Genomic DNA, 57,671 nt, shown 5'->3' with positions numbered 1-57,671 from the left:
ACGAGCACGACGATTTCGGCGCCAACCTGTGGCAGGGCATCGTCTCGCTGGGCTACGGCTACATCGCGTTGAAAGACGAGCGCAACGAGCTCTCGTTCGAAGTCGGCCCCGGTTACAAGCGTTACCGCCCGGCTGACACCCACATCATCGTCGACAACGAAAGCGTGGCCGTACGCCAGCCCACCGAAAGCGAGATGGTCGGCCGCGGCCTGGTCAACTACAAGTACAAGCTCACCGAAAACACCTCGTTTGACGACACGCTGCTGGTCGAAGCAGGCTCCAAGAACACCTACCTGCAGAACGACGCGGGGCTAGCCGTCAGCATGACCAAGAAGCTGGCGCTGAAAGTCGGCTTCCAGGTGCGCCACAACACCGACGTGTTGCCGGGCACCAAGAACACCGACACGCTCACCACCACCAACCTGGTCTACAGCTTCTGAGTTGATCGCACCGGGGTATCGCCACGGCCCTTCCGCGCAAGCGGGAGGGCCGTTGTCGTTGGAGAGCGGTCGCCTTTCTTCCTCCCCTGCTTGCTGCGGGGGAGGGCCGGGGAGGGGTTTCGCTCTTGACCTTCGCGGCAAGCCCGAGCCACCCCCTCCCAGCCTCCCCCTGCCAGCAGGGGGAGGAGCCACAAGAGTGCCTCGCCGTACTCCCTCCCCTGCGCGCAGGGGAGGGTTGGGGAGGGGTCGCTCTACCTCACAATCCCAACAGCGCCCCGGCGCCCTGCTGCAACAGCGCCTCGGCCACCTGTTCGCCAAGGGCTTGCGCCTGGTCGCTGGTCGCATGGGCTTCGGCGTGCAGCAATCGCCCACGCTCCACATCACCCACCATGCCGCGCAGATGCAGGCCGTGTTCGCCCAGCACGCACCAGGCGCCCACCGGTACGGTGCAGCTGCCGCCCAGCGCGCGGTTCATCGCCCGCTCCGCGCTGACGGTGATGCGCGTATCGGTATCGTCCAGCGCCGCCAGCAACTGCAGGACGCGCGGATTGTCGTCGCGTGCCTCGATCGCGATGGCCGCCTGCCCCGGCGCGGGCAGCCAGTCCGGCGCGGCCAGTCGGGAGCGGATACGCGAGGCCAGGCCCAGCCGTTCCAGCCCCGCGCACGCCAGCACGATGGCGTCGTAGTCACCGGTATCGAGCTTGCCCAGCCGCGTGCCCACGTTGCCGCGCAGGTCGAGCAATTGCAGATCTGGCCGCAGCGCCCGCAACTGGGTCTGTCGCCGCAATGAGGACGTGCCCACCCGCGCGCCCTGCGGCAGCGCGGCCAGGTCGGCGTAATCGTTGCTGACAAACGCATCGGCCGCATCCGCCCGCGGCAGGATCGCCGGCAGCGCGAAGCCCGGCTCCAGGTCGGCCGGCACATCCTTCAGCGAATGCACGGCCAGATCGGCGCGGCCTTCCAGCATCGCCACTTCCAGCTCCTTCAGGAACAGGCCCTTGCCGCCGATCGTGGCCAGCGGCTGATCCAGGATCTCGTCGCCGCGCGTGCTCATCGGCACCAGCACCACATCCACCGTTGGGTGCGCCACGCGCAGCAAGGCCGCCACGTGCTCCGCCTGCCAGAGGGCGAGCGCGCTTTTGCGGGTGGCGATGCGCAAGGTGGTGGTCATGGGGACTCCGCGGGCATTGGCAAAACCGTATTGTCGCGCAGAACGGCGGGCCAGACCGCCCGACGATTCGCCGCAGGCACGACCGGTGTTTCGCATTTACCGTAGCCCGTCCGGCCCGGCTTGCATGTGCCGGTTCCGGCATGGCCGGTTGATCCGCCGCCCCGAAACCGCGAGCATACGCACCTCCATGGACCCGGCCCTGCCGGGTGGCTCGTCCGGGCGCCTATCCCCCGGAAACCTCGCGACACCATCCCCTGCCCGAGAGACATGCCGCTGATGCGGCGGTGTCCGCGAACGCTTTGGCCTGAAAAAAATGCGGACTTTCCCCAACTTCCGGCGCGATTGGCTGACCAACGTGCCCACCGAACTGCTGTCCGGCGCGCTGGTGGCGCTGGCGCTCATCCCCGAAGCCATCGGCTTCTCCATTGTCGCCGGCGTCGATCCCAAGGTAGGCCTGTACGCCTCGTTCTCGATCGCGGTGACCTCGGCCATCCTCGGTGGCCGCCGCGCCATGATCTCGGCCGCCACGGCCTCGACCGCCGTGTTGATGATCACCCTGGTGCGCGATCACGGCCTGCAATACCTGTTCGCCGCCACCATCCTGATGGGCCTGCTGCAGGTCGTCGCCGGCGCGGCCCGGCTGGGTCTGGTGATGAAGTTCGTCTCGCGCTCGGTGATGACCGGCTTCGTCAACGCGCTGGCCATCCTGATCTTCATGGCGCAACTGCCGCAGTTCGTGGGCGCCGACTGGCACATGTACGCGATGGTCGCCGCCGGCCTGGCGGTCATCTACCTTTTCCCGCTACTGACGAAACGCGTGCCCTCCGCGCTGGTGAGCATCATCGTGATCACCGCGTTCTCGATCATGGCCGGCCTGAAGCTGCGCACCGTCGGCGACATGGGCCCGCTGCCCTCCAGCCTGCCCCTGTTCAGCGTGCCGCAGGTGCCATTCACGCTGGAAACCCTGCGCATCATCTTCCCCTACTCGCTGGCCATGGCCGCGGTCGGTCTGCTCGAATCGCTGCTGACGGCGCGCATCGTCGACGACATGACCGATACGCCCAGCAACAAGAACCGCGAGTGCATGGGGCAGGGCGCCGCCAACTTCGTCACCGGTTTTCTCGGCGGCATGGGTGGCTGCGCGATGATCGGGCAGTCGGTCATCAACGTCACCGCCGGCGGTCGTACCCGCTTGTCGACCCTGTTCGCGGGCTGCTTCCTGCTGTTCCTGATCGTGGTGGCGGGCGACTGGGTAAGGCGCATCCCGATGGCCGCGCTGGTGGCGGTGATGATCATGGTGTCGATCAGCACATTCGAATGGTCGTCATTCAAGAGCCTGCGCTCGCATCCATGGCAGTCCAGCGTGGTGATGCTGGCGACCGTCATCGTGGTGGTGACGACGCGCGACCTGTCCAAGGGCGTCTTCGTCGGCGTGCTGCTCAGCGGCGTGTTCTTCGCCGGCAAGGTTGCGCGCATGTTCGAGGTAAAAGCCGCCAGCTCCAGTGACGGACGCACCCTCACTTACTACGTCACCGGCCAGGTGTTCTTCGCCTCCTCCAACAGCCTGGTGGATGCGATCGGCTATCAGGACGTGCCAGCCCACGTGCGCATCGACGTCAGCGGCGCCCACTTCTGGGACGTCTCGGCCATCGGCGCGCTCGACGACATCGTGCACAAGCTGCGTCGTCACGGCGCCCAGGTGGAAGTCGTCGGCCTGAACGAGGCCAGCGCATCGATGGTGGACAGGTTTGCCAGGCACCGTCTGCCCGAGCCGGTGCGGAAAGGCGGTGCATAGCGCGGCGGGCCATCAGCCGCCCGGCTTCGCTCAATCGCGGTCCGGCGCGCCCAGCGGGAAAAGCGGTCGAAACTCCCTCGCCTCGTTCACGGCGCGGGCGAAAGAGGACCGGGCCAGCAAGCGCGCGCGGTAGGCACGCAGCACCGGGCAGGTCTCCGGAATCCGCTGCGTCCAGTCCGCGTAGAACAACGCGGGCGCGGCCGCGCAATCGGCCAGCGTGAACGCCTCGCCGGCGGCCCAGGTCCTGCCCGCCAGCTGCTTTTCCAGCCAGGCATAGGCGAGATCCAGCTTCTTCGCCGCAAGCGCAAGCCCTTCCTCGCGCTTCACGGCATCACCGGTCAGCGCGCCATTCACTGCGTGCTGCACCCACTGCATCACGTGCAGGTCGAAGAAGCGATCGAGAAAGCGCACGTCCAACGCGGCCATCGAATCCGCGGGCAACAGCCGGACCGGCCCGGGATGCGCAAGCTGCAGGTACTCGATGATGATCGTCGTCTCGACCACGCTGCGCTCGCCATCCAACAGCAGGGGAAACTTGCCCAGCGGCCAGCGGCGCAACCACTCGGCCGCATGCTGCGGCGTATCCGGCCCGAGACAGCGAAACTCGAAGGGGATGGCGTTCTCGTACAGCGCGACAAGGACTTTCTGCGTGTACGAGGAGAACGGGTGACCGTAAAGCGCGAGCGACATGGCGGCGACTCCTCGGGGCTATGCGACAACAGCAGGGTTGTAGTGTCGCGAACACCAAATCAATCCGCCAGATACCCGCGGCAGCTCGCGCGGCAAACACCCACCACATGTAGGAGCGACTTCAGTCGCGACGCTCTCGCGGTTGCCGGCCACGAATGTCCCGGGTGGTTTTGTCGTGCTGCCGCCGACAAGCGTGCCCCACGGCGCACAACGCAGACTCAAGTGGCGGCAAAGCCGCCCCAAGCACCCTCATTCCTCAAATTCCGCGGTCAGCTCGACCTCCAGAACATAGGACGGCAGGTAAAGCCGCTGCACCTGCACCCAACTCGCCGCGGGCAGGGAGGTACCGTAAAACTCGTGGCGAATGGCCTTGTTCGCAATGAATGCGTCCAGGTCCGTGGCAAACACCGTTTCGCGCACCACGTTTGCAAAAGACAGCCCTTGTGCTTCCAGAACCTCGCCAAGCCGCCCGTACACGGAGCGAACGGCGGCATCCATGCTGCCGCCCGCCGCCACGCCGGAAACATGAAGCGTGTTTCCGCTGCGGACCGCCTGACAGAAGCCAATCTCCTTCTCCAGCTGCTCCATGGAATGGAAACAAGAGTGTTTGGACTGCGGGGCTGCCGAAACGTAACCGGATACGGCGGCGAGGGCCGCTACCAAAATCAGATGTCGGTTCATGGAATTCCTGTGCTGCCTGATGCCAGAGTTGAGCGACGGCGTAGCCGCCCACCTTGAACGGGGAGAAGCGACGCTCAGTGAGCTTTGACAGTGAGCAATGCTGCTGTTGCACGACGCGTTGCCCGATGTGCCGCCTCCCCAATGCACCATATCAGTCAGCGATGCCTGCGATTGGAACGCGGCATAGGGGACGCAAAGAGCCCCTGGCGGTTGTCGCTGAATCGCCTCACCTGTCGCCATCAACCAGATACATTGGCGAGCGAGTCGAATCGTTTCGACCCGGTTTGAAATGGAACGAGGGAGCCCATCATGCGCATGTTGTTTATCGGGGGAACAGGACTTATTTCTTCGGCGGTGTCGCCGCTCGTCGTCGCGCGGGGACACGACCTGACCTTGATCAACAGGGGCACCTCGCTCAAGGCCGATGCCCCGGCGGGCGCTCACGTGATCGTGGCCGACGTCAACGACACGGCATCGTTCCGGGCAGCGATCAAGTCCGACGTTGCGGCCAACGGCCACTACGACGCGGTGGTCCAGTGGATCGGATTCGATCCCGACCACATCAGCCGTGACATCGAGACCTTCGCGGGCATTACCCGGCAGTACGTCTTCATCTCGTCCGCATCCGCCTACGAAACTCCGCCAGGCTTCTACATCGCCAGGGAAAGCGCCACGCCGCTCGCCAACCCCTACTGGCAATACAGCAGGGACAAGGCGGAGTCGGAGGCGCGGCTCCAATCCGCCCATCGTGAAACCGGATTCCCCTTCACCGTGGTCCGGCCCTCACACACGTATGCGCATTGCGACATCCCCGCCGCGATCAACTCGTGGACGCACCCGTGGACCGTCGTCGACCGCATGAAGCGCGGCGTCCCCATCCTGGTTCCTGGCGACGGCTCCAGCTTGTGGACCCTGACCGACCATCGCGACTTCGCGCATGCTTTTGCGGGACTGTTGGGCAACGACAAGGCGATCGGCGAGGCGTTTCACATCACGTCGGACGATGTGATGACGTGGAATCAGATCCACGCGTACATCGCGAGCGCCGCGGGCCTGGACCCGGGGCGCGTCTACGAGCAGACCGTGTTTGTGCCCACCGACCTGCTGGTGCGCTTCAACAAGGACGCGTTCGAGGGCCCCATCAAGGGCGACAAGGCGAATGCCGCGATCTTCGACAACGCCAAGGTGCGCTCCCTCGTACCCGACTATCGACCGCAACACCGTTTCGAGGACGCGATCCACGAGTCGATCGCCTGGTTCATGGGAAAGCCCGAACGGCGCAGCATCGACACCGAGGCAAACGCCCTGTACGACGACGTTTCGGCGCGTTTCCTCCGCGGCGTAGGGGCGATGTTTTCCTAGCGCTTCATCGGCGAGCTTGCGCGATCGAGTAGCTCTTCACGCGCCTTGATGCAACACCGTGGGCAGGTTGCATCGATTCCGACTTTTTGAATAGATCAATCGAATACCGTCGAGTCGAAAAGCAGGGAAAACGCCGGGGTCGACTTACCAAGAAGGTTCACACCGACCCCTGCTTCCAGACTGGTCCCTATTTCGTCAGTTGTTGGTGGCGAGGCCATCCGCATCGAACGAATTGCCCGAACCTTCATCAACCAGTTTTCGCTGCTTGGTCGATATCGCGACAACTACCGATAGAGCCAGGATGTACGCCAATATGTTAATGCAATTTGACAGAATGGATGCGATCGTGGCGTGCTGAATATCGGCCAAAGATTTTATGTGCATGGAAAATCTTGCTGCAGCAAAACCGGAAAAATTCGATGCCAGCCATACTGCCCACCACCACTGAAGTAAAGCGCTGCCAGGCTGAGTTCTCCAATGATCAGGTGCCGAGCTGACTCGCCATATTTCCCTCATGGCCCTGTACGGCAAGTAGAGGCTGACAACCGGTATGAAGAAATAACCTACCGCCCATCCCGGTGTGAATTCCAGAGTCTTGCTTGAAAATCCCTGAGCATTTTTATTGGCGCGGTAGATCCACATCAAAAAGGTGATGGAAGTTACGATGAATATCGCCAGTCGAAGAATACTCAAGAAGTGTTGGCGCGTATCGTTGGCGTCGGCAGAAGACTTCGTTATGGTACCGCTCGACACTAGCTCAAACTGCATGAAATTGGAGATCAGCAAAAGTACCGTCGTACCAATCGAAATGAACAACATTACTTTTAGAAACTTAGTCAGAAATGACGGGTTCACGGAATACTCGTATTCCCTGTGTTCGGAAATGACACCCATGTCTTGCATGACTTCTCCTTTTTTTGCGTTTGAATTAATCGACAACCTAGTCGGCCGCTGCGGACATCGTGACGACGAGCCTAAAACTGGCTGCTTGCTTACGATCATGCAGTTCCGACGCCTTTTCCCTAGGCATCGATAAAGACAGAAACACCGTTGGTACCCGCAAGCGCAGCCGTCGAGAAAAATAGTTTCATCTCGATGGTTGTCTCGTCGTCATCGAGCTGTGGTTGATTTACCGGGTCGTTCGTTGGCTGAAAGCTGTCGTTCAAAAAGCCCGTGAAATAGGAAATCAACTTTGCATGGACGGGTTGCAGACTTCCTACGTTGCAGCAGGAAAGGGGTCAGGTTCATTTATTTTCGGCTAGTTTTTTGTGCTAAATGAACCTGACCCCTTTGGTTCTGAGCCGCGAAGCGGCTTCGGCTTGAATGAATTGTTAGATCTCATCGCTGGCATCGATCACGTCCTGCCAAAGCAGCTCCAACCTTGACTGGATGCTGCCGCGACGAAAATTTAGCGGGTCTTCCGTATCGTAGGAAGAAATGAAGACTTCTGGAGCCTGGCCATCCTGAGCCGCGCCTAGGCCAGGTTGATCTCCCCCGCCAGAAATGGCTGCCCTAACTAAGGCATCCACTTGCGCGTCTGAAGAGTTCCAGATTAGAACATCGCACTCGCGATTCCAGCCTTTCTTTTCATCAAACGCATTCTTGGTGATGTTGCTGCTTCCCACAATGGCTAGCCGCGGTTGGCCATTGCTCTTTGCAACGAAGACCTTGGCGTGCCACTTGTTGCTGCCCTTCCGTTTGCGCTGTTTGACCGATAGGTGGTTTCCGCACGAACACTTTATTGAAGAAAGCTTGGCTACAAAGTCGTTGTACTGAGATCCCCATGTATGGGGGTCATATATGCCAACAGTAGTCACTGTGGCCTTGCAGGGCTTCGGCGGGACATTTGCGATAAAGGAGTCAGATGCATAGTACGAGTTAACTTTGTATTTCTTTTCTTGGAAGAAGCCGCTGCATATGAGGTACTCATCGCCAATGCCTCCAGAGAACGCACTCAGGATCGCCCTACGGAAGACGTTGGGACTCTGGCTTTTTCTAAGGATGGCCGCAATTTTGAACATGAGGTCTAACGCCTTAGTTAAGCCGACCCGTAGCGGGGCGGCGACTGCGTGCTAGCGTAGCGTAGGCACGCGGGCGCCGCCCCGATGCGGGTTCGGCTTGAACGAATTGTTAGGCACGTGATCTACGAACCGTCATGTAGAAAGAATAGATCTCATCAGCGAACCTTTTTGACGAAGATGTCATCTTGAGTAATTTAATGAATTTCTCGTACCAATCCGAGCCGTAGCGCTGCATTGCTTCAATCTCTAGAACGAGGCTTAGGCCATGACCGCGGCGGATTTTCTGGTGTTCAGAGAGTATTGCATGCGCAAGCAATTTGGCGTGTGGAGTGTGCCGCGCCACGAGCTCATCTAGCTGCCCCATGGTGGATATGCTCAATGCGCTCACCATGTCCAACAACCACCTACCATCCCCGACAAATGGATCAACCGTCGAACTTGTAGCAAGTGCAATGTCATTGTCCAGATTTAAAGGCTTAGCGCTCGAATTGACGTACAGGATGATGGCATGTAGAGAAGTGGGCTCGTCCTCTGCAAGCGAAGGTCTCGTTTGGTTCACCCTTTTTCGGCTGAATTGAGCTGCGATCCATTTTCTTGGCGTGTCAAAGACGATCAGGACGCCAAGCGATGCAATAATGAGCCCGACAATTTCCATACGCGCCTAACGCTGGAATTGAGCGGCGGCGGAGCCGTCCGCCTCGAATGAAATGTTAGACCACATGCTAGCCGAACCCCTTTTGATGCGCGTCCTTAACCCAGGCAACATCGACCGGACCGTTGAAGCCAACAACCGCGTCGACACTGCAGTGAGGGCAGATTGCAGTGTGCCCCAGCTCGTCGCCGTCGCACCACTGCGTAATAATCGAAGGCGGAAATTGGGCGAAGCAGTAGTAACAGACTGCCACCTCGCTGGCGAGCAACTGCTTTCTATGCATTGACGTGCCGCAAGTTCTGCTCATGGGGTCTAACGCTTGAAGTAAGCGGCGCGGGGCTTTTCCCGCGTCCGCTTGACTGAACTGTTATGTGCTCACTCTACGAGCTGGGAGAACGCTGGTAAAGGCACTAGCTGATGAAATGATTTGTGACTGAAGCTCCGGGTGGCCGGTTAGAATGCCGAGGCCTTGGAATGCGATTACCGATAGACCGTTGCTAGAACGAAAGACAATGTCCATGAGCTGAGGTGGAGGTGCGTTATTTGTCCAGTGAACGGTATGGATGCCGGAGTGCACAAATGAGTTCAAGGGAGCCCACGAACTGACTTTGAACTCGTGAAGCGAGACCAGCAGGTTCTTGAGCTGAGGCACCTCCTCAAGCTTGCCGAGCATTTCGCTGACCATGGGCATGCTCTTGCTGTTGCTCTGGGATTCTTGGCTGAGTCTTGCAGAAAGCTTCTCCACTTGACTATCCGTTGCGGCGTGCAGCGCCCAAACACTGCGCACGACGGCCTCGAACTGCGAGCGCAAAGAAGCGCTAGCACCGAGCACGAGACCTTCACCGCACAGAATACGCACCGCAGCTGCGAACTGTAAGGCGCTCACTGCCAAGGTAGCGCTGAGCGTGACGCGTGGTGTGTCGCTGTAAAGCGGATAGTCAACGAGTGACGACAAGGTTTGATGAAGCTGTTCTGCGCTCTTCAAATCCACCGGTAACTTTCCCTGAGCACATAACGCTATGTAGATTTCAAAATGCAGTGTAATCCTGCAGCCTATTCCCGCGTGGCGACATCTTCTTGGTGCTGTAGGTGTACGCGAATCAAAGACTTGCTCTGGCTGATGCCGCCTAATCCCACCGCCGAAACCAAGATCGCGCGCTTCGCACCCGTGAATAACCATCCAGTGAGTGATCTGCTGGCGGCTTCCCTTCGATGCATTATCCGATTAGCTTGCCCCGCTCGCTTGTCAGACGCCGCCGTGTGGTGCCTTTGATATACAACCCGACACCTCACCCCAACCGCAACAACTTCCGCACCGCCGGCAGATTCCTTCGGCTCACTTCCGGCGCCAGCTCAGTGCCATCAAGGCGCGCCAACGCACGACCATCCGCCAAGATTTTCAACCCCAGCAGCCGGGCCGGCGGCACCAGACAATTGCGGTGCAGGCGCAGCAGTTGCTCGGGGTAGGTTTCTTCCAGCTGGCGCAGCGATTCCTCGATCAGCAGTTCGCCGCCCTGGTGTTGCACCACCACGTATTTCTCCTCGGCCAGCAGGCAGATCACTTCGTCCAGCGCGATGCGTACCGGTGCGCCGCGGAGGCGGCCGTGGAGGAAGGTGGTGCGTTCGCGGGGTTGTTCGGCCAGCCGTTGTTGGGCGCGTTGCAGGGCTTCGCGCAGGCGGTCGAGGCGTACGGGTTTGAGCAGGTAGTCGACGGCGCCGAGTTCGAAGGCTTGCAGTGCGTGGGCTTCGTAGGCGGTGCAGAAGATGATCAGTGGCCGTGATCGTCCGGCCAGCCGGCCAGCCAGGGCGGTGCCGCTGAGTGCGGGCATGTTGATGTCCAGCAGCAGCACGTCTGGTTGCAATTCGCCGAGTACGGCCAGCGCGGCTTCGCCGTCGGCCACGCTGCCGACCAGTTCGCAGCCGTCGCATTCGGCCAACAGCGCGGCCAGCCGGGCGCGTGCCAGCGGTTCGTCGTCGACGATCAGTACGCGGGTCATGCGGCTGGCCCCGGCAGGTGCAGGGTCACCACGAACTGGTCACCGCGCGGACCGGCCTCGAAGCGGGCGCGCGGTCCGTAGTGGTAGGCGATGCGCTGGCGCACGCTGTCCAGGCCATGGCCGTTGCCCGGTTCCGGCGGTGTGGTGGGCAGGGGGTTGATGATTTCCACCATCACGCCGGCGCCTTCGCGGGCGCCGCGCAGCACCACCTCGCCGCCCGCGCGCAGCGGCTGGATGCCGTGGCGCACGGCGTTTTCCACCAGCGGTTGCAGCAGCAGCCGCGGCAGCGGGAAATCGGCCGGCAGCTCATCCAGCTGGTGCACCACGCGCAGGCGCTCGGCCAGGCGCCATTGCTCGATGGCCAGGTAGCGCTCGATCAGCGCCAGCTCCTCGCCCAGCGTGCCGGTGTCGGTGTCGTGCTGGCCCAGCGCGGCGCGGAACAGTTCGCACAGATCTTCCACGGTGCGTTCGGCGGCGGCCGGGTCGACCCGGATCAGCGCCGCAACGGTATTCATGCTGTTGAACAGGAAGTGCGGCCGGATGCGTGCCTGCAACGCGCCCACCTGCGCTCGCGTCACTGCGGCCAACCGCGCCTGCCATTGCGCCAGCACGTAGAAATAGCGCAGCATCGCGGCGCCCAGCAGCGCGGCGATGACGGCGTTGTCGCGCACGAACGCGCCCATCGATGCGGTGATGAAAGGCATTTGCAGCGAGGCGTCGAGCCAGTGCACGGCCGCGCTGGCGGCCACCACGATCAGCATGATCAGCAGCCACGCGCCGAGGTACGGCCAGCGGCCCGGCAGGCGTTGCAGCCACGGCCGCGATTTGCACAGCAGCACCGCGATCACCAGCGCCAGCCAGCTGACGAACAGCACCGCCACGCTGTAGCCGGACCAGCCGCGCGTCTGCCCGGGCGCCAGCCACATCACGGTCACCGTCAGCGCGCCCACCACGAACCAGGCGAACACCGCCGGCAGCCGGCAGAAGTCCGGCAAGGGGCTGGCTTCGGGGCGGCGGGCGGGCGGTTCGCGCATCAGGCGAGTATGCCGCACCGCGCGGGTCAGGCCAGCCGCGCGCCCAGCCACTGGCGCAGGTCGGCGATCTCCTGGGCGCAGACCGAATGCGGCATCGGGTAGCTGTGCCAGTCCACCGTGTAACCCAGCGACAACAACAGATCGCGCGAATCCACGCCGCGCTGGTACAACACCACCGGATCGGCGCTGCCATGGCCCCAGAAGATCGGCGTGGCGCCGTTGGCCAGATGGCGTTCGGCGGCCAGCAGGCTGGATATCGGCACGTAGGTGGACAGCGCCACGATGCCGGCGAGCTTGCGCGGATGGCGCAGACCGGCGCTGAGCACGATCGCGCCGCCTTGCGAGAAGCCGACCAGGAAGATGTTTTCATCCGCCACGCCGCGCGCGTTCTCGCGGGCGATCAGCGCCTCGACGGCGGCGATCGACACGCGAATCCCCGCCTCGTCCTGCGGCGCCCGCGCGTCGAAACCGTGGATGTCGTACCAGGCGCGCATCGGCACGCCGCCGTTGATCGTCACCGGCTGCACCGGCGCATGCGGAAACACGAAGCGCAGCGCCGGCCAATCTTTTGCCACCAGCTCCGGCACGATCGGCGCGAAGTCGTTGCCATCCGCACCCAGGCCGTGCAGCCAGATGATGCTGTGGGTGGGGTTGGCGGCGGTTTCGTGTTCGACGGTGGGCAGCAGGGACATGGCATCGATCGGCGGTGGAAGACGGGCAGCATCGTAGCAGTCGCCCGGCGCCCGCCCGGACGGTTCGCGATGCTTGTGCGGCGTAGCACCACACCGCCCGCTCGTTGCCTCAACTACCCCGCGACGCTAAAGTGGCTCGGTTCAGGTGTCCCGACGGCTTCACGCCGAAGGGATGAAACGGGAAGCCGGTGCGTGGTGTTGATCACCGCAAGGCCGGCGCTGCCCCCGCAACGGTAAGCGAGAATCGTCGATCAGCGAATGCCACTGTGCTTGCACGGGAAGGCGCTGTTCGAGGCAGGTTTCCCCTGCCACTCGTGAGCCCGGAGACCGGCCTGCACGATTCCTGGTGGCTCGCGGTGGGCGAGGCCGAACAGTCGTGTCGGCGCTCGCCTGCCCGTTGTTCCGTCCCCTCCTTCTTCGCCACCGGCTCATTGACGCAAAGAGCCGTGCGCGGGCGCGCGGCGGAGAAATGCCTGTGGAACACACGTACATGAAACGCACCCTGCTGGCCGCCGCGCTGCTGGCCGCATCGATGGCGGCGCAAGCCGATGCGGGCCGGCCCGATCCCGTGGGCACGGAGAACCTGGACGCGGTGATCGTCACCGCCACGCGTACCGCGATCACCGTCGACGAATCGCTGGCCTCGGTCAGCGTGATCAACCGCGAGGACATCGACCGGCTGCAACCGCTGACCGTCACCGACCTGCTGACCGGCCTGCCGGGCGTGAGCCTGGGCAACCTGGGCGGCCTGGGCCAGCAGACGTCGCTGTTCATGCGCGGCACCAATGCGACCCATGTGCTGCTGCTGGTCGATGGCGTGCGGGTGGGCTCCGTCACCGCGGGCCTGGCCGCGTTCGAGCAGATTCCGGTGGAACAGATCGACCACGTCGAAGTGGTGCGCGGGCCGCGCTCCAGCCTCTACGGCGCCGATGCGATCGGCGGCGTGATCCAGATATTCACCCGCCACGGCCAGCCCGGCGGCGGCCTGCAACCGTCCTTCAGCCTCACCACCGGCAGCAACAACCTGTTGCGCGGGCAGGCGGGCTTGTCCGGCGGCGACGAGCACGCCTGGTACAACATCGGCGTGGGCGCGCAGTACACCCGCGGCATCAACAGCTGCCGCATCGGCGCGGCCGAGGCCTTCACCGCCTGCTACATCGACGAGCCCGACCGCGACGGCAACCGCAACAAGAACCTCACCGCCAGCGGCGGCTACCGCTGGGACAACGGCGCTGAACTCTCCGGCACCTGGCTGCGCAACCTGGGCGAGGTCGAGTTCGACGGCAGCTACCAGAACCGCAGCCGCACCCTGCAGCAGGTGGCCGGCGGGCGTTTCAGCATCAACCCCACCGATGCCTGGAAAACCACGCTGAGCGTGGGCCAGAACCTGGACCGATACGACAGCTACGAGAACCAGGATTTTCGCGGCTACATCGGCTCGCGCCACGACCAGGCCGGCTGGCAGAACGACATCACCGTGGCGCCCAACCAACTGCTGACCGTGGGCCTCGACTGGCAGGGTGAGCGCGTCGACAGCGACACCGGCTACCTCGACACCCGCCGCAACAACACCGCCGGCTACGCGCAATACCAGGGCAACTTCGGCCGCCAGGAAATCCAGCTCTCGGCGCGCCGCGACCACAACGGCCAGTTCGGCAACCACAACACCGGCGGCGCCGCCTGGGGTTACCGTTTCGACCACGGCCTGCGCCTCTCGGCCAGCTACGGCACCGCCTTCCACGCGCCCACCTTCAACGATGTGTACTACCCCTACGGCAGCGGCAACCCCGACCTGAAACCGGAAGAATCACGCAGCGTCGAACTCGGCCTCAACCAGCGCCTGACCCACTGGAACTGGGGCATCAACGCCTACCAGACCCACATCGACCAGATGATCGCGCTGGACAGCAACTACTTCCCGCTGAACATCAGCAAGGCCCGCATCCGCGGCGTGGAAGGCCAGCTGGGCGTCGACCTCGCCGGCTGGCAAGTGCAGGGCTACCTGACCTGGCTGCAGCCACGAAACGAGGATGGCGGCCCGAACGACGGCAAGCTGCTGATGCGCCGCCCGCAACGCACCGCACGACTGGATGTCGACCGCAGCTTCGGCGCGTTCGGCCTGGGTGCCACCCTCAACGCCCGCAGCCACAGCTATGCCGACGCCGGCAACCGGCAAGCCGTGCCCGGCTACACCACCACCGACCTGCGCGCCAGCTACCACTTCACCCCCAACTGGCAACTGGAAGCCCGCCTGGCGAACGCCTTCGACCGCGACTACGAAACGGTCTGGTACTACAACCAGCCGGGGCGGAGTTTCTTTTTGACGGTGCGGTATAGCCCTGCGATGCGGTGATGCCCCTGCATATGGCTCTAGAAAAGAGCTTTCGATCGCCTTTGGCGCTCGAGTTACTTTCTCTTTGCGTGGCCAAAGAGAAAGTAACCAAAGAGAAAGGCCACCCCACTTGGCGCTTGCCGGGCATCCATGCCCGGCAAGTCCGTGAGTCGGGGCCGGGCTTTTCGAGCGGGCTCCTGCCCGCGCGAAAAGGCGTTGCCATCCCTGGCAACGCCCGCTACGCGGCCTGTCGACCCCGCCTCACCGCCGCACAGGGGCCCCGGGTAGAGCAGCGGGCCATCCTGGCCCGCACTCGGGATGGAGCCAGAGCAAGGTCGAGAGCAAAAGCAAAAGCAAAAGCACCGCCGCCAGCCCAACCGTTCTCCCTGAGCGTAGGCCGAAGGCCTAAGTCGAGAGTCGAAAGGCCCCGCAAACCTCACCCTTCGACTTCGCCGCTGCGCGGCTACGCTAAGGGTGATCGGACGGTGAGGGAAAGAGCAAAACGTCACGCGGCGACGCTCTCGCAGCGGCGCAGCCGCTGCGCACCGAGTGCGCGCCACGATGGCGCGCTGCTCTACCCGGGGCCCCTCTGAAGCGGCGGGCGGGCGAAGGAAAAGCCCGCAGGGTGGTCCGCATGGATGCGAACCAGTTTGGCGTCAGTCCATGGATGGACTGTCGACAAACCCCGTAGCCCGACCGCGGACCTTGCGGGCACGATGCCCGCAAGGCGCGGAAGCGGGGTGCAAAGAGAAAGTAACTCGAGCGCCAAAGGCGATCGAAAGCTCTTTTCTAGAGCCATATTCAAGAGCAAAAGCGTCGCGACTGAAGTCGCTCCTACAGACGGCCAAAAAAAGAACAAGAGCATCGCGCACAGGGTGCGCTCCTACAAAAGAAGGTCGCGGCTCGGTAGGCCCATGCCATCCGGCAGGGCCGACTTCAGGCACATCGCGGTGGGCCATGGCAGCGGCTATCCTTGCCCGCCACGGAGAGCCCATGAATATCTTTGCGCCCATGATCCGCCGACCGATCGGCACGTCGCTGCTGGCGATCGGTTTGATATTGGCGGGAAGCTGGGCTTACCAGCTGCTGGGCGTGGCCGCGCTGCCGTCGATGGACCTGCCGGTGGTGATGGTGTCGGCCAACATGCAGGGCGCCAGCGCGCAGACCATGGCAGCCACGGTCGCGGCGCCGCTGGAGCGGCATCTGGGGCGGATTCCCGGGGTCAAGGAGATGTACTCCAACAGCACCGAGGGGCGCACCTTCGTGCGGTTGCAGTTGTACATGGGGCGCAGCGCGGACAAGGCCGCCAGCGACGTGCAGGCGGCGATCAATGCCGCCGCGGTCGACCTGCCCACGCACATGGACAACCCGCCGCAATACTTCAAGGCGGATACCACCCAGGTGCCGGTGATCCTGGTGTCGCTGACCTCCACCGGGCTGCCGCCGGACAAGCTGTACGACCTCACCAACACCTTGCTCAGCCCGGCCGTGGCGCAGATCCCCGGCGTGGCCCAGGTGGAGGTGTTCGGCGGCACCGCGCATGCGGTGCGGGTGACGCTGGATACCGGTGCGCTGGCGGCCAAGGGGCTCACCACCAACGACGTGGCGAACGCGCTGCGGGCGGCCAACGTCACCTCGCCGCAGGGCATCATCAGCGATGGCCACACGCAGATGACGGTGTCGGCCAACGACGCGCTGCAGGACCCGGCCGAATTCGGCAACCTGCTGATCGCGATGAAAAACGGCATGCCGGTGCGGCTGTCCGACGTGGCCACGGTAGCCTCCGGGCCGGAGGATCAATACCAGGCCGCCTGGTTCAACGGCCAACGCGCGGTGATGATGCAGGTGACCAAGCGGCCGGAGGCGAACGCGGTGGCCACCGCCGCCGCGGTGCGCGACCAGCTGCCGGCGTTCCGCGCGATGCTGCCGGCCGATGTCACCATCACGCCGATTCTTGACCTCACCCAGACCACCAAATCCGCGCTGCATGAAGTGCAGTTCACACTGATGATCAGCGTCGTGATGGTGGCGCTGGTGATGCTGATCTTCCTGCGCCGCCTCGGCCCCACCCTGATCGCGCTGCTCAGCGTGCCGCTGTCACTGGCCGGCGCGTTCGTGGCGATGTGGGCGTTCGGCTACACCTTGAACCTGCTGTCGCTGGTGGCGCTGGTGTTGTGCATCGGCTTCGTGGTGGACGACGCGATCGTGGTGATCGAGAACATCGTGCGCCACATGGAGCGCGGCCAGCCGCCGCTGCCGGCGGCGTTGATCGGCGTGCGCGAGATCGGCTTCACGGTGCTGTCGATCACGCTGTCGCTGGTGGCGGTGTTCGCACCGCTGCTGTTCGGCAACAACATGCTGGTGATGCTGCTGCGCGAGTTCTCGGTGACGCTGACCGCGGCGATCGTGATCTCGGCGCTGGTGTCGCTGACGCTGACGCCCGCGCTGTGCGGCCGCTTCCTCACTCTCGAACATGCCGGCGAAAAGCCGCTCAACCGCATCCAGCGCGCGTTCGAGCGCTTCGACCACTGGCTGCATCGCGTCTACGAGCGCGCGCTGGACTGGGCCATGCACCACCGCCGGCTGATGCGCTGGCAACCGCTGCTGTTGCTGGTGGCAACGGTGGTGCTGGGCATGGCGGTGGTGAAGACCGCCGGCGGCACCTTCATGCCCGAGGAGGACACCGGCGCGCTCAACGGCAACATCAGCGCCGACGCCAACATCTCGCCGCAGCTGATGGCCGAGCGGGTGAAGCAGGCGGCGGCGATCGTGCAGGCGGACCCCGCCGTGCTGGATGTGTCGTCCATGCTGGGCCGCAACGGCGGCGCGGTGGGCAACAACGGCCGCATGTGGATCGACCTGAAGCCGCTGGGCGAAGGTCCGGGCCATCGTCGCGACAGTTCGAAAGTGGTGCTGGAACGGCTCAGCAAGCAGTTCGAGGTGTTGCCCGACATGAAGGTGCAGTTGCGCACGCTGCAGTTCATGGGCGGCGGTGGCGGCAATAACGATGGCGCGCAGCACAGCTTCCAGATGATCAGCAAGGATGGCGGCGACCTGCAACCGTGGGCGCTGAAGATGGTGCAGCAGATGCGCAAGTCGAAAGAACTGCGCGACGTGGGCAGCGAGTTCGACGAGGTGGGCAAGCAGCAGATGCTGAAGGTGGACCACGACGCCGCGGCGCGCCTGCACGTGAACATGGGCATGGTCGATACGGCGCTGAACAACGCGTTCGGCCAGCGCATGGTGTCGACCATCTATTCCGACATCAACGAATACCACGTGGTGCTGACCAGCGCCGGCGCGCAGTCGCTGAGCCCGGCCGCGTTGCTGGACACGCGCGTGCGCAACGCGCAGGGGCGGTTGATCCCGCTGTCCGCGATCGCCCGCATCGAGCCCAACATCAGCCCGTCCGGCGTGGTTCACCAGGATCAGCTGGAAGCCACCGACATCAGCTACAACCTGCCCGCCGGCGTGCCCGAAAGCCATGGCATCGACCTGGTCAGCCAGGCCGCGCTGGCGATCCACCTGCCCGGCGGCATCCGCCTGAAGTTCGGCGGCACCGACGAGGAGCTGCAGGATCTGCAGTCCAACGGCGGCACCTTGCTGCTGGGCGCGATCCTGGCGATGTACATCGTGCTGGGCATTCTCTACGAGAGCCTGGGCCACCCGCTGACCATCCTGTCCACCTTGCCGGCGGCCGGCGCGGGTGCGTTCCTGGCGATGCTGGTGACGCAGACCCAGCTCAGCCTGATGGCGATCATCGCGATATTGATGCTGATCGGCATCGTGAAGAAAAACGCGATCCTGATGGTGGATTTCGCGCTGGTGGCACAACGCGAGCGCGGGCTGTCCGCGCCCGAGGCGATCCGCGAGGCGGCGCTGGTGCGCTTTCGCCCCATCACCATGACCACGCTGGTGGCGATGGGCGCGGCGCTGCCGCTGGCGATCGGGTTCGGCGTGGGTTCGGAGATGCGCCAGCCGCTGGGCGTGGCCATCGTGGGCGGCTTGCTGGTGTCGCAGTTGCTGACCTTGCTGAGCACGCCGGCGATCTACCTGTGGGGCCACGACCGCAAGCTGCGCAAGGCCGCACGCAAGGCGCGCAAGGCGGAGAAGAAACGCCTGCGCGCGGGCCTGGCGGCCAGTGCGTCGTAAACCGCGTGCCGGTCCTGGGGAGGTCTGATGGATCAGCTTTTGCTCGTCATCCCAGCGAAGGCTGGGATCCAGTGCCTCCAGGCCCTTCAACGCAAAGGCACTGGATTCCTGCTTTCGCAGGAATGACGAGCAAAATCAGACTTTCCTAGGAGCCTGGGTGGAAGAAACTTTCGCGGACCCGACATCCACGCGCAGGCCGTCGTCGGTAATATCCCTGCGCATGCCTGCATCCCTTCTCGCCGACGACCGCCGCCGTTCCCGTCCATCGACGACCTCGCGCGGTGACGCAAGGCGGTGCGCATGAACGTGTTCGCGCCGATGGTGCGTCGCCCGGTCGGCACCTCGCTGCTGGCGATCGGGCTGATGCTCGGTGGCCTGTGGGCGTACCTGTTGCTGGGCGTGGCGGCGTTTCCCTCGATCGAATTTCCCGGCGTGGTGGTGTTCGCGCAGATGCCCGGCGCCAACGCGCAAACCATGGCCAGCACCGTGGTGGCGCCGCTGGAGCGGCACCTGGGGCGGATTCCCGGCGTGCGCCAGATGTATTCCAGCGCCAGCGAGGGCGGCGCGCAGATCCAGATCCTGTTCGAGATGGATCGCACCGCCGACAAGGCGGCCCGCGACGTGCAGGCGGCGATCAACACGGCCGCCGCCGACCTGCCCGCGGGCATGCCCAGCCCGCCGGGCTACTTCAAGTTCGATACCTCGCAGATCCCGGTGCTGCTGGTGTCGCTGACCTCCACCAGCCTGGCGCCCGACCAGCTGTACGACCTCACCGACACGTTGCTGAAACCGGCCGTGGCGCAGATCCCCGGCGTGGCCCAGGTGCAGGTGTCCGGCGGCGCGCCGCATGCGGTGCGGATCGCGCTGAACAGCGCCGCGCTGGCGCGCAAGGGCATCACCAGCAACGACGTGGCCAATGCGCTGCGCGCGGCCAACGTCACCTCGCCGCAGGGCATGCTCAGCAACGGCGCCACCCAGATGACGGTGAGCGCCAACGACGCGCTGCACACCGTGGCCGATTTCGCCCCGCTGGTGATCGCCAGCCGCGACGGCGTGCCGGTGCGGCTGGCCGACGTGGCCACCATCAGCGGTGGCCAGCAGGACCAGTACGCGGCGGCGTGGTTCAACGGCCAGCGCGCCGTGACCATGCAGATCAGCAAGCGCTCGGAGGCGAACGCGGTGGCCACGGTGAACGCCATCCGCGCCGCGCTGCCGGGCTTCAGCCACCTGATGCCGGCCGACGTGGAAATCCACCCGATCTTCGACCTCACCCCCACCACCGAATCGGCGCTGGACGAGGTGGAGATAGCGCTGTTGATGAGCATCGTGATGGTGGCGCTGGTGATGCTGGTGTTCCTGCGCCGGCTGCGGCCCACGGTGATCGCGATGTTCAGCGTGCCGCTGTCGCTGGCCGGTGCGTTCGTGGTGATGTGGATGCTGGGCTTCACCCTCAACATCTTCTCGCTGGTGGCGCTGGTGCTGTGCGTGGGCTTCGTGGTGGATGACGCGATCGTGGTGATCGAGAACATCGTGCGCCACATCGAGCGCGGCATGGCGCCGCTAGAGGCCGCGCTCACCGGCGTGCGCGAGATCGGCTTCACGGTGGTGTCGATCACCTTGTCGCTGATCGCCGTGTTCGGGCCGATGGTGTTCGGCAACAACATGTTCACCATGCTGATGCGCGAGTTTTCGGTCACCCTGATCGCCACCATCGTGATCTCGGCGCTGGTGTCGCTGACGTTGACGCCGGCGCTGTGCGGCGCCTGGCTGGCGCCCGAGTCCGGCACGCGCACGCCGGGCCGGCTGGAGCGCATGGCCGAGCGCTTCGACACCCGCCTGCTGCGCATCTACGAGCGCGCGCTGGACTGGGCCATGCACCATCGGCGGGTGATGCGCTGGCAACCGATCCTGCTGCTGGTGCTGACCGTGGTGCTGGCGGTAGTGGTGGCCAAGACCGCCGGCGGCAGCCTGATGCCGAAGGAGGACACCGGCCTGCTGCAGGCGCAGATCACCGCCGACGCCAACATCTCGCCCACCCTGCTGGCCGAACGCACGCAGGCGATGGCCGCGGTGCTGCAGGCCGACCCGGCGGTGCTGGACGTCTCCACCATTCTCGGCGGCAACAACAACAATGGCGCGGTGGGCAACCAGTCCACGCTGTTCGTGGATCTGAAGCCGCTGGGCGACGGCCCCAACGACCGCCACGAACCGGGCCAGGCTGTGGTGGACCGGCTGGACAAGTATTACAAGCAGGTCAGCGACCTCGACGTGACGCTGACCACGGTGCAGTTCATCGGCGGCGGCGGCCCCGGCGGCGGCGCCAAGGGCCAGTATGCGTTCCAGCTCAGCAGCACCGCCGGCCTGCCGCTGCAGCAACCCACGCTGCGACTGGCGCAGGTGATGCGCGGCATGAAGCAATTCCGCGACGTCAGCACCAGCTTCGACAGCATCGGCCGGCAGCAGCTGCTGCAGGTGGATCGCGACGCCGCCGGCCGCCTGCACGTGAGCATGGGCCAGATCGATTCGGCGCTGTACAACGCGTTCGGCCAGAACCAGATCTCCACCATCTATTCCGACATCAACCAGTACCGCGTGGTGCTCACCGCCGATGCCGAACAATCGCTGAGCCCCGCCAACCTGCTCAACACCTACGTGCGCAACACGCAGGGAAAAATGATTCCGCTGTCCGCGCTGGCGCACATCCAGCCGCACATCGCGCCGGTCACCATCAACCACTACAACCAGCTCGAATCGGCCTCGATCAACTACAACCTGGCCAAGGGCCTGACCCAGACTGACGGCCTGAAATACGTCGACCAGGCCATCTTCGCCGCCGGCCTGCCCGCCGGCGTGCAGAAAAGCTACACCGGCGACAACCAGAACCTGATGGACGCGCTCAACAACGGCCTGCTGATGCTGCTGGCGGTGATCCTGGTGATGTACGTGGTGCTGGGCGTGCTGTACGAAAGCCTGATCCACCCGCTGACCATCCTCTCCACGCTGCCAGCCGCCGGCATGGGCGCATTCCTGGCCATGCTGGTCACCCACACCCAACTCACCATGATGTCCGCCATCGCGGTGCTGATGCTGATCGGCATCGTGAAGAAAAACGCAATCCTGATGGTCGACTTCGCCCTCGTCGCCGAACGCGAACACGGCCGCTCACCACCGGAAGCGATCCGCGAAGCCGCCCTGGTCCGCTTCCGCCCCATCACCATGACCACCCTGGTGGCCATGGGCGCCGCACTGCCACTGGCGATCGGTTTCGGTTATGGCTCGGAGATGCGCCAGCCGCTGGGCATCGCGATCCTCGGCGGGCTGTTCGTGTCGCAGCTGCTGACCTTGCTGAGTACGCCGGCGATTTATTTGTGGAGCCATGACCGCAAGCAGCGCAAGGCCGCGCGCAGGGAGCGCAAGGCGGAGAAGAAGCGGCAGAAGTTGTTGCGGCTGGAAGCCAGGGCGGGTGGTTCGGCTTGAGTCGCGGCTCTCGTGGCACTTCGACTCCGCCGTCCTGCGGACGGCTACGCTCAGTGTGATCGGGTGAGGGAATCTGACATCGACCGAACGAACCTCCACCGTTCTCCCTGAGCGTCGGCCGCGCAGCGGCCAGAGTCGAAGGGCATGCCGCCTCGACATCATGCTTTTGGACGGCCAATCCCACGTTTGGCTCAATCCATCACGCCCCTCAATAGAACGAAGAATCCGCGCTTGTGGCAGCATCAACTGTTTTCGACGCGCAGGAAGGCTCCATGGTGTTCGCGATACTCGGTTACGGCCGCTTCGGCCAGGCGTTTGCCGATCTGCTGGCGCGGGCGGGGCATGAGGTGCGTATCCATGATCCGCAGGCCGAGGTGCCGGCCGCGCTGGCGGCGGCGTCGATGGTCGCCGCCATCGATGGCGCGGACTGGGTGGTGCTGGCGATGCCGGTGCCGCGGATGGCGGAGGCGCTGGCCGCGCTGAAGCCGCATCTGGGCGCTGGGCACACCGTGATCGACGTGGGCAGCGTGAAACTGCACCCCTGCGCGCTGATGGACGAGCAACTGGGTGATGCGATACCGCACGTGGGCACGCACCCGTTGTTTGGCCCGCTCAGCCTGGCGCGGGGCGAGCGGCCGTTGCGCACGGTGGTGTGCGCCAGCGCGCGGCATCCGCAGGCGGCCGAGCGCACGCGCGCACTGTTCCGCGAGCTGGGTTGCGAGGTGATCGACCAGGACCCGGCCACGCATGACCGGCACATGGCGCATACCCACGCGCTGGCGTTTTTCCTGGCCAAGGGGCTGATCGAGATCGGCGTGGACGACGACCTGTCGGTGACGCCGCCGTCGTTCCAGGGCCTGAAGAACATGCTGGCGGCGGTGCGCGGCGATGCCGGGCATCTGTTTGCCGCGATCCAGCAGGAGAACCCGTTCGCCGCCGAGGCGCGGGCGCAGTTGCTGGGGGCCTTGCAGCGCATCGACCGGCAGCTTGCCAGTGCGGATGACGACAGTTTGGCGATTCCGGTGCGGAAGCAGGATGCCTAACCCTCACCGGTGGGAGCGACTGTAGGAGCGACTTCAGTCGCGACGCCTTTCGTCCAACCGAACCAAAAGCGTCGCGGCTGAAGCCGCTCCTACAAGGGCAGGCTCAGACTTTCGCGAACACCAGCGTGCCGTTGGTCCCGCCAAAGCCGAAGCTGTTGGACATCACCGTAGTCAGCTTCGCGTCGCGGCTTTCGCGCACGATCGGGAAGCTTTCGGCCAGCGGATCCAGCTCGGTGATGTTGGCGGAGGCGGCCACGTAGTTCTCGTTGAGCATCAGCAGGCTGTAGATCGCCTCGTGCACGCTGGCGGCGCCCAGCGAATGGCCGGTGAGGGCCTTGGTCGAGGACAGCGGCGGTACCGCGTCGCCGAACACTTCGCGCACCGCCTTCAGCTCGACCACGTCGCCCACCGGCGTCGAGGTGCCGTGGGTGTTGAGGTAGTCGATCGGGCCGCTGACACTGGCCATGGCCATCTGCATGCAGCGCACGGCGCCTTCGCCCGAGGGCGCGACCATGTCGCCGCCGTCGGAGGTGACGCCGTAACCGACCAGCTCGGCCAGGATGTTGGCGCCGCGGGCACGCGCGTGTTCGTACTCCTCCAGCACCAGCATGCCGCCGCCACCGGCGATGACGAAGCCGTCGCGGCTGACGTCGTACGGGCGCGAGGCCGATTCGGGCGTGGCGTTGTAGCTGGTGGAGAGCGCGCCCATCGCGTCGAACTGCGAGGTCATGCCCCAGTGCACTTCCTCGCCGCCCCCGGCGAAGACGATGTCCTGCGCGCCGTGGTGGATCAGGTCCGCCGCCGCGCCGATGCAATGCGCCGAGGTGGCGCAGGCGGCGGAGATGGAATAGCTGAGGCCCAGGATGCCGAAGCCGGTGGCCAGCGTGGCCGACACGGTGGAGCACATCGTGCGCGGCACCATGTACGGGCCGATCTTGCGCACGCCCTTGTTGCGCAGCAGGTCGCCGGTTTCGATCTGCCACTGCGGCGAGCCGCCGCCGGAGCCGGCGATGACGCCGGTGCGCGGGTTGCTGACCTGTTCGGCGGAGAGGCCAGCGTTGGCGATCGCGTCACGCATCGACACATACGCATACGCCGCCGCATCGCCCATGAAGCGCTTCAGCTTGCGGTCGATCTCGGCCACCAGGTCGATCTCGGGCACGCCGGCCACATGGCTGCGCAGGCCCAGCTCCACGTAATCGGGAACGGCGCGGATGCCGCTGCGGCTGTCGCGCAGGGCCGACGAAACCGTCGCCCCGTCGTTGCCCAGGCACGACACCACACCCATACCGGTCACTACAACACGACGCATCTCAAAAACCCTCGGTGGACTGGAACAGGCCGACGCGCATGTTGTCGGCGGCATAGATCAGGCGGTCGTCGACGAACGTCTTGCCATCGGCGATCACCAGCCGCAGCTTGCCGCGCATCACCCGGCGGATATCGATCTCGTAACGCAGCTTTTTGGCGGTGGGCAGCACCTGGCCGGTGAACTTCACCTCGCCCACGCCGAGCGCGCGGCCCAGGCCCGGCTCGCCCAGCCACGGCAGGTAGAAACCGCTGAGCTGCCACATGCCGTCGAGCCCCAGGCAGCCGGGCATCACCGGATCGCTCTCGAAGTGGCAGGCGAAAAACCACAGGTCGGGGCGGATATCCATCTCGGCCTGGATCACGCCCTTGCCGTAGGCGCCGCCTTCGGTGGAGATGTGGGTGATGCGGTCGAACATCAGCATCGGCGGCAAGGGCAGGCGGGCATTGCCGGGGCCGAACATTTCGCCACGGGCACAAGCCAGCAGTTGATCGTGATCTAACGAGGAAGGACGCGTCATGAAAAGCTCATCAGTGGAGGAAGCCGGAGTGAAGTGCGCGCATGCAGGCCACAGCTACCGGTCAAACCGTATGGTGACAGGGGCACGCCGATTCGCACAATGCGACACACGGTAGCGGGTGGGGTCATAACGGGGCGTCAAGAAGCTGGGTGGCTTCCCCGCGGCGTGTCCCCCTCTCCCTGCCCTCTCCCCGCAGGGGAGAGGGGATTACGGTTTCTTTGTGGCGCTGAGGTTTGGCGCTCAAACGGTCACTCTGGTGTCCATGCGCCGGCCGCCAGCTTCAACAGATGCTGGCGCACGTCGGTCGGCCACTTCGCCGTCAGTTCTGCGAAACGCTCCCGTTCGCCGCGGTACAGCGCCCGCGATGCCTCTTCGTAACCCGCCAAGTCGCCGGCCATCACGCGCATGAAGCGGTCGGTCGCTTCTTGCGCCTGGCGTGCCCGGGCTTGCGGCTCCTGTTGGCGGGTGGCGTGTTCCACCAGGCGACGCAACGCGCCCGATACGCCGCCGGACTGTTGGCCCAGCCAGTCCCAGTGTCGCGGCAGCAGGGTGACTTCGCGCGCCACCACGCCCAAGCGCGGCCGGCCGGGGCCGCGCGGGGCCACGGACGGCGGGCTCGGCAATCGCGCCATCACCTCGTCCAGCGAGCCGCGGAAATCGACTTCGACGGGCTGGCTGGTGCGGTCGTCGAAGATCAGGATCGGGCCGGCCGCGCCCGCGTCGAGTGCCTGTCTGGTGGCGCGAACCACCTCGGCCAAGGGGCCGCTGGCGATCAGCTGGCGATGGTCGAAGGCGCTGCAGATGAGGTCGTTGCTGGGTTTCATTGGTTTGACCCGGGTAGAAATATACCGGCATATTACCCGGTAAATACTCATCGTCAATATCACCCGGGCAAATCTCGTTCGTCGGGATGGACGCGCACCCGCGCCGGCTTGCTATCGTTACCTCTTTCAACCGACAGGAATGCCCATGCGCCTGCTGCGTCCGGCCCCCTTGCTGGCTTCGCTCGTCCTGCTTGCCGCCATGGCCCTGCCCGCGCCGGTCGCGGCGGCGGATCTGGATATCCCCCCATTGCACTACCAGCAACGCACCTTGCCGAACGGCTTGCAGGTGCTGAGCGTGGAGGACCACAGCAGTCCCAACGTGGCGGTGCAGATGTGGTACCACGTGGGTTCGAAGGATGACCCGAAAGGCCGCTCCGGCTTCGCGCACCTGTTCGAGCACCTGATGTTCAAGAGCACGCGGCACATGCAGGCCGAGCAGATGGACCGGCTCACCGAGGACGTGGGCGGCGCCAACAACGCCACCACCAGCGACGACGTCACCAATTATTTCGAGGTGGTGCCGGCCAATTACCTGCAGACGCTGCTGTGGGCCGAGGCCGAGCGGCTGTCCAGCCTCAACGTGGACGAGCCCAATTTCAAATCCGAGCGCGCCGTGGTGGAGGAGGAATACCGCCAGAGCGTGCTGGCCAACCCCTACGGCAAGCTGTTCAACGCGATCGATCCCGACTCCTACACGGTGCACCCCTACCGCCGCCCCACCATCGGCAGCATCGAGGATCTGGAAGCGGCAACGCTGCCGGACGTGATCGATTTCCACCGCACCTTCTACCGCCCCGACAACGCCACCCTGATCGTGGCGGGCGACTTCGACCCGAAGCAGCTCGATGCCTGGGTCGACCAGTATTTCGGCTGGATACCGAAGCCGGCCACGCCGATCCCGCGGGTCACCGCCACCGAGCCGAAGCGGCGCAAGAACCGCCGCGTCACCATCACCGCGGCCACCGCGCCGCTGCCGGCGGTGGCGCTCAGCTGGCTGATTCCGCCAGCGGCCGACAGCGCCGACACCATCGCGCTGCAGGTGGCCGCCGCGCTGCTGGCGCGCGGCGACGCATCGCGGCTGTACCAGGCGCTGGTGTATCGCCACCAGGTGGCGCGGGAGGTTGATGCGGAAGCCGATGTGCGGGTGGGGCCGGGCCTGTTCCTGGCCTACGCGATCCTGGCCAGCGGCCACGCGCCGGAAGAGGCGGAAAAACTGCTGCACGAGGAAATCATCTGGCTGGCCACCCAGCCGATTCCCGCCGACGAACTGGAGCGCGCCAAGACGCTGTTGCTGACCGACGAGTTGAAACAGCGCCAGACCGCGCAAGGGCTGGCCTTCGCGCTGGGCCAGGCGGCGCTGATCGGCGGCGACGTGGCCCGCGCCAACACCGACCTGGCGGCCTTGCAGAAAGTCACCGCGAAAGACGTCCACCGGGTGCTGCAGAAATACGTCACCGGCGCGTACCACGTCACCATCGATTACCTGCCGGCGGCCAAGGCCGCCCAGCCGTCCAGCGGGGAGAGCGCGAAGTGAACCGTCCAACCAACCCTTTCCGTGCCACCCTCTTCACCGCCCTGTGTGTTGCCCTGGGCAGCGCCGTCGCGGCCGAGCCGCCGGCCACGTTCCCGACCACGCCACCGGTGCCGGGCGCTGCGCCCACGCTGACCATCCCCACCCCGACCAGCCAGACCTTGCCGAACGGCTTGCGGGTGATCAGCGTGCGCCGCGACGGCCTGCCGCTGGTCACCGCGCGACTGGTGATACGCAGCGGCGACGAGATGGACCCGTCCACGCAGGCCGGCCTGGCCGACCTCACCGCCAACCTGCTGACCAAGGGCGCCGCCGGCCTCACCGCGCCGCAGATCGCCACCGCCGCCGAAACCCTGGGGGGCTCGTTGAGCGCGGCCGCCGGTTGGGACGAAAGCGACGTGGGCATCACCGTCACCACGCCGCGCCTGCCGCAGGCGCTGGCCTTGCTGGCCAAGGTGGTGCGCCAGCCGGCCTTCGATGCGCGCGAGCTGAAACGGGCGCAGGCGCAGGCCATCGACGAGGTCCGCCTCACCCTCAGCAAGCCGACGGCGCTGGCCGGGCTGGTGGCCGCGCGCGGCACCTTCGGCACCGGCGCCTATGGCCACCCGCGCAGCGGCACGCCCGCATCGATTGCCCGCATCGGCCGCGCCGATGTGCAGCAATGGCACGCCGCGCTGTACCGGCCCGACAACGCGATCCTGGTCCTGGCCGGCGACATCACGCCGGCGCAGGCGCTGCAACTGGCCCAGGCCAGTTTCGGCGACTGGTCGCGGCCCGCCACGTCCTTGCCGGCCAAGCCGGCCGGCAGCGGCGAGCGTTCATTGCCGGCGGTGGTGCTGGTCAACCAGCACGGCGCCGGGCAGGCCGGTGTGGTGGCGTCGCATCCGGCACCGCCGCGCAGCGACGCCCACTATTACGACGGCCTGGTCGCCGACGCCGTGCTGGGCGGCTCGTACTCGGCGCGGTTGAACGAGGAAATCCGCATCAAGCGAGGGCTTTCCTACGGCGCGTTCAGCGAGCTGCAACCGCTGCGCAATGCCGGCGCGTGGCTGGCCTCGGCGCAAACCCGCAACCCCGCAGTGCCGCAGGTGGTGGACCTTATGCTGGCCCAGTTCCACCAACTGGGCGCCGAAAACGTACCGGACGCCGAACTGGCCGCACGCAAGGCCACCCTGATCGGCAGCTATGGCCGCAGCCTGGAAACCACCACCGGCCTGGCCACCCAGCTGGCCGAGCTGGCCGTGTACGACGTCAACCTCGGCGAGATCAGCCGTTTTCCGGACCAGGTGAACGCGGTGACGCCACGCCAGCTGCGCAAATACGCACACAAGCATCTGGACGCCGATGAAGCCACCGTGGTGGTGGTCGGCGACGCCAGCCAGTTCGCGGCCGCGGTGCGCAAGACCCATCCGAAAGCGGTGTTGCTGGACGCGGCGACGCTCGACCTGGATCGTGCCGATCTGGGCACAGCGGCCCACTGACCTTCGACTGCGTCGACCGGACTCGCTGCGTGCCGCCTGGAGCGGTTGCCCGCAGCGGATACGGTCCGGTGGACGGCCGGGGAAATGGCGAGCAACGGGAACCTGCCTGCGTTCACTCGTGCGCGACACGATATACTGAACTATCGCGTACACCATTTATTTCCACAGGTTCCCCATGCGTTTCATCCCCACGCTCCGCTCGGCGCTCGTGTTGCTGCCGTTGACCCTTACCGCCCTACCTGCCACCGCCGCCCGCTGGGAATTGCAAGCCGGGCAAAGCTTTATGGACGACTACGGCGCGAATACCGCCTTCATCGAAGCGGTGTTCGCACCGCACCCGCTCGGCGACACCCGCTTCAGCTGGGCGCCCGACGTCTCCGTCGGCTGGATCGATGGTCGCGACGTGGCCCGCTTTCGCGGCAAGCGCTATACCACCCGCGACAGCATCGCGCTGCTGGCCGCCGGCGTGCGGCTCTATGCCGGCGAAGGCGATGAATGGAGCCGCCGGCTGTTCCTGAGCCTGCAGCCGGTGGCGCACACCGGCCGCACCCAGGCGCTGAGCAGCGTCTACGAATTCGCCACCACCGTGGGCTGGCAGGGCCGGCGTTTCAGCGTGCAGCTGCGGCACATTTCCAACGGCAGCCTGCATGAGCCCAATCGCGGCGAGACGATGGCGTTGGTGGGGGTGGCGTTCTAGATCGAGAGCGCCCTCATCCGCCCTGTCGGGCACCTTCTCCCGCAAGCGGGAGAAGGGAAAAGGTGCGGGACCGAGGCTTCCCTTCTCCCGCTTGCGGGAGAAGGTGCCGAAGGCGGATGAGGGGCTCTTCCAAGACTCAGTGCCCGCCCGCCGCCGGCCCCGCCTTGGCGCTGAACGGCGGCTTGGCCAGCCAGATCACCAGCACCAGCGCGATGAACACCCAGCCCAGCACGTGGAACACCTCGTTGAACGAGATCTGGTAGCCCTGCTGGGTGATCATGTTGTTGATCACGCTGGCGCCCGCTTGCGCGTCGCCCTGGCCCAGGCGATCCATCGCCGCCTGCGACGTGGGGTTGAACACGTTGATGTGCTCGGCCAGTTGCTCGTGGTGGGCGACCGCGCGGCGCTCCCACAGCAGGGTGGTGATGGAGGCGGAAAAGCTGCCGCCCAGCGTGCGCAGGAAGGTGGCCAGGCCGGAGCCCGAGGCGATCTCGTTTTGCTGCAGGTCCGACAGCAGGATGGTGAGGATCGGCATGAAGAACAGCGCCACGCCCAGGCCCTGCCACAGCTGCACCATCGCCACGTGGTAGAAGTCGATGCCGATGTAGAAATCGGCGCGCATGAAGCACGTCACGCCCATCACGATGAACGCCACCGAGGCCAGCAGGCGCAGGTCGACCTTGGTGGCGTACTTGCCCACGAAGAAGGTCAGCAGCACCGGAATGATGCCCAGCGGCGCGGTGGCATAGCCAGCCCAGGTGGAGGTGTAGCCCAGGTTGCGCTGCAGCCACAGCGGCACCAGCAGGCCGATCGCGAAGAACGCGGCGTAGGCCAGCACCAGCGCGATCGTGCCGGCGGTGAAATTGCGGTGGCGGAACAGCTTCAGGTCGACGATCGGGTCCTTGTCGGTCAGTTCCCAGATCAGGAAGATCGCGATATTGACCGCCGAGATGATGCTGGTGACGATGATGAAGGTGGAGTTGAACCAGTCCTCGTCATTGCCCTTGTCCAGCACGATCTGCAGCGCGCCCACGCCGATGATCAGGGTGATCAGGCCGACATAGTCGATCTTCGGCCGCTCGGTTTTCTCGACTTTCGCGCGCAACTGGTTGGCCACCACCATGCTGGCGAAAATGCCGATCGGCACATTGATGAAGAAGATCCACGGCCACGAATAGTTGTCGGTGATCCAGCCGCCCAGGATCGGGCCGGCGATCGGCGCCACCACCGTCACCATCGCCAGCAGCGCCAGCGCCATGCCGCGCTTGGCCGGCGGATAGATGCCGATCAGCAGGCTCTGGGTGATCGGATACATCGGCCCGGCCACCGCGCCCTGCAGCGCGCGGAACAGGATCAGCATGCCCATGCTCTGGGACACGCCGCACATGAATGAGGTCAGCGCGAACAGCAGCGTGCAGGCGGTGAACAGCTTCACCTCGCCGAAGCGGCGGGTGAGGAAGCCGGTGAGCGGCAGCGAAATCGCCATGCTCACCGCGAACGAGGTGATCACCCACGTGCTCTGGTTGTTGCTGACGCCGAGGTTGCCGGCGATGGTCGGCAACGACACGTTGGCGATCGTCGTGTCCAGCACCTGCATGAACGTGGCCAGCGACAGGCCGATCGTGCTGAGTGCCAGATTGGGTGGACGGAAATGGGTGGTCATCGCAATCGGTCAGTGAGGGAGTCTGCCTTGCTCCTCCCCCTGCTCGCAGGGGGAGGTTGGGAGGGGGTAACGCTCTTGACCTAAAGCTCAAGAGCGAACCCCTCCCCAGCCCTCCCCTGCAAAGCAGGGGAGGGAGTCTGATGAGCTATTTGCCGCCAGCCATGTTGGCGTGGATGATCTGCGCGATCATCGCGTCCGCCTTGGCCGACTGCTGCGCGTAGACATCGGTGCTGAAGGCGGGCTTGGTCGGCGGCTGCTGCGCCAGCGTGGGGCCGCTGCGGTCGTGCAGGCCCACGTCCACGGTGAGCGACATGCCCAGCCGCAGCGGGTGCTTCTGCAGCATTGCCGGGTCGTCGAACAGGATGCGCACGGGGATGCGCTGCACGATCTTGATCCAGTTGCCGGTCGCGTTCTGCGCCGGCAGCAGGGAGAACGCGCTGCCGGTGCCCACGCCCAGGCTCTGCACCTTGCCCTTGTACTTCACGTCGCTGCCGTAGACGTCGGATTCGATCTCCACCGGCTGGCCGATGCGCATGTCGGTGAGCTGGGTTTCCTTGAAGTTGGCGTCCACCCACACCTCATTTAGCGGCACCACTGCCATCAGCGGCGCACCGGGCTGCACGCGCTGGCCCAGCTGCACCGAGCGTTTGGCCACATAGCCGTCCACCGGCGCGACCAGGGTGGTACGCAGGTCATCCAGGAACGCGGCGCGCAGCCGCGCGGCGGCGGCCTGCACGTCCGGGTGCGAGGCGACCACGGTGTCGTCCACCAGCACCTTGCTGGTCTGGTACTGCTGCTGGGCGGCAATCAGGCCGCTCTCGGCGGTGGTCAGCGCGTCGCTGGCGTGCGACAGCTCCTCGGCCGAGATGGCGCCGGACTTGGCCAGCGCCACGCGGCGGTTGTAGTCGGCCCGGGCCTTGGCCACCGCGGTCTTGCGCGCGGCCACGTCGGCCTGCGCGCCGCTGACGCTGCTGTACAGGCCGCGCACCTTGCGCACGGTGCTGGCCAGGTCGGCCTTGGCGCCGGCCAGGGCCACGTCGGCGTTGCTGCGGTCCAGCTTGATCAGCACGTCGCCGGCATGCACGCGGTCGCCGTCATCGGCGCCGATGCTGATCACCGTACCGGCGATCTGCGGCGTCAGCTGCACCACGTTGCCGTTGACGTAGGCATCGTCGGTGCCCTCGTACCAGCGGCCGTCGAAGTAATACCAAAGGCCCCAGGCGATGGCGGCGACCAACAGCACGACGCCGAGCAGGCGCAGCATCAACCCGCGCGACCGGGTCTTGGTTTGCGGCGGGGACGGCGGTGCGGCGACCGGTGGCGCGGTGGGTGTGCTGCCCTGTTCGGGCGGTGTCTGGCTGGACATGGGGGTGCCTCAGGAACGTGATGGGGTGGAAGAGGAAAGCGGCGCGGGCGCATCGGATTGCGGGCGGAAGCCGCCGCCGAGGGCCTGGATCAGCTGTACCGAGAGATCGACTTGCTGCGCCTGCAACTGTGCGGTGCCGCGTTCGGCCGCCAGCAGCTGCTGGCGCACGCTGAGCGCTTCGAGGTAGCTGCCGATGCCGGCCTTGTAGCGCTGCTCGGCCAACTGCCAGGCCTGTTGGGCGGCATCCTGCGCGCGCTGTTGCGCGTCGAGCTGCTGCTGCAGCGACTGCAACGCGGACAAGTCGTCGGCGACCTGATTGAGCGCGCCCACCAGGGTGCGGTTGTACTGCGCCACGGCGATGTCGTACTGCGCATCCTTGCCGGACAGGTTGGCGCGCAGCTTGCCGCCGTCGAAGATCGGCAGGCTCAGCGATGGCCCGAACTGGTAGAACCGCCCCGCCAGGCTGAGCGGGTTGGCGCCGCCCATGCTGACCACGCCGGCCATCGCGCCGATGCTGATGCTGGGCAGGAACTCGGTCTTCGCCGCCTTGATGTCCTTGCCGGCGGCCTCGACGCGCCAGCGCGCGGCGACCAGGTCGGCGCGATGGCCGACCAGATCCAGCGGCAGGTTGGACGGCACCGCCAGCTCGGCCGGGTGCAGCAGCTGCGGCCGGGCGATCTGCAAGCCGCGGTCCGGGCCCTTGCCCAGCAATACCGACAGCGACGAGCGCGCGGCGTCGACGGCGCGGCTGGCCAGCGCCACCTGCTGCTCGGCGCTGGCCACTTCGGCGTCGCCCTGGCGCAGCTGGATCTGGTTGTCGATGCCGGCGGCGACGCGCTGGCGGGTCAGTTCGCGCGACTGGCTTGCACGTTGCAGCTCGCTGGCGGCCAGATCCTGCTGGGTGAACGCGTAGCCGAGCTGCGCGTAGGCGCGGGCCACGTTGCCGGAGAGTTCGATGCGTGCGGCGCGGGCATCGACCTCGGCGGCACGGGCCTGGCCCACCGCCGCTTCCCACGCGGCGCGCTTGCCGCCCCACAGGTCCAGATCCCAGTTGAAGCTGGCATAGCCGTATTTGGCCAGCCCGAAATGCGCCTTGTCGCCGAGCAGCGCGGCTGGTGGCCGGGCCGCGGCGACCGAGGCGCCGCCGTTCACGCTGGGCTTGCGCGCCGCATCGACGACGCCCGCCTCGGCCTGGGCGGCACGGGCGCGGGCATCGGCGACACCGAGGTCGGGGTTGTTCTGCAGCGCTTCGGCGATCAGCGCGTCGAGCTGCGGGTCGCCCAGAGCACTCCACCAGTCGGTGGAGGGCCAGGCGGCGGCGGAGAAATGGGCGAGGCTGTGGTCGGCCTTCAGCGTGGCCGGATCGATCGGCGTGCCGTCCGGGTGCAGGCCGCCGCTGCTGGCACAGCCGGCCAACGCGAGGGTCAGGGCGGCGGCAGCCGCAAGAAGATGCAGACGCATGGAAAGGTCCAGGGTGAAAAGTCCGGGGTGAGAGGGTCAGTTCTTGTCGCGAAGCGCGTGCAGCACGCGCTCCAGGTAGTCGTGCAGTTGCGCCTGTTCGGCTTCATCCAGCGAGCGCTGGGCCGCACTCAGCACGCGTTCGTTGCAGTTGGTCAGCTCCTGCCACAGCGTGCTGCCGGCCTCGGTCAGCTCGATCCGCAGCGCGCGGCGGTCCTGCTCATGCCGGCAGCGGCGCAGGTAGCCCTTGCCTTCGAGCTGGTCGAGCTGGCGGGTCATGGCGCCGCCGTCCAGCTCCACCGAGCGGGCCAGCTCGGTGGCCGACATCGGGCCAAGCCGGGACAGCCGCTTGATGATCAGGAACTGGGTGAAGCTCAGGTTCAATCCCTTGGCCGCCAGTTCGGCCTCCATCGCACGCACGACTTCGCTGCGGACGAGGCCGAGCAGGATGCCCAGGCTCTCCCGGGGCGTGCCAAAAGCGAGCACTTCGGAATTCATGGCCGTGCATTCTATTGCCACAGATATATTTGTCAAGGCAAATATATGGACGTTCATCTTTGCTCTGGCAAGTGTTGCCGCGCTTTAGCCCGCCCGGGCGCGCAGGCTCGCCAGTTCGTCCTGCACCAGGTTGCGCAAGGCGGGGTCGCGGATCGCAAACAGGTCGAACACGCCAAGCGCCAGCAAGGTGGGCAGCTGCCCCAGCAGGCGCGGTTCGGCTTCGCGCCGTACCGATTCCGGCGTGGCCGGATCGAGCATCAGCTGTGCGTGCACCACAAAATCGGTGAAGGCATCGGTGTCGGGCTGCACGGGTTGGGGAAAGGGGAGTAGCGACATGTCGGTCTCCTGGCGAAGGTGCAAAACAAACAGGCACGGCGATGGCCGGCGGGCACGGCGAACGGCTGGGGAGCCGTGCGTGGTGGGTGCGGGTTGAACAAAACGGGCGTCCGCGTGGCCGTGATCGGCGATCACCGGCGTGGAAGGGTGACGGACGGGACAGGCAACCCTATTTCCACCGCCGCTATCATGGGAAGGCACTTCCCACTGCTGGTACTCCCACCACCACCACACCGGTTGTCGATGACCACGCCCATGCAACGCAACGAGCTGAAGGCTTTCCTGCGCACGCGGCGGGCGATGCTGACGCCCGAGGCGGTGGGTTTGCCACGCGGCACGCGCCGGCTCACACCCGGCTTGCGGCGCGAGGAAGTGGCCACGCTGGCTGACGTGGGGCTCACCTGGTACACGTGGCTGGAGCAGGGTCGCGACATCAACGTGTCGGCCGCCGCGCTCACCCGCATCGCGCGGGCGCTGTCGCTGTCGGCCACCGACGAAACCTACCTGTTCTCGCTGATGGGCCTGTCACGCACCGAGGTGACCGAGCACCACTTTACCCTGCCGCCGGTGACTCAGCAGGTGCTGGACCTGTACCAGGCGCCGGCGTTCGTGCTGGATACGGTGTTCAACCTGCTGGCCTGGAACCGGCTGGCGGGGAAGCTGTACGACCTGGGCGAATTCGGCGGGCCATTCGCCGACAACCACATCTGGAACGCGTTCATGAACCCGGCGCGGCGCCGGCTGTACCCGGATTTCGAGAACGGCGCGCTGAACCTGCTGGGCATGTTCCGCATGAATTACGCGGCGCATCCCGAAGACACCCGCTTCGACCACCTGATCGCCGCGCTGACGGCGGCCAGCCCCGAATTCGTGACGCTGTGGCAGCGCTGCCACACGGCGCCGTTGAGCGCGATCATCGTGCCGTTCTTCCACCCGGATTTCGGCCACCTCAGCATCCACTCGATGCGCATGCCGATCCGCGACGAAGACCACCTCGACCGCGCCACCGCGTTCTTCTTCGCCCCCGCCGACGCGCCGACCGCCGCCAGCTTCGCGCGGATGGCGCAGCGCCTGGGCGGCTGATAGCCATCACCAGCACTGTAGGAGCGACTTCAGTCGCGATGCTCTTGGTCGGACTGGGGGCTCGGGTCCGGGGGAAGAGCGTCGCGACTGAAGTCGCTCCTACAGGAAACGGTTACCCCTTCGCCGTCAACCGCGCCATCACCGCCTCGGTGACGCGGGCGCAGCGTTCGCCCATGAAGGGGAAGGCGTCGGTGAGGGAGGCGGCCACCGTGCCGTGCAGTGAATGGCGCAGCAGCCGGCGGGCGCGATGCAGGCGGGTCTTCACTGTTTGCGGGTTGATCGCCAGCTGGGTGGCGGTCTCCTCCACCGAGCACTCCTCCACGTCGCGCATCATGTAGACGGTGCGGAACGCCGGCGGCAAGGCGTCGATGGCGTGTTCCAGCAGGTGGCGGATCTGGGTGCGCGCGGCGGACACGGCCGGGTCTTCGCTGCCGAAGCGCGAGGGGAACTGGACGATCTGGTGGGTATCCATGGGGGACTCGTCGATTTTCTCCAGCCCGACCATGTTGTGCCGCTTGCGCAGCCGGCCACGGGCCTCGTTCAGCACGATGGAGGTGAGCCAGGTCAGCAGGCTGGACTCGCCGCGGAAGGTATCCAGCTTGCGATACGCGCGCAGGTAGGACTCCTGCAGCACGTCCTCGGCCTCGGCATCCTCGCCCAGCACGCTGCGGGCGATGCGGAACAGTCGCTGGTTGCAGCGCTGCATGATGTGGCGGAACGCGCCTTGCTGGCCACCACGCACCAGGGCAACCAGCGCGGCATCGTCCAGCGCGGTGTAGTCAACGGCAACGGCATGAAGGGAAGCGGACATGATTTCTCCTTGTACACCGATTGGGATGCGATGACCTCGCCGCAGGTTCCCGCCGCAGATTTCCGGAACCTCGCGGGCAGCACGCGCATCCCATGGCCGCAGACGGGCAACTGCCGAACCTGCCCATGTCCATCAGGAGAAATCACGTGAAAAAGTCACTTTTCGCTCTCGCCATCGCCCTTGCCTTCGGCACCGTCGCCAGCGTGCAGGCGCAGCCCGCGCCGGCCGCCGCCACCGCGCCGGCCACCATCGATGACGCGCAGATCGCGCACATCGCCTATACCGCCGGTGCCATCGATGTCACCGCGGCGAAGCAGGCGCTGAAGAAATCCCACAACAAGGCCGTGATCGCCTTCGCCGAGGAAATGGCGCGTGACCACGCCGCCGTCAACGAACAGGCGCTGGCGTTGTGCAAGAAGCTGGGTGTGACGCCGGCCGACAACCCCACCAGCCAGGCGCTGGCCAAGGCCGCCGCGGCTGAGCAGGTGAAGCTGGCCGCGCTCAGCGGTGACGCCTACGACAAGGCCTATGCGGCCAACGAGGTGGCCTTCCACCAGACGGTCAACAAGGCGCTTTCCGGCACGCTGATTCCGTCGGCCAGGAACGAAGAGCTGAAGTCGCTGCTGGAAACCGGTCTGAAGCTGTTCGAGTCGCATCAGATGCACGCCGAACACCTGGTGCAGAGCCTGAAGTAAGGAGCGGATCATGCGTTGCACGTTGATGGTATTTGCCAGTCTGCTGGCGATGAGCGGCTTGGCGGTGGCGGCCACCCCGCCGACAAAAGCCCCCACGGCCGTCCCATCGGCCACGCCGGCACCGCAGGTGCACGTCATCGTGGTCGACACGATGCAGTACGGCCCGATGCCGACCGGCGTACGCGCCGGCGACATCATCGAGTGGGTCAATCGCGGCATCCTGGAACACACCGCCACCGCTCGTGACGGTCGCTTCGACATCGACCTGAAACCCGGCGCCACCGTGCGCATGAAAGCCACGGCCGGCACGGTGGAGGTCTATTGCAAGTTCCACCCCACGATGGTGGCCACGCTGGTGGTGAAGTAGCGCCATCGCTTTCTGCAGGAGCGACTTCAGTCGCGATGCTCTCGCCCTGAGGCTGAAAAGCAAGAGCATCGCGGCTGAAGCCGCTCCTGCAGTCGGGGGCGCGCCAATACGTGGCGCGCCCTCTATTTTTTCACGCGATGGCTTTCAGCTTTCGTCCGCCACTGATCTCGAAACCCTCGCGGATGTAGAAGCGGAGGCTGGCGTCGAATTCGGGCAGGGGCGGCGTGCAGACCTCGATGCGGCGCCAACCGCGCGCCCGCGCCTGCGCCTTCACTGCGTCGATCAAGGCGGCACCGATGCCGCCCGAGCGAAAGTCGGGCGCCACGTAGAACTCCTGCATCGTGCCGATGGCACCACCGGCGTACAGGGCACAACCCTGCGACAGGCCGACAAAACCCACCGGGCGCTCGTCCACCGTGGCCAACAGCGCGGTGTAGCTGCCTTCGGCAAGCGTCCGCGCGCACAGCGCGGCGGTGCCGTCGAGGTCCAGGTCGAAATGCTGCACGCCCATGCGGCGGGAAATTTCCTCGGTGAGCGCAACGGCCATGCCGGCGATGGCCTGGGCGTCGGTGGTGGACGCCTGGGTGATCTCGTAATGCACGGTGAAAAACCAGCCTTGTCGTTCGGTACGAAAGTATAGGCAACTACGGCTTCGGCGCCGTCGGTTTCACATAGGTGTCGAACAGCTCGTACACGCGCCGGTATTCGTCATACCACGCGTCGGGATGCACGAAGCCGTGGCGCTCCATCGGGTACAGCGAGATCCAGAAGTTCTTCTTGCGCAGCTCGATCAGGCGCTGGTACAGGCGGATGGAATCCTCGGCCAGCACGTTGTCGTCGATCAGGCCGTGTTCGATCAGCAGCGGGTCCTGCAACTGGTCGGCGTACTCGATCGGTGAGCTGGCCGTATAGGCGGCCGGATCGATCTGCGGGTCGTTGAGGATATTGGCGGTGTATTCGTGGTTGTACAGCGTCCAGTCGCTGACCGGTCGCAGCGCGGCGCCGGCGGCGAATTCACCGGGCGCGCGCAGCAAGGCCATCTCGGTCATGAAGCCGCCGTAGCTGCCGCCGTAGATGCCCACGCGCTGGGGGTCCACGCCGTGGTGCTTCACCAGCCAGGCCTTGCCGTCCAGCAGATCCTCCAGTTCCGGATGGCCCATGTTGCGGTAGATCGCGGTGCGCCAGTCACGGCCGTAGCCTTCGGAGGCGCGGTAATCCATGTCCAGCACCGCATAGCCGCGCTGCACCAGCAGGTTGTTGAACATCTGCTCGCGGAAGTAATAGGTGGACGACAGCGTCACGTCCTGCAGGTAGCCGGCGCCGTGCACGAACAGCACGGCGGGGCGGCTGGCGCCATCGCTTTCGGCCGGCCCGTAGTACTTGGCGTAGATCACGCCGGCGCCGTGGCTGGAGGGGATCTGCACGATCTTCGGGGTGATCCATGCTCGCGCGGTGAAGGCCGGCTTCATCGTGTCGGTCAGCTCGCGCGACGTGCCGCCGGTCGCGGGTTGCACTGCCAGTTGCGACAAACGGTAGGCGGAGGAATGCAGCACCGCCAGCTGGCTGCCGTCGGGCGAGAGCTTGAAGTCGTCCATGCCTTGGTATTGGGTGACGCGCGTCATTGCGCCGCCCGTGCTGGGCACGCGGTAGACGTCGTAGCTGTACGGCGCCACCTGGTTGCTGCGCAGGTAGAACCAGCGGCCGTCGGGGCTCAATTGCGGATGGCTGACTTCGAAGCGCCCGGTCGTGAGCGCCTTGGCCTTGCCATCCAGCGGCTTGCTGTAGAGCTGCGACCAGCCACTCTGTTCGCTGAGATACCACAGCGTGTGGCTGTCTTTCAGCCAGCCGAAATCGTTGAAGTTCCAGTTGATCCAGGCCGGGTCGGTGAGCCGCTGCTGATTGACCAGCGCGTGGTCGCCGAAATCGACGCTGGCGATCCAGCGGTCCTTGTTGTCGATGGCGCGCAGTTGCACGGCCAGCTCGGTGCCATCGTCGCTCCAGGCGATGTTGTCGCTGCCGTCGCCGGCCACGGTCACGGGGCGCACGTCCGGCGCCTTCAGCGCCTTGGCCTGGTCGGCCTTGCCGGCTTTTTCCAGCGCGGCGATGGCGTCGCCGCGCAGCGTCTTCAGCGGGTCGTCCTTGATGCCGGGCAGGTTGTCGGTGGGCAGCGCGTAGGGCTTGTGCTTGACCAGGTCCAGCAGCAGCAGCGACTGGCCGGCCGGGTCGTTGCGGCCCACGTAGGTGTGCACGTCCTCGGGCTCGGCGTAACCGCTGTCGGTGACGTAGTGGGTGAGCTGCGGCAGCTTGCCCGGGTTGGCGTCCTTGGGCACGGTCACCAGCAGCATCCAGCGGCCGTTGGGCGAGAGCTGGGCATCCACCAGCTTGATCTTGTCGCCCAGCCAGAACGGCATCGGCGCGCGGCCGGGGTCGGCGGCCTGCAACGCCTCGGTCTCGTCGCGCACGGCTTGCTTGTCGGCCTTGAGCTGGCGCAGCGTGCTGAAGGTGGCCAGTTGCCGCTCGCCCAGCGCATCGGGCTTGGCGTCCTGCGGATCGTCGGCGAATTTCAGCAAGGCCACCGGAGCGACGACAGCCTGCGCCAGGTCGTAGCTGTACCAGTCGTTGCCGTCGCGGTATTGCAGCGCGCGGCCATCGGCGGAGAACTGCAGCTCGGACTCGTCCTGCGGCGTGCGCGTCACCTGGCGCCGCTGGCCGCTGGCCACGTCGACCACGAAAACGTCGCCATGCAGGATGTACGCGGCGTGCTGCCGGCGGCGGTCGAACACCGGATCGCCGCCGGCCTGCGCCCGCGCCGCGGCATCCAGCTTCACGCCCTGGCCGCTGGCCGCGTCGACCCGGTACAGGTCGCGCACCGGGCTGCCGTCGCGCTTCACCGCGTAGTAGATGCTGCGCCCGTCCACGCTCCAGTACGGGCTTTCCACCGCCTGGCCGACCCAATCCGGGTTGGCCATGATGGTTTCCAGGTCCAGCGGTTGCGGGGTGGACGGCGGTGTCGCCGCCAGCGGCAGCACGGTGAAGGCAATGAGGCCGGCAAGCAGCAGTCGACGCATCTTCGGGGTTTTCCTGCAAATGGTCAGCATAGCGGGCGATCCGGCACGCGGGCGCCACCCCTGCCACAAGTCAGGCCCCGAAATCACCCGGAATCGAAGTGGCTCGCGTTACCCTCGGTGCCTTCGTTTTGCAGGGAGTTTCCGTCATGCGCCAAGCCCTCGTGGTGGCCATCCTGATGTTCGCACCCGCTGCGGCCTGTCTCGCCCAGACATCGACGGCGCCGACGCCAGTCACACGTACGCCATCGCGCGACGTGTCGCTGATCGGCCAGCGCCTGCTGCCGCCGCAGACGCCCGCGCGGACCGACCGCAGCGTGCTGCACGGGGTGACCGTGGCCGACCCCTACCGCTGGCTGGAAAACCCCGACGATCCGCAGGTGCAGGCGTGGATCAGCGCACAGAACGCCTACACCGAGGCCGAATTGGCGAAGATGCCCGAGGGTGCGGCGCTCACCGCGCGGGTGCGCCAGCTGGCGATCACCTCCACCACCCGCAGCGGTCCGGTGCTGGCCGGCGGCACGCTGTTCTACCAGCAGCAGACGCCACCGCAGCCGCAGCCGGTGGTGATCGCGCAGCCCTGGCCCGACGGCGCCGCCAAAACGCTGGTGGACCCCAATGCCGACCAAGGCGGCACCGCCATCACCGGCTACTGGCCTTCGCCGAAAGGGCGCTACCTGGCCTACGGCAGCGCCGAGGGCGGCAGCGAGCTGACCACCCTGCATGTGCTCGACGTGCACAGCGGCACGCTGTTGCCCGACACCCTGCCCTGGGCCGGCGGTGGCACCACGCCGCAGGGCGTGGCGTGGGATGCCGACGAGCGCGGCTTCAGCTATGTGCGCTTCGTGCCGCCGGTGCCTGGCAAGCCGGTGGAGCAGTTCAACGCGGCGCTGGCGCACCACACGCTGGGCCAGCCCGCCGCGGCCGACCGCACGGTATTCGGCCGCGATTATTCGAAGGTGGCCGAGTACGTGCTGGTCGATGACACCACCTCGGCGCAGGCCGCCGTGCTGGCCTACGAAGGCGATGGCGGCCCGGCCGAGGTGTTCATCCGTCGCGGCAGTGCGTTCCGCCCGGTGCTGGGCCATGACGCCAACGCGCGCACCGCGGCCTGGGTGTCTGGACGTCTATACGTGGCGACGTTCGCGGACGCGCCGCGCGGCCGCATCGTGGCGGTGGATGCGAACGGTGCCACCACCACGGTGCTGCCCGAGCGCAAGGGTGCGATCCAGCAACTGGCGCCGCTGGGCAACGGCTTCCTGGTGGTGCGCAGCGAAGGCCCGGACTGGTGGGTGGAGCAGTACGACGCCAAGGCCGCCTTCGTGCGCCGCCTGCCATTGCCGGCGCACGGTATCAGCGTGGGCGCGATCGCCTCCGAGTCCGGCCAGGACAAGGCGCTGATCAGCTACAGCGGCTGGACCACGCCGTCGCGCTGGGTGGAATACGACGGCCGCAGCGGCAGCTTGAAGACGATCTTCCAGGTCAAGCCTGCCGCCGATTATTCGAAGGTGAAGGTGCAGCGCATCGACGGCACCTCGAAGGATGGCACCAAGATTCCGGTCACCGTGCTGTCGATGCCCGGCATCACCCCCAACGGCGCGCGCCCCACCATCCTGTACAGCTACGGCGGCTTCGACATCCCGATCAAACCCGGCTTCGTGGGCGCCAACCTGGCCTGGCTGGAGCGCGGCGGCGTGCTGGCTTACGCCAACATCCGCGGCGGCAACGAGAACGGCCAGGCCTGGCATGCGCAAGGCCAGAAGCTGCACAAGCAGAACGTGTTCGACGATTTCCACGCGGCCGCGCTGGCGCTGTTCAATACCCGTTGGACCGACCGCGCCCACCTGGGCATCCTGGGCGGCAGCAACGGCGGCCTGCTGATGGGATCGCAGATCGTGCAGCATCCGGCCGATTACCGCGCCGTGGTGGCGCGCGTGGGCATCTACGACATGCTGCGCCACGAGACGGATTTCGCCAACGGCCCGTACAACGTCAGCGAGTACGGCAGCATCACCGACCCCGCGCAGTTCAAGGCCACGCTGGCGTACTCGCCGCTGCAGAACGCAAAGCCGAACACCGCCTACCCCGCCGTGCTGATGACCACCGGCGCCAACGATCCGCGCGTGGCGCCGTGGCAATCGCGCAAGTTCACCGCCGCGCTGCAGAACGCCACCTCATCGGATCAACCGATCCTGCTGCTGACCCGCATGAATGCCGGCCACGGTGTGGGCGCACCCTTCAGCCAGCGGGTGGGCGACACCGCCATCGGGCTGACCTTCTTCGCGCATGAGTTGGGGTTGCCGGCCAAATAAGGCCGTGCTCATACGGCGTCGGGGGCTTGGCTCCCGACGCCGCCGATCCAGCTTTGCTGCACGCGGTAGTCGGCATCCAGCGCCACCAGGTCGGCCTGATAACCGGCCGCGATGCGGCCGTGGCTGGCGCCCAGGCCCAGGAAATCGGCGGGGTAGGTGCTGGCCATGCGGGCGGCTTCGTCCAGCGGCAGGTGCAGCATCTCCACCGCGTTGCGCACGGCGCCGGCCATGTCCAGCGCGGAGCCGGCCAGGGTGCCGTTGGCGGTCTGGCAGACGCCGTCCTTGACGATGATGGTTTCGCCGTTGAGTTTGTACTCCGGGCTTTCGGCGCCCACCGGCGGCATCGCGTCGGTGACCAGCAGCATCTTGCCGCGGGCCTTGGCGGCGATCGCCACGCGCAGGCTGACGGGGTGCACGTGGTGGCCGTCGGCGATGATGCCGCACCAGCTTTCGGCATCGTCCAGCGCCGCGCCGACCACGCCCGGTTCGCGGCTGCCGAACGGGGTCATGGCGTTGAACAGGTGGGTGAAGCCGCGCACACCCGCGTCCAGCGCGGCGCGTGTGGTGGCGTAGTCGGCGGCGGTGTGGCCGGCGCAGACGATCACGCCGCTGGCCGCCAGGGCGCTGATGCTGGCGATGGGCATCTGGTCCGGCGCCAGCGTGATCAGCCGCACGCCACGGTGCGGCGCACACAGCAACGCCAGCTCGTCGGCATCGGGTACGCGGAAGAACTTCGGGTCGTGCACGCCCTTGCGCGCGGGCGCCAGGTAGGGGCCTTCCAGATGAATGCCCAGCAGGCCCGGCACGCCTTCGGCCAGCGCCTGCTCCACGGCCTTCAATGCCGCGCGCATCACGTCGGCGTCGTCGCTGATCAGCGTGGGCAGGAAACCGGTGGTGCCATAGCGGCGATGGCCGACGCCGATCTGGCGGATCGTCTCCACCGTGGGGGCATCGTTGAACAGCACGCCGCCGCCACCGTTGACCTGCACGTCGATGAAGCCGGGCAGCAGCGTGGCACCGGCCAGGTCATGGGTTTGCGCGTCGCGTACGCGCGGATCGGAGGCCGGCAGCACGGCGGCGATACGCGCGCCGTCGAGCAGGACGGCGACGTCATCGCGCCAGCCTTCAGGAGTGAGTACGCGACCGTTGATAAGGGCGAGAGTCATGATGGAGCCTCGATGAAGGACAGAAGATGGATGCCGGCTTCGTCCCGGCACTTCGACTTCGCCCGCTGACGCGGGCTACGCTCAGTGCGAACGGTGTTTTCCGATGCCGTCCAGGCCCTCAACCGTTCGCCCTGAGCGTAGGCCGCAGGCCGGAGTCGAAGGGCCGTTCAGCGTCGGCGCCCGGGCACGAAGCCGATCAAACCGTTTCGGTGACCTTGTTCAGATGCGGCGGCACATCCGGATTGAATCCGCGCAGCAAGGCTAGCTCGCTGGCCGCGCGGTAGAAGCTCTGGATGATCAGCAGTGGCGTGCACAGCGCGGGCAGGCCGCTGGCCACCGGCAGCGTGCCCTCGCCCTCCAGGCCCGGCGCGGCCACGAACACCTGCGCGCCGCGGTTGCGGAATTCGCGCGCCACCGCCAGCGTGCTGTCCAGCGTGTCGTCGTCCTGGGCGAAGCACAGCACCGGGAAATCCGGACCCACCAGCGCCATCGGGCCGTGCTTCACCTCGGCCGAACTGAATGCCTCGGCGTGCAGGCCGCAGGTTTCCTTGAACTTCAGCGCCGCCTCCAGCGCGATGCCCAGGCCGAAACCGCGCCCCACCACAAACAGGTTGTGCGCGCCCTTCAGGCCGTTGCTCAGCGACGACCAGTCGGCATCCCAGTTGTTGCGCAGCGCGTCAGGCAGGGCCTGCAGCGCGGTGGTCAGGGCCGGGTCGTTCTTCCAGTGGGCGCACAGGTGCAGCACGGCGGCCAGCGCGGCGATGTAGCTCTTGGTGGCGGCAACGCTGCGCTCCGGGCCGGCGTGCAGCGGGATCACCGTATCGGCGAGCTTCGCCAGCGGCGAATCCTCCACGTTGACCAGCGCCACCACGCGCGCGCCGGCCAGCTTGGCGGCCTCCGCGTTGCGCACCAGGTCGGGGCTCTTGCCCGATTGCGAAATGGCGATGAACAACGCGCCCTGCCACTGCTGCGGCGCCGCGTAGACCGAGGTCACCGACGGCGACGCCGAGGCGGTGGCGATGCCCAGCTGGGTTTCGAACACGTACTTGGCGTACGCCGCCGCGTGGTCGGAACTGCCGCGGGCGCAGGTGACGATGAAGCGCGGCGGCTGTTCGCGCAGCGATTGCGCCAGCGCGGCGATCACGCCTTCGTTGGCGGCGAACTGGCGCGCCACGACATCGGCCGTCTCGTGCGCTTCGGTGTACATCAACGTGTCGCTGGCAGCCATGTCGGTGGTTTTTCCCAAGGTAATGGATCAGTCGGTTTGCAGTTCCGCCACGAAGTCGTAGATGTCGCCGCGGTACCAGGAGCAGGTGAACTCGACCACGCGGCCGTCATCCAGAAAGCTGCGCCGCTCGATGTTGAGCCCGGCGCTGCCCGCGGAAACGTGCAGCAGGCGCGCCTGATGGGCGTTCAGCGACACCGCGCGCAAGCGCTGCAGTGCGCGTCGCGGGCGGGCGTTGAAGCGTTCCAGCGCCTCGTACAACGAGTCGCTGACCAGCATCGGGTCGGGCAGCAGGCTGGCCGGCACGGCGCTGCGCTCGATCGCCAGCGGTTCGTCCTGGCCGTAACGCACGCGGTGCAGCCGCGCCACGATCGAACCGGGCGAGAGGTTCAGCGCCATCGATTCTTCCGGCGTCACCTCGCCCAGGCTGCGCTCGAAGAATTCGGAGCGCGGCGACAGCCCGCGCTCGCGCAGATCCTCGGTGAAGCTGGTCAGGCGCGACATCGGTTTCACGATGCGCTCGGCCACGAAGGTGCCGGCGCCGTGGCGTTGATGCAGCAGGCCGTCTTCAACCAGCCCGGCGATCGCCTTGCGCACGGTGACGCGCGACAGTTTCAGCGTCTGCGCCAGGTCGCGTTCGCTGGGCAGGGTCTGCCCCGGCTCGATGCCGCGGCGCTCCACGATGTTGCGGATCGCGCGGCGCAGGCGCAGATACGCCAGCGGTTGATAGACGGCCGGATCGTTGCAGATCCGCTGATATTCGAGTGCCAGGGCGCTTTCCATAGTTACGAAAGATACCAATAGCGAACCAGTTAGACAACTTCGCCGCCTTTGGCAGGTAATGAGGGCCTGCATGGCGTGGGTGGGCATGATTTCCGAAGTTGGTGGGCTTTGTCCACCCTGCGCAGCCGTTTGGCGGGGGAACTGGTGCGCTGTGGTATTCCACTGGTATGATCGGCGCCGAACCGCGTGGGCGACCCCGTTCGTCCATTTCCCTAACTGCTTGCTGTCGTTGAGGTGAAGGCGTGACTGTGATTTCCCTGCCGGTCGAACCGTTCGACCTGGTCATTTTCGGTGGTACCGGCGACCTTGCCCTGCGCAAACTGCTGCCGGCTCTTTTTCATCGCTTCGTGGACGGCCAGATCCCGGCCAGCAGCCGCATCATCGGCGTGGCCCGCGAAGTGCTCGACGACGACGGTTACCGCGCCTCGCTGCGCAAGACGCTGAACGCGCTGGCCGGCAGCGAGCCGGCCAAGGTCGACCAGTTCCTGCAGCAGGTCGGTTACCGCCCGCTGGATGCGCGCAAGGACGCCGGCTGGGACGACTTCGCGGCGCTGATCGGCGAGCAGCCCGACCACGTGCGGGTGTTCTACCTTTCCACCTCGCCGGACCTGTTCGTTGACCTGTGCGCCCGCCTGGGCCAGTACGGGCTGAACGAGGGCAAGTCGCGCGTGGTGCTGGAAAAGCCCATCGGCCGCAGCCTGGAAAGCGCCAACCGCATCAACGACGACGTGGGCCGCGTGTTCAACGAATCGCAGACCTTCCGCATCGACCATTACCTCGGCAAGGAGACGGTGCAGAACCTGCTGGCGCTGCGCTTCGGCAACGTGCTGTTCGAGCCGCTGTGGAACTCCGCCCATATCGACCACGTGCAGATCACCGTGGCCGAAACGCTGGGCCTGGGCCGTCGTGCCGGTTATTACGACCATGCCGGCGCGCTGCGCGACATGGTGCAGAACCACATCCTGCAGCTGCTGTGCATGGTGGCGATGGAGCCGCCGTCGTCGCTGTCGCCCGACGCGGTGCGCAACGAGAAGCTGAAGGTGCTGAACGCGCTGAAGCCGATCGACGCCAGCAACGCCAGCCAGCTCACCGTGCGCGGCCAGTACCGCGCCGGCGTGGCCGAGGGCGCCAGCGTGCCCGGTTACCTCGATGAACTTGAGAACCACCAGTCCAACACCGAAACCTTCGTGGCGCTGAAGGCGGAAATCGCCAACTGGCGCTGGGCCGGCGTGCCGTTCTACCTGCGCACCGGCAAGCGGCTGCCCAGCCGCGTGTCGGAAATCGTGGTGGCGTTCAAGCCGGTGCCGCATTCCATCTTCGACGCGTCCGCCGGCCCGGTGGTGCAGAACCGCCTGGTGCTGCGCCTGCAGCCGGACGAGGGCGTGAAGCTGTGGCTGAGCATCAAGCACCCCGGCCCCGGCGGCTTGCGTCTGCGCCACGTGCCGCTGGACATGAGTTTTGCCGAGGCATTTGGCGTACAACAGCCGGATGCGTACGAGCGCCTGCTGCTCGACGTGGTGCGCGGCAACCCCACCCTGTTCATGCGTCGCGACGAGGTGGAGGCCGCATGGAAGTGGGCCGATCCGATCCTGGCTGCCTGGGCCGGCAGCAACGAGTCGCCGCGTCCGTATGCGGCCGGCAGTTGGGGCCCCAGCGCCGCAGTGGCATTGATCGAGCGCGATGGCCGCACCTGGCACGAAGACAACGATTGATCCGCGGGCGTTCGCGCCCTTGTTCCCATCCCTAGCGCCGCCGTTGCGCGGCGCCCTCTTGATGCCATGTCTTCCATACTGAACGTCACCACCCACAGTTTCACCGATTGCAAGGCGCAGGCCGCGGCGCTGGCCGAGCGCATCGCCGGCCACCTGCGCGAGGGGATCGACCAGCGCGGCAGCGCCGTGCTGGCCGTCTCCGGCGGCAGCACGCCGAAGGATCTTTTCGCCCGTCTCTCGCGTGAATCGCTGGACTGGGCCCGCGTGCACATCACCCTGGTCGACGAGCGCTGGGTGCCGGACACCGACGAGCGCTCCAACGCCCGGCTGGTCAAGGCAACGCTGTTGCAGAACGCCGCCAGCGCGGCGCAGTTCGTGCCGCTGTACACCGGCGCGGAAAGCCCGGAGGCGGGCCTTGCCGAGGCCAACGCGCGCATCGACGCGCTGCCGCATCCGTTCGATGCGGTGGTGCTGGGGATGGGCGATGATGGCCATACCGCCTCGTTCTTCCCCGGCGGCGATCACCTGGCCGAGGCGCTTGATCTGGACGGCCAAACGCGGGTGTTGCCGATGCGCGCGCCCGGCGCGGGCGAGCCGCGCATCACGCTGAGCCTGCCGGCCGTGCTCGATACCCGGGCGCTGTACCTGCTGGTGACCGGCGCCACCAAACGCGACGTGCTGGCCGATGCCAGGCTGGGTCTGGGGGCCGCGCAACATTATCCGGTGCGCAGCGTGCTGGCCCAGACCCGCGCACCGCTGTCCGTCTATTGGTGCCCTTGACGGTCACACCCGCGGGCTTCGCCCTGATCGCCACTGCCAACGAACGCAAATGGCCGCCGCAACCGGCCGACATCCACGGAGTTTTGTCATGAGTACGCTGCACCCCGTCATTGCCGAAGTCACCCAGCGCATCATCGAGCGCAGCCGCCCCACGCGCAGTGCCTACCTGGCACGCATCGACGAGGCCAGCGGCAAGGGCGTGTATCGCCATCGCCTGGGCTGCAGCAACCTGGCGCACGCCTTTGCCGCCAGCGGCGAGGACAAGGTCGCGTTGCGCGGCACCGTCACGCCGAACGTGGGCATCGTCACCTCGTACAACGACATGCTCTCCGCGCACCAGCCGTATGAACCGTACCCCGAACAGATCCGCCAGGCCGCGCGCCTGGTCGGTGCGGTGGCGCAGGTGGCCGGCGGCGTGCCGGCGATGTGCGATGGCGTGACCCAGGGCCGCGCGGGCATGGAGCTGTCGCTGTTCTCGCGCGAGGTGATTGCGATGGCCACCGCGGTGGCGTTGTCGCATGACACCTACGACGCGGTGCTGATGCTCGGCATCTGCGACAAGATCGTGCCCGGCCTGATCACCGCGGCGCTCACTTTCGGCCACCTGCCGACCATCTTCGTGCCCGCCGGCCCGATGACCAGCGGCCTGTCGAACGACAAGAAATCCAAGGTGCGCCAGGCCTACGCCGAGGGCAAGGCCACACGCGAGGAGCTGCTGGAAGCCGAGTCGGCCGCCTACCACGCGCCCGGCACCTGCACGTTCTACGGCACCGCCAACTCCAACCAGATGCTGATGGAGATCATGGGCCTGCACCTGCCCGGCTCCAGCTTTGTCACGCCCAACACGCTGCTGCGCGACGCGCTGACCCGCGCCGCCGTGTATCGCGCCGTGGCGATCACCGCGCTGGGCGAGGAATACACGCCGATCGGCCACCTCGTCGACGAGCGCACCATCGTCAACGGCGTGATCGGCCTCAATGCCACCGGCGGCTCCACCAACCACCTGCTGCACCTGGTGGCGGTGGCGCGCGCGGCCGGCATCATCCTCACGCTGGAGGATTTCGACGCCATTTCGGCGGTGGTGCCGCTGCTGGCGCGGGTCTACCCCAACGGCAGCGCCGACGTGAACCACTTCCACCAGAGCGGTGGCATGCCGTTCCTGATCGGCTCCCTGCTCGACGCCGGCCTGCTGCACGGCGACGTGCGCACGGTGTGGGGCGAAGGCATGGCGCCGTACCGCCGCATGCCCGCGCTGGACGCCGACGGCAAGCTGGTCTGGAACGAGGTCGTGGCCAGCAGCAACCTGGACGTGTTGCGCCCCGCCGCCGAGCCGTTCCGTGCCGATGGTGGCCTGCGCGTGCTCAAGGGCAACCTCGGCCTGTCGGTGATCAAGGTGTCCTCGGTGCCCGCCGACTGCATGGTGGTCGAGGCGCCCGCGGTGGTCTTCAACGACCAGGAGGAAATGCTGGCCGCGTTCAACCGTGGCGAGCTGGAGCGCGATCTGGTGGCGGTGGTGCGTTTCCAGGGCCCCAAGGCGATCGGCATGCCCGAGCTGCACAAGCTCACCCCGCCGCTGGGCGTGCTGCAGTCGCGCGGTTTCCACGTGGCGCTGGTCACCGACGGGCGCATGTCCGGTGCCTCCGGCAAGATTCCCGCCGCGATCCACGTGACGCCCGAGGCGATCGACGCCGGCCCGCTGGGCAAGCTGCGCGACGGCGACGTGATCCGGCTCGACGCCATCGCTGGTACGCTGGAGGCGAAAGTCGACGCCGCCGAATGGGCCGCCCGCCCGCAGGCCGTGGCCGACCTCAGCGCCCATCACAGCGGCATGGGCCGCGAGCTGTTCGCGATGATGCGCAATGCCGTGGGTGGCGCCGATACGGGCGTTACCGTGTTCGGCACGCAAGACCGCCACCACGCGGCCGATCTCTGAACCCGCGCCGGCGCACTGCGCCGGCACCACCGATACAAACGGATGCCATCGACCATGACATTGCAGGAAACGCGACAACAGAAGCTGGCCACGATTCTCAAGCTCGCCCCGGTGGTACCGGTGGTGATCATCGACGACGTCAACCATGCGGTGCCGATGGCACGCGCGCTGGTGGCCGGCGGCATTCGCACGATCGAAGTCACCTTGCGCACGCCGGCCGCGATGGATGCGGTTCGCGCCATCGTCGCCGAGGTCAAGGAAGCCGTGGTCGGCGTGGGCACGGTGCTGCGCGGCGGCCAGCTGGAAACCGCCCGCCTGGCCGGCGCGCATTTCGCCGTCTCCCCCGGCACCTCGCCGCGCCTGCTCGATGCGGCCGACGACAACGAACTGCCGCTGCTGCCCGGCGTGGCCACCGCCAGCGAGGCAATGGCCCTGCTCGAGCGCGGCTATGAACACCTGAAGCTGTTTCCCGCGGTACCGGTGGGCGGCGCCAAGCTGCTCGCCGCCTGGGCCAGCCCGCTGCCGCAGATCCATTTCTGCCCCACCGGCGGCATCAACCTCAGCAACGCGATCGACTTCCTGAAGCTGACCAACGTGGTCTGCGTGGGCGGCTCCTGGCTGACGCCGGCGGACAAGATGGCACGCGGCGACTGGGCCGGCATCGAGCAACTGGCGCGCGAAGCCGCCGCACTGAAGTAAGCCGTATTGCAGGAACCTGTAGGAGCGACTTCAGTCGCGACGCTCTTGTTTGTGTGGCCTTGGAAACCTCAGGCCAAAAGCAAAAGCATCGCGACTGAAGTCGCTCCTACATGGGTCTTTGTGCCGTCGGGACATTCCGTTGATCGACGTCTTTCTCGCCATCGCATGCAGCGTGCTGGTCTCGGCGCTGCTCAAGCTCGCCCGCCGCTTCGAGGTGGATGTGGGCCAGGCGATCGCATGGAATTACGCGGTTGCCAGCGTACTCGTGGCGTTGATGCTGCAACCGGACACTTCCGTCCTGCGCAACGTGGCCGTGCCGTGGCTGGCGCTGATCGGCCTGGGCCTGCTGCTGCCGACCATCTTCCTGGCCCTGGGCGCCTCGGTGCGCCACGCCGGCATCGTGCGCAGCGATGCGGCGCAGCGCCTGTCCCTGCTGCTGTCGTTGCCGGCGGCGTTCGTGTTCTTCGGCGAATCGCTGCGCCCGGCCGCCGCGGTCGGCATCGTGCTGGGTCTGCTGGCGCTGGCGGCGATGCTGTGGCGGACGTCGCCATCGCCCGCCACATCCGCAGCCGCCAACGCCGCACGCTGGCTTTACCCGCTGCTGGTGCTGGCCGGTTTCGGCGTCATCGACATCCTGTTCAAGCGCGTGGCGCAAGCCGGCGTGCCGCTGGCCACCTCGTTGCAGGCGATGTTCGCGCTGGCCCTGCCAGTGGCATTTGCCCTGGCGTTGTGGCGCCGCTGCCGCGGCGGTGCCCGTTTCACCGCGCGCAACCTGCTCGGCGGCGTGCTGCTGGGGCTGTTCAACTTCGGCAATATCCTGTTCTACCTGCGCGGCCATCGCGCGTTGCCGCAACACCCGGCGCTGGTCTTCGCCAGCATGAACATCGGCGTGGTGGCACTGGGCGCACTGGTCGGCGTACTGCTGTTCCGCGAGCGGCTGAGCCGGCTCAACCTGGCCGGCGTGCTGCTGGCGGCGCTGGCGATCGGTTGCATCGCCCGCGTGTAAGAGCACATCGCGGGGCACGAATCGAAACGAAAAGTATCGTCTGAACCCGTTTCATGCCGGGTTTTCCGCCGGCCTGGTTCACGCACACTTTGGGCATGAACGGTGCCCACCATGCGTAGCAAGCTCTTCGTCCCCGGGGTGCGCCCGGAGTTGTTCGCCAAGGCACTGGCCGGCGACGCGGACGCGCTCTCGTTCGATCTGGAGGATTCCGTCCCCGTCGAGGCCAAGGACATGGCGCGTGGAGCGGTGGTGCAGTGCCTGCGTTCGGAGGCTGCGCGGGTGTCAGGCAAGATCCTGATCGTGCGCAGCAATGCGCTGGACTCGGCGCATGGCGAGGCCGACTTGCTGTCGTTGGCTGGCACCGGCGTGGACATGGTCAATCTGCCCAAGGTCGAGCGCGTCGATGAGGTGCTGGCGGCGGTGGCACTGCTGGAGCGTGCTGAATCGATGCAGGGCGTGGGTCCGCCGATTCGCTTGTTGCTGACGATCGAGACGCCATGCGGGTTGCGTCGGGCGGCGCAGCTGGCCAGCGCGCATCCTCGCGTGGCCGGCCTGCAGTTGGGGCTGGCCGACCTGTTCGAGCCACTGGGCATCGACCGCCGCGATCCGGCCAACCTGCACGCCGTGCTGTTCGAGCTGCGGGTCGCGGCCGGCATGGCCGACGTGTTCGCCTGCGATGGGGCTTTTGCGGATCTGAGTGATGACGCAGCCTTCCGCGTGGAGGCGCTGATGGCGCGGCGGCTGGGCTACATTGGCAAGAGTTGCATCCATCCGCGCCAGGTGCCGCTGGCCAACGACGTGTTTCGCGCCAGCGCCGACGAGATTGCCAGAGCGCGGCGCATCGTCGAGGCGGCGGACCGGGCGGCGGCCGAGGGCAGGGCCGCCTTCGTCGTCGATGGGCAGATGATCGATCCACCTTTCGTCAAGCGCGCGCAGGCGATGCTCGCCAGCGTGCGCGAGACGGATGGGGGCTCCAATGAACCGCTTTCCTAGGCGGCGCGTGGTTTTCGCGAAACCCGGTTTCGTGCCACCGACGTCGATACGCATAGCCGCATGCGCCTGCATGGTGGTTCGAGGTTGAAATCGTGCGCATGAGTTTCCCGTTGTCCGCTCGTTCCCGTTTCCCCGTGGCGGTTTTGCTGCGGCGCTGGCTGTTGCTGCTGCTTTGCCTGATGGCGGCGCCATGCGCGGCGGAAAGCCTGACGTCGGCCAAACCGGTCGCGCTGCCGCCGCTGGCCACGCAAGCGACGCTCAGCGCGGTGGTGACGGTGGACCAGCGGCCTGTGGCGATCACCACCGACGGCGTCTGGGTGCTCGACGCTGATCGCGCCGCGTGGACGCGCTCGGCGTGGCAACCGACGGGTACGGTGCAGGCCGCAGTCGGCAACGGTACGCGGGCGTTCGTGTTGTCGGGCGAGGGTGGCTCGGTCGATCAGGTATCCCGACTTGCGTTCACCAACGGCCAGCTCGGTGCACGCACCTTGCCGCCGCTGCCGCGTCCACTGCGGCACGCACGAGGCACCTTGCAGGGTGATGACCTGTTTGTCGCCGGTGTGGCGGCGGATGGTACGTCGGCCCTGCTGCAGATCCTGCCGGATACGGCGAACGCGTCATGGCTGGTGCACGCTGGCTGGAGCGGCGGTGGTGATCCGGTCTCGCTGACGGCGCAGACCCGGGGACTGTTCCTGGTACTGCCGGGGGCGGTCGATGCGCCTGATCGGCTGCTTCGCTGGAGCGCCGAAGCGGGCTGGGAGTCGCGCGCCGAGGTGCCCGGCACGGTGCTGGCGAACTCCGGCCGTGCGATCGGCCAGGCTCACGTCATCTACCTCGTTGCCGACGCCGCGGGCACCCGCCAGTTGATGACCTTCCAGACGATTACGAGCGCTTGGGCCGTGCTGCCGGGCGTCCGCCCCGCGCAGGCGACAGCCGCCGCCAGCTGGGGCGATGGTGTGCTGTGGGCACAGCCGGCCGATGACGGCCAGATCGTGTTCGAGGCCGCCGAGGTGGCCGCGGGCAGCCAGCTGCTGAAATGGCTGGACTGGCTGGTGATCGTCGTCTACCTCGGCATGATGTTCGGCATGGGGCTGTACTTTTATCTGCGCGAAAAGCGCAACTCCACCGCCGACTTCTTCGTCGGCGGGCGCAGCATTCCGTTCTGGGCCGCCGGCGTCAGCCTGTACGCCACCAACACCAGTTCGATCAGTTTCATCGCGATCCCGGCCAAGGCATTCGAGACCAACTGGCAGTACATGACCAACAACCTCATCGCCGTGCTCGGGCTGATGTTTGTGGCGGTGTGGATCGTGCCGCTGCTGCGCCGACTGGATCTGATGTCGGTGTTCTCGTATCTGGAAACGCGCTTCCACCCGGCCATTCGCATGCTGGCCAGTGCGTTGTGCATCGTGATGCAGATCGGCAGCCGCATGAGCGTGGTGCTGTTCCTGCCTGCGCTGGCGATCGCCACCATTACCGGTATCGACGTGGTCTGGAGCGTGCTGCTGATGGGTGTGGTCACCATCATCTACACCGCGCTGGGCGGCATGAAGGCAGTGATCTGGACCGACTTCGTGCAGGTACTGGTGATCATGGGCGGCGCGCTGTTCGCGATCGGCTTCATCGTCTATCACATCAACGGCGGCTTCGAGGAGTTCTACGCGGTGGCCGCGGCGGAGAACAAGACCCGGCTGTTCGACTTCAGCTTCGACCTGACCAAGGCCACCGTGTGGGGCTTCATCTTCCTGGTGGTGTTCGACGTGGTGTTGACCTTCCCCAAGGATCAGGTGCTGATGCAGCGCACGCTGTCGACCAAGTCCGACAAGGAGGCGGGCCGTTCGATCTGGGCGTTCGCGGCGATCATGATCCCCGGCGGCTTCATCTTCTACTCGATCGGCACGGCGCTGTTCGTGTATTACAAGTCGCACCCGGAGCGGCTCGACCCGTTGCTGCCGATCGACGCCACCTTCCCGCTGTTCATCGCCGCCGAGCTGCCGATGGGTGTCACCGGGCTGATCATCGCGGGCATCTTCGCCGCGGCGATGTCGACCCTGTCCAGCATCATGAACAGCGTGTCGACGCTGGCCTCGGTGGATTTCTACGAGAAGCTGGTGAAGAAGCCGAACCCCGCCACCAGCGTGCGCTTCGCCGAGATCGCCACCGTGGTCACCGGTTTGATCGCCATCGGCGTGTCGCTGCTGTTGTCGCGTTACGACATCCACTCGCTGTTCGACGTGTCGATCGAACTGGCCGGCCTGCTCGGTGGCGGTTTCGCCGGGGCCTACACGCTGGGGATGTTCACCCGCCGGGCCAATTCGCCGGGTGTGGCCATCGGCGTGGGTTCGAGCATCGTGCTGACCACCTGGGCGTGGTCGATGAGCCTGGTGCATCCGTATTTCTATCTCGCCATCTCGATCATGTTGTGCATCGTGATCGGTTACGTGGCGAGCCTGTTTTTCCCGCCGCCGACCCGCTCACTGGACGGCTTGACCATCTTTTCCCGGTCGGATGTGAATCGTGCGACGCCCGCGTCGAACGAGACATAACGCCGCACCTCGGTGCGGTTGCCCGGGTAGCCGGCGATGCTGGGCAGGTGCATGCCTGCCCGGCTCCCCGCCCCAACCTGCGCCCGGCGCTGAGTGAAACGATGTGGATACCCAATTCCTCCATACCTTTGTCACCGTGGTCAATTGCGGCTCGATGGCGGCCGCATCGCGCGTACTGAACATCACGCCGGCGGCGGTGGCGCAGCAGATCCGTACGCTGGAACGCGAAATCGGCGTACCGCTGATCGCCCGCGCCGGGCGCACCGTATGCATCACCGAAGAAGGCTCGCGCATCCTGCAGCGCGCCCGTGACATGCTGCGCGACGTGGCCGACCTGCGCAGCGTGGCCAACAGCAGCGCGGTATCGGGCGAGCTGAAGCTGGGGGCCTGTCCCACGGCGCTGGCCGGCATGCTGCCGGACATCTTCGCGCGGATGGTGGAGAAGTTTCCGCAGATCAACGTATTCATCAGACCGGGCTATTCGGCGGACCTGTATCGCACCGTGGAAAGCGGCGAACTGGATGCGGCGATCGTGCTGCAGGCGCCGTTTGCGCTGCCCAAGACCTGCGACTGGCAGTTGCTGCGCGAGGAGCCGCTGGTGGTGCTGGCACCGGCCAGCATGGCCGGACGCGATCCGCATGAGCTGCTCGCCACCGAGCCGTTGATTCGCTATGACCGCAACCAGTGGGGCGGCCGCCAGGCCGACGAGTACCTGCGCGCGGTGGGCATCGTGCCGCAGGAGCGCTTCGAGCTGAATGCACTGAACGCGATCGCGGTGATGGTGGACCGCGGCCTCGGCGTATCGCTGGTACCCGACTGGGCGCCGCCCTGGCCCGAAGGCCTGCAACTGGTGCGCATGCCGGTGCCGCAGATCTGCGTGCCACGGCGCATCGGCATCGTGTGGTCGCGCGCCACCGTGCGTATCAGCCTCGTCACCGTGCTGCTGCAGGAGAGCCTGGCCGTGATGAAGGCCGCCGCAAGCCGGCCCCGCGCCAGCTGATCGACCTCCCGCTGTCGCCAGCCTCGATCCATGCGCTGGCACGCGTGGTCCGCGGCCGCGGCGTAAGCAACAAAAACTAGAGTCTGAACATACCCGCAGGCGGTTCTACCCGCAGGGCGCACTCCATAAGCTCAAAACAGTGCCGGTGTTGCAGATCAGGCACTGCCAAAGGGCAAGCGGTGGGGGCTTTCATCCGCGCCGCAGTACGTCGATCGGGGGAGTCGCGTGTCCACAACAGCGTCTCTGCAACCAACCAACAACTAGAGACAACAC

Annotated in this window: 46 protein-coding genes, 1 riboswitch and 1 other annotated feature (1 of these 48 cut by a window edge); of the genes, 22 read left to right on the top strand and 24 right to left on the bottom strand. The window is 66.2% G+C overall.

Annotated features, from left to right (window positions below):
* Positions 1 to 440, top strand: partial view of a DUF481 domain-containing protein gene (locus ASD22_RS11740; protein WP_056083350.1) — the 3' portion only. Its footprint begins 358 nt before the window's first position; only the last 440 of its 798 coding nucleotides appear in the window; its start codon lies beyond the left edge, outside the window; the stop codon is at positions 438 to 440.
* A gap of 256 nt (positions 441 to 696) precedes the next feature.
* Here ASD22_RS11740 and hemC read toward each other — a convergent pair whose 3' ends face one another.
* Positions 697 to 1,611, bottom strand: coding sequence for a hydroxymethylbilane synthase (gene hemC / locus ASD22_RS11735; protein WP_056083347.1), 915 nt, complete (start codon positions 1,609 to 1,611; stop codon positions 697 to 699).
* A 186-nt stretch (positions 1,612 to 1,797) separates the two neighbouring features.
* Positions 1,798 to 1,851 (top strand) — a sequence feature (sul1 is cis-regulatory element that is thought to sense ions involved in sulfur or methionine metabolism; They are found in Alphaproteobacteria).
* 73 nt (positions 1,852 to 1,924) lie between these two features.
* On the opposite strand from hemC, the gene ASD22_RS11730 reads away from it, so the two are divergent.
* Entirely contained in the window at positions 1,925 to 3,406 is a 1,482-nt protein-coding gene (locus tag ASD22_RS11730; protein ID WP_056083344.1) for a SulP family inorganic anion transporter, read from the top strand.
* Positions 3,407 to 3,436: 30 nt separating this feature from the next.
* On the opposite strand, the gene ASD22_RS11725 is transcribed toward ASD22_RS11730, so the two are convergent.
* On the bottom strand, positions 3,437 to 4,096 hold the full coding sequence (locus ASD22_RS11725; RefSeq protein ID WP_056083339.1) for a glutathione S-transferase family protein: 660 nt from the start codon (positions 4,094 to 4,096) through the stop codon (positions 3,437 to 3,439).
* 249 nt (positions 4,097 to 4,345) lie between these two features.
* On the bottom strand, positions 4,346 to 4,777 hold the full coding sequence (locus tag ASD22_RS16875) for a RidA family protein (RefSeq protein WP_162245075.1): 432 nt from the start codon (positions 4,775 to 4,777) through the stop codon (positions 4,346 to 4,348).
* Positions 4,778 to 5,086: 309 nt separating this feature from the next.
* Between ASD22_RS16875 and ASD22_RS11715 the strand changes: the two genes are divergently transcribed.
* Positions 5,087 to 6,139 (top strand): NAD-dependent epimerase/dehydratase family protein, encoded by a 1,053-nt coding sequence (locus tag ASD22_RS11715; RefSeq protein ID WP_056083334.1) that lies wholly within the window; start codon positions 5,087 to 5,089, stop codon positions 6,137 to 6,139.
* Positions 6,140 to 6,334: 195 nt separating this feature from the next.
* Here ASD22_RS11715 and ASD22_RS11710 read toward each other — a convergent pair whose 3' ends face one another.
* The 7 genes from ASD22_RS11710 to ASD22_RS11675 form a co-directional block, all read right to left on the bottom strand.
* Positions 6,335 to 7,042, bottom strand: a complete 708-nt coding sequence (locus ASD22_RS11710; protein WP_056083331.1) for a DUF4328 domain-containing protein — start codon at positions 7,040 to 7,042, stop codon at positions 6,335 to 6,337.
* A 428-nt stretch (positions 7,043 to 7,470) separates the two neighbouring features.
* Positions 7,471 to 8,160 (bottom strand): hypothetical protein, encoded by a 690-nt coding sequence (locus tag ASD22_RS11705; protein ID WP_056083328.1) that lies wholly within the window; start codon positions 8,158 to 8,160, stop codon positions 7,471 to 7,473.
* Positions 8,161 to 8,269: 109 nt separating this feature from the next.
* The gene (locus ASD22_RS11700; protein ID WP_056083325.1) at positions 8,270 to 8,815 is read right to left on the bottom strand and encodes a hypothetical protein; all 546 of its coding nucleotides are present in this window, start codon (positions 8,813 to 8,815) and stop codon (positions 8,270 to 8,272) included.
* A 364-nt stretch (positions 8,816 to 9,179) separates the two neighbouring features.
* On the bottom strand, positions 9,180 to 9,803 hold the full coding sequence (locus tag ASD22_RS11690) for a hypothetical protein (protein ID WP_056083319.1): 624 nt from the start codon (positions 9,801 to 9,803) through the stop codon (positions 9,180 to 9,182).
* Between the two features lie 298 nt (positions 9,804 to 10,101).
* A complete protein-coding gene (locus tag ASD22_RS11685) occupies positions 10,102 to 10,809 on the bottom strand; it encodes a LytTR family DNA-binding domain-containing protein (protein WP_056083316.1) in 708 nt (235 codons plus the stop codon).
* A complete protein-coding gene (locus ASD22_RS11680; RefSeq protein WP_056084263.1) occupies positions 10,806 to 11,843 on the bottom strand; it encodes a histidine kinase in 1,038 nt (345 codons plus the stop codon). The genes ASD22_RS11685 and ASD22_RS11680 overlap by 4 nt, the downstream gene beginning before the upstream one ends.
* A 26-nt stretch (positions 11,844 to 11,869) precedes the next feature.
* Positions 11,870 to 12,535 (bottom strand): alpha/beta fold hydrolase, encoded by a 666-nt coding sequence (locus tag ASD22_RS11675; RefSeq protein ID WP_056083313.1) that lies wholly within the window; start codon positions 12,533 to 12,535, stop codon positions 11,870 to 11,872.
* A 126-nt stretch (positions 12,536 to 12,661) separates the two neighbouring features.
* A riboswitch (cobalamin riboswitch) is annotated at positions 12,662 to 12,886 on the top strand.
* A 139-nt stretch (positions 12,887 to 13,025) separates the two neighbouring features.
* Here ASD22_RS11675 and ASD22_RS11670 point away from each other — a divergent pair.
* From ASD22_RS11670 to ASD22_RS11655, 4 genes are all read left to right on the top strand, one after another.
* On the top strand, positions 13,026 to 14,888 hold the full coding sequence (locus ASD22_RS11670; RefSeq protein ID WP_056083310.1) for a TonB-dependent receptor: 1,863 nt from the start codon (positions 13,026 to 13,028) through the stop codon (positions 14,886 to 14,888).
* Between the two features lie 972 nt (positions 14,889 to 15,860).
* On the top strand, positions 15,861 to 19,019 hold the full coding sequence (locus ASD22_RS11665; protein WP_056083308.1) for an efflux RND transporter permease subunit: 3,159 nt from the start codon (positions 15,861 to 15,863) through the stop codon (positions 19,017 to 19,019).
* A 300-nt stretch (positions 19,020 to 19,319) separates the two neighbouring features.
* The gene (locus ASD22_RS11660) at positions 19,320 to 22,496 is read left to right on the top strand and encodes an efflux RND transporter permease subunit (protein WP_056083307.1); all 3,177 of its coding nucleotides are present in this window, start codon (positions 19,320 to 19,322) and stop codon (positions 22,494 to 22,496) included.
* Positions 22,497 to 22,768: 272 nt separating this feature from the next.
* Entirely contained in the window at positions 22,769 to 23,539 is a 771-nt protein-coding gene (locus tag ASD22_RS11655) for a prephenate dehydrogenase (RefSeq protein WP_056083305.1), read from the top strand.
* Positions 23,540 to 23,642: 103 nt separating this feature from the next.
* On the opposite strand, the gene fabB is transcribed toward ASD22_RS11655, so the two are convergent.
* The 3 genes from fabB to ASD22_RS11640 all read right to left on the bottom strand — a co-directional run bounded on the left by fabB (position 23,643) and on the right by ASD22_RS11640 (position 26,192).
* Positions 23,643 to 24,851, bottom strand: coding sequence for a beta-ketoacyl-ACP synthase I (gene fabB, locus ASD22_RS11650; protein ID WP_056083302.1), 1,209 nt, complete (start codon positions 24,849 to 24,851; stop codon positions 23,643 to 23,645).
* 1 nt (position 24,852) lies between these two features.
* Positions 24,853 to 25,368, bottom strand: coding sequence for a 3-hydroxyacyl-[acyl-carrier-protein] dehydratase FabA (gene fabA, locus ASD22_RS11645; protein ID WP_056083299.1), 516 nt, complete (start codon positions 25,366 to 25,368; stop codon positions 24,853 to 24,855).
* 248 nt (positions 25,369 to 25,616) lie between these two features.
* Positions 25,617 to 26,192 (bottom strand): DUF2239 family protein, encoded by a 576-nt coding sequence (locus tag ASD22_RS11640; RefSeq protein WP_056083297.1) that lies wholly within the window; start codon positions 26,190 to 26,192, stop codon positions 25,617 to 25,619.
* Between the two features lie 145 nt (positions 26,193 to 26,337).
* On the opposite strand from ASD22_RS11640, the gene ASD22_RS11635 reads away from it, so the two are divergent.
* The 3 genes from ASD22_RS11635 (at position 26,338) to ASD22_RS11625 (ending at position 29,901) form a co-directional block, all read left to right on the top strand.
* Positions 26,338 to 27,726, top strand: coding sequence for a pitrilysin family protein (locus ASD22_RS11635; protein WP_056083294.1), 1,389 nt, complete (start codon positions 26,338 to 26,340; stop codon positions 27,724 to 27,726).
* Positions 27,723 to 29,204, top strand: coding sequence for a pitrilysin family protein (locus ASD22_RS11630; protein WP_056083292.1), 1,482 nt, complete (start codon positions 27,723 to 27,725; stop codon positions 29,202 to 29,204). The genes ASD22_RS11635 and ASD22_RS11630 overlap by 4 nt, the downstream gene beginning before the upstream one ends.
* A gap of 175 nt (positions 29,205 to 29,379) precedes the next feature.
* Positions 29,380 to 29,901, top strand: coding sequence for an acyloxyacyl hydrolase (locus tag ASD22_RS11625; RefSeq protein WP_056083289.1), 522 nt, complete (start codon positions 29,380 to 29,382; stop codon positions 29,899 to 29,901).
* A gap of 136 nt (positions 29,902 to 30,037) precedes the next feature.
* Here ASD22_RS11625 and ASD22_RS11620 read toward each other — a convergent pair whose 3' ends face one another.
* From ASD22_RS11620 to ASD22_RS11600, 5 genes are all read right to left on the bottom strand, one after another.
* The gene (locus ASD22_RS11620; protein ID WP_056083284.1) at positions 30,038 to 31,564 is read right to left on the bottom strand and encodes a DHA2 family efflux MFS transporter permease subunit; all 1,527 of its coding nucleotides are present in this window, start codon (positions 31,562 to 31,564) and stop codon (positions 30,038 to 30,040) included.
* A 145-nt stretch (positions 31,565 to 31,709) separates the two neighbouring features.
* Positions 31,710 to 32,828: an HlyD family efflux transporter periplasmic adaptor subunit gene (locus ASD22_RS11615; RefSeq protein WP_235577636.1), complete on the bottom strand. Its 1,119-nt coding sequence runs from the start codon at positions 32,826 to 32,828 to the stop codon at positions 31,710 to 31,712.
* 111 nt (positions 32,829 to 32,939) lie between these two features.
* The gene (locus tag ASD22_RS11610) at positions 32,940 to 34,391 is read right to left on the bottom strand and encodes an efflux transporter outer membrane subunit (protein ID WP_056083278.1); all 1,452 of its coding nucleotides are present in this window, start codon (positions 34,389 to 34,391) and stop codon (positions 32,940 to 32,942) included.
* A 36-nt stretch (positions 34,392 to 34,427) separates the two neighbouring features.
* Positions 34,428 to 34,886 (bottom strand): MarR family transcriptional regulator, encoded by a 459-nt coding sequence (locus ASD22_RS11605; protein WP_056083275.1) that lies wholly within the window; start codon positions 34,884 to 34,886, stop codon positions 34,428 to 34,430.
* Between the two features lie 84 nt (positions 34,887 to 34,970).
* Complete coding sequence (locus ASD22_RS11600) at positions 34,971 to 35,222, bottom strand: hypothetical protein (RefSeq protein ID WP_056084260.1); 252 nt, start codon at positions 35,220 to 35,222, stop codon at positions 34,971 to 34,973.
* A gap of 243 nt (positions 35,223 to 35,465) precedes the next feature.
* On the opposite strand from ASD22_RS11600, the gene ASD22_RS11595 reads away from it, so the two are divergent.
* Positions 35,466 to 36,305, top strand: coding sequence for a helix-turn-helix transcriptional regulator (locus ASD22_RS11595; RefSeq protein WP_235577624.1), 840 nt, complete (start codon positions 35,466 to 35,468; stop codon positions 36,303 to 36,305).
* Between the two features lie 112 nt (positions 36,306 to 36,417).
* On the opposite strand, the gene ASD22_RS11590 is transcribed toward ASD22_RS11595, so the two are convergent.
* On the bottom strand, positions 36,418 to 37,116 hold the full coding sequence (locus ASD22_RS11590; protein WP_056083272.1) for an RNA polymerase sigma factor: 699 nt from the start codon (positions 37,114 to 37,116) through the stop codon (positions 36,418 to 36,420).
* Positions 37,117 to 37,262: 146 nt separating this feature from the next.
* Here ASD22_RS11590 and ASD22_RS11585 point away from each other — a divergent pair, with 146 nt between their 5' ends.
* Entirely contained in the window at positions 37,263 to 37,811 is a 549-nt protein-coding gene (locus ASD22_RS11585; RefSeq protein ID WP_200946355.1) for a DUF4142 domain-containing protein, read from the top strand.
* Between the two features lie 10 nt (positions 37,812 to 37,821).
* On the top strand, positions 37,822 to 38,178 hold the full coding sequence (locus tag ASD22_RS11580; protein WP_156459001.1) for a cupredoxin domain-containing protein: 357 nt from the start codon (positions 37,822 to 37,824) through the stop codon (positions 38,176 to 38,178).
* A 130-nt stretch (positions 38,179 to 38,308) separates the two neighbouring features.
* Here the strand turns inward: ASD22_RS11580 and ASD22_RS11575 are convergent, their stop codons facing one another.
* Complete coding sequence (locus tag ASD22_RS11575) at positions 38,309 to 38,779, bottom strand: GNAT family N-acetyltransferase (RefSeq protein ID WP_200946354.1); 471 nt, start codon at positions 38,777 to 38,779, stop codon at positions 38,309 to 38,311.
* A 43-nt stretch (positions 38,780 to 38,822) separates the two neighbouring features.
* Positions 38,823 to 41,246, bottom strand: coding sequence for a prolyl oligopeptidase family serine peptidase (locus ASD22_RS11570; RefSeq protein ID WP_056083267.1), 2,424 nt, complete (start codon positions 41,244 to 41,246; stop codon positions 38,823 to 38,825).
* A gap of 146 nt (positions 41,247 to 41,392) precedes the next feature.
* On the opposite strand from ASD22_RS11570, the gene ASD22_RS11565 reads away from it, so the two are divergent.
* Positions 41,393 to 43,555, top strand: coding sequence for a prolyl oligopeptidase family serine peptidase (locus ASD22_RS11565; protein ID WP_056083264.1), 2,163 nt, complete (start codon positions 41,393 to 41,395; stop codon positions 43,553 to 43,555).
* Between the two features lie 8 nt (positions 43,556 to 43,563).
* Here ASD22_RS11565 and nagA read toward each other — a convergent pair whose 3' ends face one another.
* The 3 genes from nagA to ASD22_RS11550 form a co-directional block, all read right to left on the bottom strand.
* Positions 43,564 to 44,721, bottom strand: a complete 1,158-nt coding sequence (gene nagA, locus ASD22_RS11560; RefSeq protein WP_056083260.1) for an N-acetylglucosamine-6-phosphate deacetylase — start codon at positions 44,719 to 44,721, stop codon at positions 43,564 to 43,566.
* Positions 44,722 to 44,917: 196 nt separating this feature from the next.
* The gene (locus tag ASD22_RS11555) at positions 44,918 to 45,949 is read right to left on the bottom strand and encodes an SIS domain-containing protein (RefSeq protein WP_056083257.1); all 1,032 of its coding nucleotides are present in this window, start codon (positions 45,947 to 45,949) and stop codon (positions 44,918 to 44,920) included.
* A gap of 27 nt (positions 45,950 to 45,976) precedes the next feature.
* Positions 45,977 to 46,729, bottom strand: coding sequence for a GntR family transcriptional regulator (locus ASD22_RS11550; RefSeq protein ID WP_007080594.1), 753 nt, complete (start codon positions 46,727 to 46,729; stop codon positions 45,977 to 45,979).
* Between the two features lie 248 nt (positions 46,730 to 46,977).
* Between ASD22_RS11550 and zwf the strand changes: the two genes are divergently transcribed.
* The 8 genes from zwf (at position 46,978) to ASD22_RS11510 (ending at position 57,398) form a co-directional block, all read left to right on the top strand.
* Positions 46,978 to 48,441: a glucose-6-phosphate dehydrogenase gene (gene zwf / locus ASD22_RS11545; protein WP_304437644.1), complete on the top strand. Its 1,464-nt coding sequence runs from the start codon at positions 46,978 to 46,980 to the stop codon at positions 48,439 to 48,441.
* Positions 48,442 to 48,507: 66 nt separating this feature from the next.
* Positions 48,508 to 49,221: a 6-phosphogluconolactonase gene (pgl, locus tag ASD22_RS11540; RefSeq protein WP_056083251.1), complete on the top strand. Its 714-nt coding sequence runs from the start codon at positions 48,508 to 48,510 to the stop codon at positions 49,219 to 49,221.
* A gap of 88 nt (positions 49,222 to 49,309) precedes the next feature.
* Positions 49,310 to 51,154: a phosphogluconate dehydratase gene (gene edd / locus ASD22_RS11535; protein WP_056083248.1), complete on the top strand. Its 1,845-nt coding sequence runs from the start codon at positions 49,310 to 49,312 to the stop codon at positions 51,152 to 51,154.
* Between the two features lie 54 nt (positions 51,155 to 51,208).
* Positions 51,209 to 51,853, top strand: a complete 645-nt coding sequence (gene eda / locus ASD22_RS11530; protein WP_056083245.1) for a bifunctional 4-hydroxy-2-oxoglutarate aldolase/2-dehydro-3-deoxy-phosphogluconate aldolase — start codon at positions 51,209 to 51,211, stop codon at positions 51,851 to 51,853.
* A gap of 139 nt (positions 51,854 to 51,992) precedes the next feature.
* A complete protein-coding gene (locus ASD22_RS11525) occupies positions 51,993 to 52,859 on the top strand; it encodes a hypothetical protein (RefSeq protein ID WP_056083241.1) in 867 nt (288 codons plus the stop codon).
* A gap of 111 nt (positions 52,860 to 52,970) precedes the next feature.
* Positions 52,971 to 53,852, top strand: coding sequence for a CoA ester lyase (locus ASD22_RS11520; RefSeq protein ID WP_056083238.1), 882 nt, complete (start codon positions 52,971 to 52,973; stop codon positions 53,850 to 53,852).
* A gap of 110 nt (positions 53,853 to 53,962) precedes the next feature.
* Positions 53,963 to 56,398, top strand: a complete 2,436-nt coding sequence (locus ASD22_RS11515) for a sodium:solute symporter (RefSeq protein ID WP_235577623.1) — start codon at positions 53,963 to 53,965, stop codon at positions 56,396 to 56,398.
* 103 nt (positions 56,399 to 56,501) lie between these two features.
* The gene (locus ASD22_RS11510) at positions 56,502 to 57,398 is read left to right on the top strand and encodes a LysR substrate-binding domain-containing protein (protein WP_056083232.1); all 897 of its coding nucleotides are present in this window, start codon (positions 56,502 to 56,504) and stop codon (positions 57,396 to 57,398) included.
* Positions 57,399 to 57,671: the final 273 nt, after the last annotated feature.

This window comes from Rhodanobacter sp. Root480, assembly GCF_001426645.1.
In the GTDB taxonomy this organism is placed as follows: Bacteria; Pseudomonadota; Gammaproteobacteria; order Xanthomonadales; family Rhodanobacteraceae; genus Rhodanobacter; species Rhodanobacter ginsenosidimutans.
The sequence above is the reverse complement of the archived record's forward strand: the minus strand, read 5'-3'. Positions and strand labels throughout refer to the sequence as shown.

Excerpts from the sequence above, each read along its gene's own strand:
- pgl (WP_056083251.1), top strand. The coding sequence starts at position 48,508 with ATGTCTTCCATACTGAACGTCACCACCCACAGTTTCACCGATTGCAAG.
- ASD22_RS11610 (WP_056083278.1), bottom strand. The coding sequence starts at position 34,391 with ATGCGTCTGCATCTTCTTGCGGCTGCCGCCGCCCTGACCCTCGCGTTG.
- ASD22_RS11675 (WP_056083313.1), bottom strand. The coding sequence starts at position 12,535 with ATGTCCCTGCTGCCCACCGTCGAACACGAAACCGCCGCCAACCCCACC.
- ASD22_RS11555 (WP_056083257.1), bottom strand. The coding sequence starts at position 45,949 with ATGGCTGCCAGCGACACGTTGATGTACACCGAAGCGCACGAGACGGCC.
- ASD22_RS11625 (WP_056083289.1), top strand. The coding sequence starts at position 29,380 with ATGCGTTTCATCCCCACGCTCCGCTCGGCGCTCGTGTTGCTGCCGTTG.
- ASD22_RS11710 (WP_056083331.1), bottom strand. The coding sequence starts at position 7,042 with ATGCAAGACATGGGTGTCATTTCCGAACACAGGGAATACGAGTATTCC.
- ASD22_RS11600 (WP_056084260.1), bottom strand. The coding sequence starts at position 35,222 with ATGTCGCTACTCCCCTTTCCCCAACCCGTGCAGCCCGACACCGATGCC.
- ASD22_RS11590 (WP_056083272.1), bottom strand. The coding sequence starts at position 37,116 with ATGTCCGCTTCCCTTCATGCCGTTGCCGTTGACTACACCGCGCTGGAC.
- ASD22_RS11670 (WP_056083310.1), top strand. The coding sequence starts at position 13,026 with ATGAAACGCACCCTGCTGGCCGCCGCGCTGCTGGCCGCATCGATGGCG.
- ASD22_RS11570 (WP_056083267.1), bottom strand. The coding sequence starts at position 41,246 with ATGCGTCGACTGCTGCTTGCCGGCCTCATTGCCTTCACCGTGCTGCCG.
- ASD22_RS11605 (WP_056083275.1), bottom strand. The coding sequence starts at position 34,886 with ATGAATTCCGAAGTGCTCGCTTTTGGCACGCCCCGGGAGAGCCTGGGC.
- ASD22_RS11620 (WP_056083284.1), bottom strand. The coding sequence starts at position 31,564 with ATGACCACCCATTTCCGTCCACCCAATCTGGCACTCAGCACGATCGGC.
- ASD22_RS11700 (WP_056083325.1), bottom strand. The coding sequence starts at position 8,815 with ATGGAAATTGTCGGGCTCATTATTGCATCGCTTGGCGTCCTGATCGTC.
- ASD22_RS16875 (WP_162245075.1), bottom strand. The coding sequence starts at position 4,777 with ATGAACCGACATCTGATTTTGGTAGCGGCCCTCGCCGCCGTATCCGGT.
- ASD22_RS11705 (WP_056083328.1), bottom strand. The coding sequence starts at position 8,160 with ATGTTCAAAATTGCGGCCATCCTTAGAAAAAGCCAGAGTCCCAACGTC.
- ASD22_RS11595 (WP_235577624.1), top strand. The coding sequence starts at position 35,466 with ATGACCACGCCCATGCAACGCAACGAGCTGAAGGCTTTCCTGCGCACG.
- fabA (WP_056083299.1), bottom strand. The coding sequence starts at position 25,368 with ATGACGCGTCCTTCCTCGTTAGATCACGATCAACTGCTGGCTTGTGCC.
- ASD22_RS11660 (WP_056083307.1), top strand. The coding sequence starts at position 19,320 with ATGAACGTGTTCGCGCCGATGGTGCGTCGCCCGGTCGGCACCTCGCTG.
- ASD22_RS11615 (WP_235577636.1), bottom strand. The coding sequence starts at position 32,828 with ATGCTGCGCCTGCTCGGCGTCGTGCTGTTGGTCGCCGCCATCGCCTGG.
- ASD22_RS11635 (WP_056083294.1), top strand. The coding sequence starts at position 26,338 with ATGCGCCTGCTGCGTCCGGCCCCCTTGCTGGCTTCGCTCGTCCTGCTT.
- nagA (WP_056083260.1), bottom strand. The coding sequence starts at position 44,721 with ATGACTCTCGCCCTTATCAACGGTCGCGTACTCACTCCTGAAGGCTGG.
- ASD22_RS11730 (WP_056083344.1), top strand. The coding sequence starts at position 1,925 with ATGCGGACTTTCCCCAACTTCCGGCGCGATTGGCTGACCAACGTGCCC.
- ASD22_RS11715 (WP_056083334.1), top strand. The coding sequence starts at position 5,087 with ATGCGCATGTTGTTTATCGGGGGAACAGGACTTATTTCTTCGGCGGTG.
- ASD22_RS11655 (WP_056083305.1), top strand. The coding sequence starts at position 22,769 with ATGGTGTTCGCGATACTCGGTTACGGCCGCTTCGGCCAGGCGTTTGCC.
- ASD22_RS11580 (WP_156459001.1), top strand. The coding sequence starts at position 37,822 with ATGCGTTGCACGTTGATGGTATTTGCCAGTCTGCTGGCGATGAGCGGC.
- ASD22_RS11565 (WP_056083264.1), top strand. The coding sequence starts at position 41,393 with ATGCGCCAAGCCCTCGTGGTGGCCATCCTGATGTTCGCACCCGCTGCG.
- ASD22_RS11680 (WP_056084263.1), bottom strand. The coding sequence starts at position 11,843 with ATGCGCGAACCGCCCGCCCGCCGCCCCGAAGCCAGCCCCTTGCCGGAC.
- ASD22_RS11685 (WP_056083316.1), bottom strand. The coding sequence starts at position 10,809 with ATGACCCGCGTACTGATCGTCGACGACGAACCGCTGGCACGCGCCCGG.
- edd (WP_056083248.1), top strand. The coding sequence starts at position 49,310 with ATGAGTACGCTGCACCCCGTCATTGCCGAAGTCACCCAGCGCATCATC.
- ASD22_RS11550 (WP_007080594.1), bottom strand. The coding sequence starts at position 46,729 with ATGGAAAGCGCCCTGGCACTCGAATATCAGCGGATCTGCAACGATCCG.
- hemC (WP_056083347.1), bottom strand. The coding sequence starts at position 1,611 with ATGACCACCACCTTGCGCATCGCCACCCGCAAAAGCGCGCTCGCCCTC.
- ASD22_RS11665 (WP_056083308.1), top strand. The coding sequence starts at position 15,861 with ATGAATATCTTTGCGCCCATGATCCGCCGACCGATCGGCACGTCGCTG.
- eda (WP_056083245.1), top strand. The coding sequence starts at position 51,209 with ATGACATTGCAGGAAACGCGACAACAGAAGCTGGCCACGATTCTCAAG.
- fabB (WP_056083302.1), bottom strand. The coding sequence starts at position 24,851 with ATGCGTCGTGTTGTAGTGACCGGTATGGGTGTGGTGTCGTGCCTGGGC.
- ASD22_RS11640 (WP_056083297.1), bottom strand. The coding sequence starts at position 26,192 with ATGAAACCCAGCAACGACCTCATCTGCAGCGCCTTCGACCATCGCCAG.
- ASD22_RS11520 (WP_056083238.1), top strand. The coding sequence starts at position 52,971 with ATGCGTAGCAAGCTCTTCGTCCCCGGGGTGCGCCCGGAGTTGTTCGCC.
- ASD22_RS11725 (WP_056083339.1), bottom strand. The coding sequence starts at position 4,096 with ATGTCGCTCGCGCTTTACGGTCACCCGTTCTCCTCGTACACGCAGAAA.